The organism is Humitalea sp. 24SJ18S-53 (assembly GCF_050632385.1).
GTDB lineage: Bacteria > Pseudomonadota > Alphaproteobacteria > Acetobacterales > Acetobacteraceae > Humitalea.
The window spans coordinates 3,371,276-3,424,655 of record NZ_CP192599.1 but is presented as its reverse complement, the minus strand read 5'-3'; the positions used below and the strand labels follow the sequence as shown (position 1 = coordinate 3,424,655).

Annotated in this window: 61 protein-coding genes and 1 tRNA gene (2 of these 62 cut by a window edge); 21 read left to right on the top strand and 41 right to left on the bottom strand. The window is 68.9% G+C overall.

Going from position 1 to position 53,380, the window contains the following annotated elements:
* The 6 genes from ACQW02_RS16365 to ACQW02_RS16340 form a co-directional block, all read right to left on the bottom strand.
* Positions 1-734: the 5' portion of an ABC transporter substrate-binding protein gene (locus ACQW02_RS16365; RefSeq protein WP_431280983.1), read on the bottom strand. It extends 667 nt beyond the left edge of the window; the window shows 734 of its 1,401 coding nt (coding positions 1-734); it begins with the start codon at positions 732-734; the stop codon falls past the left edge of the window.
* Entirely contained in the window at positions 734-1,702 is a 969-nt protein-coding gene (locus ACQW02_RS16360; protein WP_431280982.1) for a Bug family tripartite tricarboxylate transporter substrate binding protein, read from the bottom strand. Before ACQW02_RS16360 ends, ACQW02_RS16365 begins: the two co-directional genes overlap by 1 nt.
* Before the next feature lie 61 nt (positions 1,703-1,763).
* Positions 1,764-3,440: a DEAD/DEAH box helicase gene (locus ACQW02_RS16355; protein WP_431280981.1), complete on the bottom strand. Its 1,677-nt coding sequence runs from the start codon at positions 3,438-3,440 to the stop codon at positions 1,764-1,766.
* 143 nt (positions 3,441-3,583) lie between these two features.
* Positions 3,584-4,075 (bottom strand): cupin domain-containing protein, encoded by a 492-nt coding sequence (locus ACQW02_RS16350; protein ID WP_431280980.1) that lies wholly within the window; start codon positions 4,073-4,075, stop codon positions 3,584-3,586.
* Entirely contained in the window at positions 4,075-4,380 is a 306-nt protein-coding gene (locus tag ACQW02_RS16345; protein ID WP_431280979.1) for a DUF3126 family protein, read from the bottom strand. The genes ACQW02_RS16350 and ACQW02_RS16345 overlap by 1 nt, the downstream gene beginning before the upstream one ends.
* Before the next feature lie 146 nt (positions 4,381-4,526).
* Complete coding sequence (locus tag ACQW02_RS16340) at positions 4,527-5,465, bottom strand: DMT family transporter (protein WP_431280978.1); 939 nt, start codon at positions 5,463-5,465, stop codon at positions 4,527-4,529.
* 79 nt (positions 5,466-5,544) lie between these two features.
* On the opposite strand from ACQW02_RS16340, the gene ACQW02_RS16335 reads away from it, so the two are divergent.
* Positions 5,545-5,892 (top strand): MmcQ/YjbR family DNA-binding protein, encoded by a 348-nt coding sequence (locus ACQW02_RS16335; protein ID WP_431280977.1) that lies wholly within the window; start codon positions 5,545-5,547, stop codon positions 5,890-5,892.
* On the opposite strand, the gene ACQW02_RS16330 is transcribed toward ACQW02_RS16335, so the two are convergent.
* From ACQW02_RS16330 to ACQW02_RS16300, 7 genes are all read right to left on the bottom strand, one after another.
* The gene (locus tag ACQW02_RS16330) at positions 5,889-7,103 is read right to left on the bottom strand and encodes a CaiB/BaiF CoA transferase family protein (protein ID WP_431280976.1); all 1,215 of its coding nucleotides are present in this window, start codon (positions 7,101-7,103) and stop codon (positions 5,889-5,891) included. The genes ACQW02_RS16335 and ACQW02_RS16330 overlap by 4 nt on opposite strands.
* Entirely contained in the window at positions 7,100-7,840 is a 741-nt protein-coding gene (locus tag ACQW02_RS16325) for a CoA synthetase (protein ID WP_431280975.1), read from the bottom strand. The genes ACQW02_RS16330 and ACQW02_RS16325 overlap by 4 nt, the downstream gene beginning before the upstream one ends.
* On the bottom strand, positions 7,837-8,649 hold the full coding sequence (locus tag ACQW02_RS16320) for a CoA transferase subunit A (RefSeq protein WP_431280974.1): 813 nt from the start codon (positions 8,647-8,649) through the stop codon (positions 7,837-7,839). Before ACQW02_RS16320 ends, ACQW02_RS16325 begins: the two co-directional genes overlap by 4 nt.
* A gap of 73 nt (positions 8,650-8,722) precedes the next feature.
* A complete protein-coding gene (locus tag ACQW02_RS16315) occupies positions 8,723-9,805 on the bottom strand; it encodes a TAXI family TRAP transporter solute-binding subunit (RefSeq protein WP_431280973.1) in 1,083 nt (360 codons plus the stop codon).
* Positions 9,802-11,931: a hypothetical protein gene (locus tag ACQW02_RS16310; protein ID WP_431280972.1), complete on the bottom strand. Its 2,130-nt coding sequence runs from the start codon at positions 11,929-11,931 to the stop codon at positions 9,802-9,804. Before ACQW02_RS16310 ends, ACQW02_RS16315 begins: the two co-directional genes overlap by 4 nt.
* Before the next feature lie 265 nt (positions 11,932-12,196).
* Positions 12,197-12,907, bottom strand: coding sequence for a ribonuclease activity regulator RraA (locus tag ACQW02_RS16305; RefSeq protein WP_431280971.1), 711 nt, complete (start codon positions 12,905-12,907; stop codon positions 12,197-12,199).
* 58 nt (positions 12,908-12,965) lie between these two features.
* Positions 12,966-13,946, bottom strand: coding sequence for a Bug family tripartite tricarboxylate transporter substrate binding protein (locus tag ACQW02_RS16300; protein ID WP_431280970.1), 981 nt, complete (start codon positions 13,944-13,946; stop codon positions 12,966-12,968).
* A 177-nt stretch (positions 13,947-14,123) separates the two neighbouring features.
* Between ACQW02_RS16300 and ACQW02_RS16295 the strand changes: the two genes are divergently transcribed.
* Together ACQW02_RS16295 and ACQW02_RS16290 are read left to right on the top strand one after the other, a co-directional pair.
* Entirely contained in the window at positions 14,124-15,335 is a 1,212-nt protein-coding gene (locus tag ACQW02_RS16295; RefSeq protein WP_431280969.1) for a PQQ-dependent sugar dehydrogenase, read from the top strand.
* Complete coding sequence (locus ACQW02_RS16290) at positions 15,332-15,919, top strand: c-type cytochrome (RefSeq protein WP_431280968.1); 588 nt, start codon at positions 15,332-15,334, stop codon at positions 15,917-15,919. Before ACQW02_RS16295 ends, ACQW02_RS16290 begins: the two co-directional genes overlap by 4 nt.
* 263 nt (positions 15,920-16,182) lie before the next feature.
* On the opposite strand, the gene ACQW02_RS16285 is transcribed toward ACQW02_RS16290, so the two are convergent.
* Positions 16,183-16,965 carry a polysaccharide deacetylase family protein gene (locus ACQW02_RS16285; RefSeq protein ID WP_431280967.1) on the bottom strand — a complete coding sequence of 261 codons (783 nt, stop codon included), beginning with the start codon at positions 16,963-16,965 and terminating at the stop codon, positions 16,183-16,185.
* Between the two features lie 67 nt (positions 16,966-17,032).
* On the bottom strand, positions 17,033-18,361 hold the full coding sequence (gene chrA / locus ACQW02_RS16280; RefSeq protein WP_431280966.1) for a chromate efflux transporter: 1,329 nt from the start codon (positions 18,359-18,361) through the stop codon (positions 17,033-17,035).
* A gap of 234 nt (positions 18,362-18,595) precedes the next feature.
* Between chrA and ACQW02_RS16275 the strand changes: the two genes are divergently transcribed.
* A complete protein-coding gene (locus ACQW02_RS16275) occupies positions 18,596-19,354 on the top strand; it encodes a hypothetical protein (protein WP_431280965.1) in 759 nt (252 codons plus the stop codon).
* A 167-nt stretch (positions 19,355-19,521) separates the two neighbouring features.
* Here ACQW02_RS16275 and ACQW02_RS16270 read toward each other — a convergent pair whose 3' ends face one another.
* The 7 genes from ACQW02_RS16270 to ACQW02_RS16240 form a co-directional block, all read right to left on the bottom strand.
* The gene (locus tag ACQW02_RS16270) at positions 19,522-20,103 is read right to left on the bottom strand and encodes a nitrile hydratase subunit alpha (RefSeq protein ID WP_431280964.1); all 582 of its coding nucleotides are present in this window, start codon (positions 20,101-20,103) and stop codon (positions 19,522-19,524) included.
* A 13-nt stretch (positions 20,104-20,116) separates the two neighbouring features.
* The gene (locus ACQW02_RS16265) at positions 20,117-20,401 is read right to left on the bottom strand and encodes an SH3-like domain-containing protein (RefSeq protein ID WP_431280963.1); all 285 of its coding nucleotides are present in this window, start codon (positions 20,399-20,401) and stop codon (positions 20,117-20,119) included.
* Positions 20,401-20,691, bottom strand: a complete 291-nt coding sequence (locus tag ACQW02_RS16260; RefSeq protein ID WP_431280962.1) for a nitrile hydratase — start codon at positions 20,689-20,691, stop codon at positions 20,401-20,403. The genes ACQW02_RS16265 and ACQW02_RS16260 overlap by 1 nt, the downstream gene beginning before the upstream one ends.
* Positions 20,688-21,464 (bottom strand): SH3 domain-containing protein, encoded by a 777-nt coding sequence (locus tag ACQW02_RS16255; RefSeq protein WP_431280961.1) that lies wholly within the window; start codon positions 21,462-21,464, stop codon positions 20,688-20,690. The genes ACQW02_RS16260 and ACQW02_RS16255 overlap by 4 nt, the downstream gene beginning before the upstream one ends.
* Before the next feature lie 77 nt (positions 21,465-21,541).
* Positions 21,542-21,919 carry a DsrE family protein gene (locus ACQW02_RS16250; RefSeq protein WP_431280960.1) on the bottom strand — a complete coding sequence of 126 codons (378 nt, stop codon included), beginning with the start codon at positions 21,917-21,919 and terminating at the stop codon, positions 21,542-21,544.
* On the bottom strand, positions 21,916-22,713 hold the full coding sequence (locus tag ACQW02_RS16245; protein ID WP_431280959.1) for a HesA/MoeB/ThiF family protein: 798 nt from the start codon (positions 22,711-22,713) through the stop codon (positions 21,916-21,918). Before ACQW02_RS16245 ends, ACQW02_RS16250 begins: the two co-directional genes overlap by 4 nt.
* 57 nt (positions 22,714-22,770) lie before the next feature.
* Positions 22,771-24,012 (bottom strand): MFS transporter, encoded by a 1,242-nt coding sequence (locus ACQW02_RS16240; protein WP_431280958.1) that lies wholly within the window; start codon positions 24,010-24,012, stop codon positions 22,771-22,773.
* 41 nt (positions 24,013-24,053) lie between these two features.
* On the opposite strand from ACQW02_RS16240, the gene ACQW02_RS16235 reads away from it, so the two are divergent.
* Entirely contained in the window at positions 24,054-24,857 is an 804-nt protein-coding gene (locus ACQW02_RS16235; protein ID WP_431280957.1) for an AraC family transcriptional regulator, read from the top strand.
* Between the two features lie 58 nt (positions 24,858-24,915).
* Complete coding sequence (locus ACQW02_RS16230; RefSeq protein ID WP_431280956.1) at positions 24,916-25,752, top strand: amidohydrolase family protein; 837 nt, start codon at positions 24,916-24,918, stop codon at positions 25,750-25,752.
* Between the two features lie 32 nt (positions 25,753-25,784).
* Here the strand turns inward: ACQW02_RS16230 and ACQW02_RS16225 are convergent, their stop codons facing one another.
* The 4 genes from ACQW02_RS16225 to ACQW02_RS16210 form a co-directional block, all read right to left on the bottom strand.
* Positions 25,785-26,783 carry a Bug family tripartite tricarboxylate transporter substrate binding protein gene (locus tag ACQW02_RS16225; RefSeq protein ID WP_431280955.1) on the bottom strand — a complete coding sequence of 333 codons (999 nt, stop codon included), beginning with the start codon at positions 26,781-26,783 and terminating at the stop codon, positions 25,785-25,787.
* Between the two features lie 125 nt (positions 26,784-26,908).
* A complete protein-coding gene (locus ACQW02_RS16220; protein WP_431280954.1) occupies positions 26,909-27,223 on the bottom strand; it encodes a DUF4387 domain-containing protein in 315 nt (104 codons plus the stop codon).
* Between the two features lies 1 nt (position 27,224).
* On the bottom strand, positions 27,225-28,604 hold the full coding sequence (locus ACQW02_RS16215; protein WP_431280953.1) for an acyclic terpene utilization AtuA family protein: 1,380 nt from the start codon (positions 28,602-28,604) through the stop codon (positions 27,225-27,227).
* An 11-nt stretch (positions 28,605-28,615) separates the two neighbouring features.
* On the bottom strand, positions 28,616-29,413 hold the full coding sequence (locus ACQW02_RS16210; RefSeq protein ID WP_431280952.1) for an IclR family transcriptional regulator: 798 nt from the start codon (positions 29,411-29,413) through the stop codon (positions 28,616-28,618).
* Between the two features lie 202 nt (positions 29,414-29,615).
* Here ACQW02_RS16210 and ACQW02_RS16205 point away from each other — a divergent pair, with 202 nt between their 5' ends.
* Both ACQW02_RS16205 and ACQW02_RS16200 read left to right on the top strand, forming a co-directional pair.
* On the top strand, positions 29,616-30,611 hold the full coding sequence (locus ACQW02_RS16205) for a Bug family tripartite tricarboxylate transporter substrate binding protein (protein WP_431280951.1): 996 nt from the start codon (positions 29,616-29,618) through the stop codon (positions 30,609-30,611).
* Complete coding sequence (locus tag ACQW02_RS16200) at positions 30,608-31,576, top strand: alpha/beta hydrolase (RefSeq protein WP_431280950.1); 969 nt, start codon at positions 30,608-30,610, stop codon at positions 31,574-31,576. Before ACQW02_RS16205 ends, ACQW02_RS16200 begins: the two co-directional genes overlap by 4 nt.
* A 2-nt stretch (positions 31,577-31,578) precedes the next feature.
* On the opposite strand, the gene ACQW02_RS16195 is transcribed toward ACQW02_RS16200, so the two are convergent.
* Both ACQW02_RS16195 and ACQW02_RS16190 read right to left on the bottom strand, forming a co-directional pair.
* The gene (locus ACQW02_RS16195) at positions 31,579-31,902 is read right to left on the bottom strand and encodes a hypothetical protein (RefSeq protein WP_431280949.1); all 324 of its coding nucleotides are present in this window, start codon (positions 31,900-31,902) and stop codon (positions 31,579-31,581) included.
* Positions 31,899-32,561, bottom strand: coding sequence for an AzlC family ABC transporter permease (locus ACQW02_RS16190; protein ID WP_431280948.1), 663 nt, complete (start codon positions 32,559-32,561; stop codon positions 31,899-31,901). The genes ACQW02_RS16195 and ACQW02_RS16190 overlap by 4 nt, the downstream gene beginning before the upstream one ends.
* A 249-nt stretch (positions 32,562-32,810) precedes the next feature.
* On the opposite strand from ACQW02_RS16190, the gene ACQW02_RS16185 reads away from it, so the two are divergent.
* Positions 32,811-33,185, top strand: a complete 375-nt coding sequence (locus ACQW02_RS16185) for a hypothetical protein (RefSeq protein WP_431280947.1) — start codon at positions 32,811-32,813, stop codon at positions 33,183-33,185.
* Positions 33,186-33,192: 7 nt separating this feature from the next.
* Here the strand turns inward: ACQW02_RS16185 and folD are convergent, their stop codons facing one another.
* The 3 genes from folD to ACQW02_RS16170 are packed head-to-tail and all read right to left on the bottom strand — an operon-like array spanning position 33,193 to position 34,657.
* Entirely contained in the window at positions 33,193-34,035 is an 843-nt protein-coding gene (gene folD / locus ACQW02_RS16180) for a bifunctional methylenetetrahydrofolate dehydrogenase/methenyltetrahydrofolate cyclohydrolase FolD (RefSeq protein ID WP_431280946.1), read from the bottom strand.
* Positions 34,032-34,370, bottom strand: a complete 339-nt coding sequence (locus ACQW02_RS16175) for a DUF167 domain-containing protein (protein WP_431280945.1) — start codon at positions 34,368-34,370, stop codon at positions 34,032-34,034. Before ACQW02_RS16175 ends, folD begins: the two co-directional genes overlap by 4 nt.
* Positions 34,367-34,657, bottom strand: coding sequence for a YggT family protein (locus ACQW02_RS16170; protein ID WP_431280944.1), 291 nt, complete (start codon positions 34,655-34,657; stop codon positions 34,367-34,369). The genes ACQW02_RS16175 and ACQW02_RS16170 overlap by 4 nt, the downstream gene beginning before the upstream one ends.
* Before the next feature lie 154 nt (positions 34,658-34,811).
* Between ACQW02_RS16170 and ACQW02_RS16165 the strand changes: the two genes are divergently transcribed.
* A tRNA-Ala gene (locus tag ACQW02_RS16165) sits at positions 34,812-34,887 on the top strand.
* 81 nt (positions 34,888-34,968) lie between these two features.
* On the opposite strand, the gene ACQW02_RS16160 is transcribed toward ACQW02_RS16165, so the two are convergent.
* From ACQW02_RS16160 to ACQW02_RS16130, 7 genes are all read right to left on the bottom strand, one after another.
* Complete coding sequence (locus ACQW02_RS16160; RefSeq protein ID WP_431280943.1) at positions 34,969-35,997, bottom strand: tyrosine-type recombinase/integrase; 1,029 nt, start codon at positions 35,995-35,997, stop codon at positions 34,969-34,971.
* Positions 35,994-36,248, bottom strand: a complete 255-nt coding sequence (locus ACQW02_RS16155; protein WP_431280942.1) for a helix-turn-helix transcriptional regulator — start codon at positions 36,246-36,248, stop codon at positions 35,994-35,996. Before ACQW02_RS16155 ends, ACQW02_RS16160 begins: the two co-directional genes overlap by 4 nt.
* A gap of 167 nt (positions 36,249-36,415) precedes the next feature.
* On the bottom strand, positions 36,416-38,278 hold the full coding sequence (locus tag ACQW02_RS16150) for an HK97 family phage prohead protease (RefSeq protein WP_431280941.1): 1,863 nt from the start codon (positions 38,276-38,278) through the stop codon (positions 36,416-36,418).
* Positions 38,271-38,573, bottom strand: a complete 303-nt coding sequence (locus ACQW02_RS16145; protein WP_431280940.1) for a hypothetical protein — start codon at positions 38,571-38,573, stop codon at positions 38,271-38,273. The genes ACQW02_RS16150 and ACQW02_RS16145 overlap by 8 nt, the downstream gene beginning before the upstream one ends.
* Positions 38,570-39,121: a hypothetical protein gene (locus ACQW02_RS16140; protein WP_431280939.1), complete on the bottom strand. Its 552-nt coding sequence runs from the start codon at positions 39,119-39,121 to the stop codon at positions 38,570-38,572. The genes ACQW02_RS16145 and ACQW02_RS16140 overlap by 4 nt, the downstream gene beginning before the upstream one ends.
* Positions 39,122-39,230: 109 nt before the next feature.
* On the bottom strand, positions 39,231-39,650 hold the full coding sequence (locus ACQW02_RS16135) for a hypothetical protein (protein ID WP_431280938.1): 420 nt from the start codon (positions 39,648-39,650) through the stop codon (positions 39,231-39,233).
* Positions 39,650-40,108: a hypothetical protein gene (locus ACQW02_RS16130; protein ID WP_431280937.1), complete on the bottom strand. Its 459-nt coding sequence runs from the start codon at positions 40,106-40,108 to the stop codon at positions 39,650-39,652. The genes ACQW02_RS16135 and ACQW02_RS16130 overlap by 1 nt, the downstream gene beginning before the upstream one ends.
* A 167-nt stretch (positions 40,109-40,275) precedes the next feature.
* Here ACQW02_RS16130 and ACQW02_RS16125 point away from each other — a divergent pair, with 167 nt between their 5' ends.
* Positions 40,276-40,509: a helix-turn-helix domain-containing protein gene (locus ACQW02_RS16125; RefSeq protein WP_431285912.1), complete on the top strand. Its 234-nt coding sequence runs from the start codon at positions 40,276-40,278 to the stop codon at positions 40,507-40,509.
* Positions 40,506-41,033 carry a hypothetical protein gene (locus tag ACQW02_RS16120; protein WP_431280936.1) on the top strand — a complete coding sequence of 176 codons (528 nt, stop codon included), beginning with the start codon at positions 40,506-40,508 and terminating at the stop codon, positions 41,031-41,033. The genes ACQW02_RS16125 and ACQW02_RS16120 overlap by 4 nt, the downstream gene beginning before the upstream one ends.
* Positions 41,034-41,631: 598 nt before the next feature.
* Here ACQW02_RS16120 and ACQW02_RS16115 read toward each other — a convergent pair.
* Positions 41,632-43,827, bottom strand: a complete 2,196-nt coding sequence (locus tag ACQW02_RS16115; RefSeq protein ID WP_431280935.1) for a VapE domain-containing protein — start codon at positions 43,825-43,827, stop codon at positions 41,632-41,634.
* Between the two features lie 291 nt (positions 43,828-44,118).
* Between ACQW02_RS16115 and ACQW02_RS16110 the strand changes: the two genes are divergently transcribed.
* The gene (locus ACQW02_RS16110) at positions 44,119-44,961 is read left to right on the top strand and encodes a polysaccharide deacetylase family protein (RefSeq protein WP_431280934.1); all 843 of its coding nucleotides are present in this window, start codon (positions 44,119-44,121) and stop codon (positions 44,959-44,961) included.
* On the opposite strand, the gene ACQW02_RS16105 is transcribed toward ACQW02_RS16110, so the two are convergent.
* Both ACQW02_RS16105 and ACQW02_RS16100 read right to left on the bottom strand, forming a co-directional pair.
* Positions 44,912-45,688 (bottom strand): glycosyltransferase family 2 protein, encoded by a 777-nt coding sequence (locus ACQW02_RS16105; protein WP_431280933.1) that lies wholly within the window; start codon positions 45,686-45,688, stop codon positions 44,912-44,914. The two genes, ACQW02_RS16110 and ACQW02_RS16105, sit on opposite strands and share 50 nt — an antisense overlap.
* Entirely contained in the window at positions 45,688-46,479 is a 792-nt protein-coding gene (locus ACQW02_RS16100; RefSeq protein WP_431280932.1) for a lysophospholipid acyltransferase family protein, read from the bottom strand. Before ACQW02_RS16100 ends, ACQW02_RS16105 begins: the two co-directional genes overlap by 1 nt.
* A 213-nt stretch (positions 46,480-46,692) precedes the next feature.
* Here ACQW02_RS16100 and ACQW02_RS16095 point away from each other — a divergent pair, with 213 nt between their 5' ends.
* The 8 genes from ACQW02_RS16095 to ACQW02_RS16060 all read left to right on the top strand — a co-directional run.
* On the top strand, positions 46,693-47,379 hold the full coding sequence (locus ACQW02_RS16095; protein WP_431280931.1) for a class I SAM-dependent methyltransferase: 687 nt from the start codon (positions 46,693-46,695) through the stop codon (positions 47,377-47,379).
* A 358-nt stretch (positions 47,380-47,737) separates the two neighbouring features.
* Positions 47,738-48,034 (top strand): phosphopantetheine-binding protein, encoded by a 297-nt coding sequence (locus ACQW02_RS16090; protein WP_431280930.1) that lies wholly within the window; start codon positions 47,738-47,740, stop codon positions 48,032-48,034.
* A gap of 4 nt (positions 48,035-48,038) precedes the next feature.
* Positions 48,039-48,518, top strand: coding sequence for a hypothetical protein (locus ACQW02_RS16085; protein ID WP_431280929.1), 480 nt, complete (start codon positions 48,039-48,041; stop codon positions 48,516-48,518).
* Between the two features lie 4 nt (positions 48,519-48,522).
* A complete protein-coding gene (locus ACQW02_RS16080) occupies positions 48,523-49,881 on the top strand; it encodes an AMP-binding protein (protein ID WP_431280928.1) in 1,359 nt (452 codons plus the stop codon).
* On the top strand, positions 49,878-50,177 hold the full coding sequence (locus tag ACQW02_RS16075) for a hypothetical protein (RefSeq protein WP_431280927.1): 300 nt from the start codon (positions 49,878-49,880) through the stop codon (positions 50,175-50,177). The genes ACQW02_RS16080 and ACQW02_RS16075 overlap by 4 nt, the downstream gene beginning before the upstream one ends.
* Positions 50,177-51,097 carry a hypothetical protein gene (locus ACQW02_RS16070; RefSeq protein WP_431280926.1) on the top strand — a complete coding sequence of 307 codons (921 nt, stop codon included), beginning with the start codon at positions 50,177-50,179 and terminating at the stop codon, positions 51,095-51,097. Before ACQW02_RS16075 ends, ACQW02_RS16070 begins: the two co-directional genes overlap by 1 nt.
* Positions 51,094-51,666 (top strand): LolA family protein, encoded by a 573-nt coding sequence (locus ACQW02_RS16065; protein ID WP_431280925.1) that lies wholly within the window; start codon positions 51,094-51,096, stop codon positions 51,664-51,666. The genes ACQW02_RS16070 and ACQW02_RS16065 overlap by 4 nt, the downstream gene beginning before the upstream one ends.
* On the top strand, positions 51,663-53,380 hold the 5' portion of the coding sequence (locus tag ACQW02_RS16060; RefSeq protein WP_431280924.1) for an MMPL family transporter. The gene runs 622 nt beyond the window's last position; the window shows 1,718 of its 2,340 coding nt (coding positions 1-1,718); it begins with the start codon at positions 51,663-51,665; its stop codon lies beyond the right edge, outside the window. The genes ACQW02_RS16065 and ACQW02_RS16060 overlap by 4 nt, the downstream gene beginning before the upstream one ends.

Genomic DNA, 53,380 nt, shown 5'->3' with positions numbered 1-53,380 from the left:
GGGGCCACGCTGTGGCGAAAGGCGATGACGGTCTTGCGCGGCGAATTGACGCCGAGTGTCTCGATCAACCCACGCGCGGCAAGTGCCGCCGCCATCGTCTGCGGCACGGTTTCCACGATATCGACGGCCCCGGCCTCGATCGCGGCGATGCGTTGTGCGGCCTGGGGCGCCCAGCGGATGATGATGTCATCGGCGGCGTAGCGATCCACCTCATGATACCCGACGAATTTCTTCAGCGCGACGTGATCGCCGGCGATCCAGGCCGTCACTTCATATGGCCCCGCGCCGACCGGCTGCACCGCAGTGTCGTCGCAGACGTAGGTGCGCCAGGCGAGGTTCGCGAGGAAGGGGATGCATGGCCGTGCAAAGGTGAACGTCACGCGCGTCGGGCCCGTCGCCGTGATGCTCTCCAGCCCAGCGTAATCCGCCTGCTGCGGGGTGATCACGCGCGGGTCCATCATGCGGCGGAAACACGCGGCGACCGCTTCCGCATCCAGCACGCGGCCATTGTGGAACTTCAAGCCGGGCCGCAGTTCAAACGTATAGACGCGATGGTCGGCCGAAACCTCCCACGACAGCGCCAGGTCGGGGCGCAGCACCATCTCATGGTCGAACCGCACCAGGCTGGGGCAGGCGAGTTTCAGGATGACCGTGGCCGCCGAGGAATCGGCCTCATAGGTATTTGGCGCGAGGGAAGTGTGCTCGTGATTGAACAGCAGTCGTAGGGTCGTCATCAGTCCACCTTTGCTCCGCTGATGCGGATGATTTCTGCGTAGCGCGCGCGTTCGCTGCGCATGAAGGCACCAAACTGCTCCGGCGTCATCGCCATCGGAAAGGCGCCGAGGTCCGCCAGCCGCGCCGCCAGCGCCGGATCGGCGGCGGCGGTGGTCAGGCGGGCGTTGACCGCCGCGATGATCGCGGGCGGCGTGCGCGCGGGCGCCATCACGCCGAACCAGGCGGTGATGTCGAAATCCGGCACGCCGGATTCCTGCACCGTCGGGTATTCGGGCGACAGCGGCCAGCGCTGCGCGGAGGTCACGGCCAGCGCGCGCACCGTGCCGCTGCGCACCTGGGGAATGATCTGCGGGAAGTTGTCGAAGGCCAGTTGCACCTGGCCCGCCACCAGGTCGGCGATCATCGCCGCACCGCCGCGATAGGGCACATGCACGATATCGACGCCGGTCCGCATCTTGAACAGCTCACCCGCCAGATGCAGCGTGCCGCCCGCGCCGGCCGAGCCGAAGTTCAACCGCCCCGGATTGGCCCGCGCATAGGTGATCAGGTCCTGGATAGTGTTGATCGGCAACGAGGGATGCACGACCACGATATTCGTGACGCTGGCGAAAGGGGCGACCGGTGCGAAATCGGTGATGCCCTCATACCCGGCAGTGGGGAACAGCAGCGGCGCGTTGATATGCGTCGCGGTGTTGCCCAGCATCAGGGTGTAGCCATCCGGCGCCGATGTCGCGACGAAGGCGGTGCCGACCGTGCCGCCCGCACCCGGCCGGTTATCGACGAAGACCTGTTGGCCAAAGCTGTCGGTCATGATCTGCGCGATCATCCGCGCCATCAGGTCGGATGCGCCGCCCGGCGGCAGGGGCACGACAAAACGAACGGGGCGCGTCGGCCAGGCCGGCGCCTGCGCCAGGGCGGGCACCGCAAGGCCACAGAGCAAGAACAGAGCAGTCAGCAGGCGCGTCATGGGCAAGACCTCCGGGCGGGGGAACGCCCGGGGTCATGCAATCACGGGGCCAGCCGGGTGGCTACTTCGGCCGGCGGGTCGGCGGGCTGCGCCGCGGCGGGGCGCCACGGGTTTCGGCCGCCTGGGGCTCCGCCGGCTCGATGCGGATATGCGCGTCATCGGGATCGGGCTTGCGCGACGCCGCGTCGAAACGCTGCGCGGCATAGGCCGCGACCTCGAACCGCGTCTCGCGCTCCATGATGCGGATGCGGCCGATTTCCTGGCGCGTGACGTGCCCGCGCTTGCACAGGAAGGGCAGGATCCAGCGCGGATCGGCATTGCCGTTGCGGCCGATGTTCATGCGGAACCAGATGCCCTCCGTCTCGCCTTCGGGGGCGTTCGGGTAACGCGGCTCAACCGGGGCGCGCGGCGCGGGGCGGTCGCTGATGCCCGACAATTCTTCCGGCGCCGGCAGGGGACCGCGCAGCGTGCGGATCAGCAGCGCCGCCAGGACTTCCGGGGACAGGTCGGCCAACAGCGTCTGGCCCAGCGCCACATCGGCCTCGGCCTGTTCCTCGGCCGCCATGGCGCGGGCCTGTTCGGCGATCCGCTCGCCGTCCCGTGCAGAAATTTCCTCGGCCGTCGGCGCCGGCGACCAGGCGGCGGTCACGCGGGCACCCAGCAGCAGCCGTTCGGCCATGCGGCGCTTGTTGTGCGGCACCAGCAGGGCGCTGACGCCCTTGCGCCCGGCGCGGCCCGTGCGGCCCGAACGGTGCAGCAGGGTTTCCGGATCGCCCGGCAGTTCCGCGTGGATGACGAGGCCCAGGTCCGGCAGGTCGATGCCGCGCGCCGCGACATCGGTCGCGACGCAGACCCGCGCCCGGCCATCGCGCAGCGCATGCATCGCGCGATTGCGTTCGGCCTGGGACAATTCGCCCGACAGGGCCACGGCCGTGAAACCGCGTTCCACGAGGTTGCCATGCAAGCGGGCCACGGCGGCGCGGGTGGTGCAGAACACCAGCGCGCTGCGCGCCTCATAGAAACGCAGGACGTTGACGGTCGCGCGTTCCAACTCGCCCGGCGCGATGATCAGGCCCCGGTATTCGATGTCGGTGTGCTGCTTGCCCTCGCCGGTGGCGGCGATCCGCAGCGCGTCGCGCTGGAAATTCTTGGCCAGGTTGGCGATCGCGCGCGGCACGGTCGCCGAGAACAGCAAGGTGCGGCGTTCGGAGGGCGTGGTCTCCAGGATGGCTTCCAGATCCTCGCGGAAGCCCAGGTCCAGCATTTCGTCGGCTTCGTCCAGCACGACGCATTTCAGCGACTGCGGGCGCAGATTGCCGCGTTCCAGATGGTCGCGCAGGCGGCCCGGGGTGCCGACGACGATATGGGCGCCCTGCGCCAGCATCCGGCGTTCCGCCGCGGGGTCCATGCCGCCGACGCAGGCGACGACGCGCCCGCCGGCCTTGGCGTAGAGCCAGGTCAGTTCGGTCTGCACCTGCAACGCCAGTTCACGCGTCGGCGCGACGACCAGGGCCAGCGGCAGGGTCGCGGCCGGCAGGCGCGCGGCGTCGCCCAGCACCTCCGGCGACATCGCCAGGCCATAGGCGACGGTCTTGCCCGACCCGGTCTGCGCCGAAACCAGAAGGTCCCGCCCAGCGGTGTCGGGGTCGATGACCGCGGCCTGGACGGGCGTCGGCTCGGCATAGCCGCGCTCCGTCAAGGCGGTCAGCAACGGGGCGGCGAGCACAGGGAAGGGCATAAGGCGGGATCCGATATCTTTGGGCGGCACAGGGATGGCGCGCGGAAGGGTGCGCAGGCTCAGCCCGGCGGAGCACGCCTTGTGCACCCGATCACGCCGGGTTGCACCCCTGTATCAACGCCCAGCACCCATGCGGGATGGGATCAGCCCTGCGCCCGATGGATCGGGTCGATCCACAGCACGGTTTCCGGCTTCTCGATCGGTTCGATGTCGAGATTGACGACCACCGCTTCATTGTCGCTGCGCACCAGCACGCATTCCAGCGTCTCGTCCGTGCTGGCGTTGATCTCCTGGTGCGGGACATAGGGGGGCACGAAGATGAAGTCGCCCGGCCCGGCCTCGGCCACGAATTCCAGCTTCTCACCCCAGCGCATGCGGGCGCGGCCCTTCAGCACGTAGATCACCGATTCCAGCGCGCCATGGTGATGCACGCCGGTCTTGGCATCGGCATGGATATGGACGGTCCCGGCCCAGATCTTCTGGGCGCCGACCCGGGCGAAGTTGATTGCCGCGGCCCGGTTCATGCCCGGGGTCTGGGCCGTGTTGGTGTCCAGGCTGTCGCCCGGGATCACCTGGACGCCGGTGTGCTTCCAGCCATCGGGCGGGACGTCATGCGAATGGTCGCCGTGCGGCATCAGCGTGGCTTCTTCGCCGGAAGGGACCGCGTCTCGACCAGCACCGGCTTCTGCTGGCGGGCGGGGGCGGCCGGCGCGGCCAGGGATTTGGGCGCCGGGGGCAGGTCTTCTTCCAGGATCGACAGCATGGCGGAGTAGGACACCTCGCCCTCCTCATCATCACGATGAAGGGTGCCGATGACCTCGTCATTCACCATGATCTCGACCGTCTGGCCGGCGCGCCTGGGGGCCACGATCTGGATCCGGTCGGAACCGAGGAGGCGGCGCAGGTAGGTCTGCACCCGGTCGATGTCGGAAGGGGTCATGCGCGTGGTCGTCCTGGTTTTTGCTGGATGGTGTTGTTCTGGCGGGCACTCCCTACGCCGATGCGATGCGGCGGTCGAGGCTGCCGTGGTGCAACCGGCGCCATGATCGCCATCAGGCGATTCGCCTGCAAGGCAAAGATGCGGGGTCAGCCCAGGGCATCGGGGGGCAGGACACCGGACGCCACGGGCACTCGACGCCAGCGCCCGTCCAACAACACCAGCCCCAGCCCGATCAGCGCCATCCCCGCCAGGTGCCGGGGCAGCAGCGATTCGCCCAAGCCCAGCCACCCCAGCAGGATCGCCGATGGCGGGATGAGAAAGGTCACCAACAAGGCATTGCCCGGCCCCGCCAGGGCCATGATGCGGAACAGCACCAGGTAAGCCAGCGCCGTCGACAATAGCGCCAGCGCCAGCACCGCCGCGATGGCCGTGGCCGAGGGAATCGCCAACCCCCAGGGCCGGTCCATCGCCAGGGCCAGCGGCGCCAGCAGGATCGCGGCGATGCCGACCTGCATCGACGCGGCAGCCAGGGGCGTCAGCCCGTGCCGCCTGACCCGCCGGCCGAACACTCCGCCGATCCCGTAGGACAATGAAGCCGCGAGGCAGGCCAGCACCGCCCAGCCCTGCACCCCGGCATGGCCCGCGGCCGGCCCGCCCATCAGCACGACCACCCCGGAAAACCCCGCGCCGAGGGCGGCACAGCGCAGCGGGGTCAGGCGTTCGTCCTGGGTCGCGACATGCGCGACCAGCGCCCCGAACAAAGGGGTGGTCGCGTTCAGGATGGCCGCCAGCCCCGCCGGGATATGCGCCTGCCCCCAGACGATCAGGCAAAAGGGCAGGGCCGACATCAGCACCGCCATGCCCGCCATGTCCCGCCAGGCCGCGCCACCCCGGGGCAACGCTTCGCCACGCAGGCGCAACAGGGCCAGCAACGCAGCACCACCGATCCCGACACGCGCCAGCACCAGGGTCATCGGCGGCACCTCGCGCACCGCGATCCCTACGAAAAGAAAGGAACCGCCCCACAACAGCGAGAGCAACAGCAACAGGCCCCAGGCGCGGGCGGAGAGTGTGGGGGCGGACATCGGGTCACCTTGCCAGGGCGGCGGCGCCGCGACCTCCCGCATCTTGCTCCCCCGTGCCGCGCCCCGCCATGCTGCGGCCATGGCAACGACGTCCATCACCGCACTGCGCCGCATCTGCCTCGCCTTGCCCGAGGCCGCCGAGATCGAAACCTGGGAAGCCCCGACATTCCGAGTTCGCAACAAAATCTTCGCGATGCTGCAGCCCTGGGATGGCAAGCCGGCCGTCTGGCTCAAGGCCCCACCCGGCAGCCAGGCGGTGCTGGTCGGGGCCGACCCGGCGCGCTTCTTCGCACCACCCTACCTCGGCCCCAAGGGCTGGATCGGGGTGGTGCTGCCGGGCGCCGACCGGGCCGAGGTCGCGGCCCTGGTCCGGCGCAGCTACCGATTGGTGGCGCCGCGCAAACTGGCGGCGCTGGTGGGGGATTAGCGCCGCCGCGTTTCCGCCAGCACGCCGCTCGCCCGCAGCGCTTCCACCTCGGCCTCCGAAAAGCCGAATTCCGCCAGCACTTCCGCCCCATCCTGGCCAAACACCGGCGGCGGCCGCCGTGCGCCTCCGGGCGTGCGGCTCATCTTGATCGGCGTGCCCAGGGCGCGGAACCAGCCGTCCTCCACCACCATTTCCCGATGGATCGCATGCGGCGATGCCAGGGCCTCGTCCACATGCTTCACCGGCCCGGCCGGCAGCCCGGCGCGCAGCATGGCATCGGTCAGCGCGTGGCCATCCTCGGCCGCGAAGCGCGCGTTCAGGATCTCGTCCAGCGCCACGCGATTGGTCACCCGATCGCCATTGGTCAGGAAGCGCGGATCGCCCGGCAATTCGCCCAAGCCCAAAAAGGCGCAGAACTTCTTGAACGCCGGGTCGTTGCCAATGGCGATGAAGATTTCGCAGGTCGCCGTGGCGTATTTGGAATAGGGGCTGATGTTCGGATGCGGATTGCCCGTGGCGATGGGCCGCTTGCCGTTCAGCAGATGGTTCGCCGCCTGCGGATGCAGCAAGGCCATGCCGCAGTCGTGCAGGGTCATGTCCAGGTACTGGCCCTGGCCGCTGCGCGTCCTCTCCTGCAACGCCATCAGGATCGCGATGGCCGAATAGAGCCCCGTCGCCAGGTCCACCACCGGCGTGCCCATCCGCAACGGCGGATCGCCATTGATCGACATCAGCCCGACGATGCCCTGGATGACAGCATCATAGCCCGGCAACCCGCCCAGCGGCCCATCGGCACCGAAGCCGGACACCCGGCAATGCACCAGCTTGGGGAATTTGTGCGACAGCGAATCCTCGTAGCCCAGGCCCCATTTCTCCATGGCGCCCGGCTTGTAGTTCTCGATCAGCACATCCGCGCCTTCGAGCAACCGCAGCAGCACCGCGCGCCCCTCAGGCTTGCCCAGGTCCAGCGCCAGCGACTTCTTGTTCCGGTTCACGCCCAGGAAGTAGGACGCATCGCGCGACCCATCGGCGTGATCGACGAAGGGAGGGCCCCAGTCGCGCACTTCATCGCCCTGCGGCGGTTCGATCTTGATCACCTCGGCGCCGTGGTCCGACAGGATCATGGTGCAATAGGGCCCGCCCAAGACGCGGGTCAGGTCGATCACCTTCAACCCGGCGAGTGCGCCGGGCGACAACGCCAAACCATTCATGCAGCCATTTTCCGTCCAAACACCCGGGCGCAGAAATCCGGGTAGGTTTCCAGCATCTCGTCACACACCGTGCCGCGCAGCAGCGCCAGTTCCTCATCCGTGGGGTCGGGCGTCAACGGCACCTCGCCCGCGTCGTCGTAGTCAAAGCCCGTGGCCGCACGGATGCTGGCCTTGGTCTCACCCGGGTGCAGCGACGCCAGCCGAAACCGCGCGCCATCGAAGGCAAAAACGCATTTGCCCGTGACCAGCGCCTGCGCCGTGCCGCGACGGAACACATCCGGCGCGGAAACCCCGGGCGCCGAGATATGCGCCACCTGGTCGACCAGCACGCGCGGCGAATGTTCCTCGCGGAACAGGATCGTGCGCGGGCACATGAAATACATGAAGGCGGACCCGAAACTGCCGGGAAACCGCACCTCATTGCCCGGCCAGTCGCCCGTGCCAAGCAGGTTCAAATTCGCCTGCCCGTCGATCTGCCCGCCACCTAGGAAGAACAGGTCGATCCGCCCCTGTCCCGTCAGGTCGAACAATTCGCGCGTGCCCTCGGTAAACGGATTGCCGCTGCGCTTATGCAGCAGCGACAGCCGCACCGGATGGCCGCGCTTGGCGACCAGCCAGCAGGCCGCGGCCGGGATCGGCGACGCAGCCCCCACCGCGATATGCCGCGCCGGCGGTGCCGCGGGGTCCAGGATCAGGGCCGCCAGTGCGACCGCCAGCCTCTCCTCAAGCGCGATCATGCCGCTTTCGCCTGACCAAAGATCTCGCGCGCGCTCCAGTCGTCAAAACCCTGCTGGGTCTTCGCGGCCTTGGCATAGGCCGCGACGTAATCCGCATCGAACCCGTATTCGTCGAGCAGCGCCACCGGATGCGCCCCACGCTCCGCGATCGCCACGGCCTCGATATAGGTCGCGCTGATGGTGCCCGGGGCCAGCCGCTCATCCTCCAGGAAATTGCCGTCGAACATTCGTTCGACGGTGACCAGCACGCGGCGCGAGGCATGCGCCAGCGTCGCGCATTCGCGCCGCCGCCCGACCCAGACATTGCCTGCGGTATCGGCCATCACCGCATGAAAGGCCGCCACATCCGGCGACAGCGCCGGCAGCATCACGATCCGGTCCGGTTTTTCCGAGAACGGGTTCTGCACAACCCGCCAATCCGGGCGATGCTCCAGGATATCGCTGCCGATCAACCCGCGCAGCGGCATGAAGGGCACGCCCTTTTCCGCCGCCTGCAACATGGTGTGGATGGCGGGGCAGGTCGCATCGCGCATCACGATCGAGCCCTCCTTCAGCGCCGCCGAAAACCGCGGCGCGAAGCCCGCTTCGCCCAGGGACACTGCGCTGCTCTGCACCTCGGCCACGCAGCCCGCGCCGATCAGGATATCGGTCGCGAAGCCCGACACCGGCACGCCCAGCAGCCGCAACCCCCGCGACCCGCGCCGGACCAGCGCCTTGGCCAGCGCGACCGATGGCAGCGAATTGTCGGGCGGCAGCGCCAGCATGGCACCATCCGGCACCGATGCCGCCATGGCGTCGATCGTCGTCATCGCGCTTTGCTCCCCCAAGGACGGCAACCTCTACCGCCAAATGCCCGCGATGTGCGAGGGGGGGCAGCGTCGTTCAGGCGCCCTCCGGGCGGCGGCCCAGGCGCGGCACCGCCGCCGTGTGGTCGAAGCGCACCCAGCCGGGCACCTGCGCCGCCAAATTCACCTCCCGCCACTTCGGATGCCGTGGCGGGCGCAGGAACTGGTCGAAATTCGCCTGGAACGCCTCGACGAAGCGGGACACCTTGCGATGGCGGTCGCTGCCCGGCTGCCAGGCATAGACGGCCATCACCGCGCCGACCGCGATGGTTTCGACCGATGTCCCGGCCGGGATCAGGTTCGGGTAATCGGCGGCGGCGAAGCCGGATGGCAAATAGGTCTCGATCAACGCTGGCGTGGCCGCGATCGGCAGCAAATGCAGCCCGCTGCCCGCCGGGATGCCGGTGAACAGCCGCGCCGGCTTGCCGGCGACGAAGACGATGGCGGCGATCTCACCCCGTTGCAGCTTGGTCAGCGCCAGGTCCTGCGTGTCATGCGCCGTGGTGACGGGCACGCCCAGCGCCTCGAACACCAGCGACGCGGTCATCGCCGTGCCGCTGCCGCGCACATCGACGTTGACGACCTGGCCGCGCAGATCCTCCAGCGACCGGATCCCCTCCCGCGCGAGGATATGGATCTCCTCATCATACAATTTGGCGATGTACTGGATCAGCGTATCGACCCCGGGCAGCAACCGGCGCCGGCGGGCGAAGGCCAGCGCGTCGGACTGCACGATGCCGATGTCGATGCCGCGCAGCAGCAGGATGTCGGAGATGTTCTGCAGCGACCCCTTGCCGATGATCGCCAGCACCCGCAGGTTTTCGCCATCATCCAGCACCGAGGCCAGGTCGGCCGCGATGCGGATATAGGTGCCGTCCACGCCGCCCGAGATGATGCCGACCGTGCCGGCATTGGCCCGCGCCGTCAGGGCGTTCACCCCCGGCTGCGCCACGGCCGGCGGCATGGCGGCCGGTGCCAGGCCCGGCTGGCCCTGACCCGTCTGGCCCTGGGCCGATCCCGCGATCGCAACGGCGGTCGTGGCCAGCAGCAGCGTGCGGCGCCCGACCTCTGGCCGCATCGGGCCGGTTTGTGGTGGGGCGGGCGGTTCACGACGGGTCATTGTTCGGCCTCCAACGTGGCGATACGGGCTGCGACATCCGCAAGCCCCAGTGCTGCGGCACGACGATACCAATCCAGCGCCGCGGCCCGGTCGGGCAGCAATCCGCGGACGCCGAGCCCGGCCAGCACCCTGGGGTCAAAGGTCTCGCCCATGGCGCGGGCCGCGTCGGCGCTGCCGGCGGCGGCGGCCCGTTCGAAAAACCGCCGCGCGCCGGAGATGTCGCCGGCCGCCATCAGGGCCTCTCCCCGCCGCAGCATCGCGATGGTCATCGCGTCGGGCACGGCCGGGCGACGCACCGGCGGCGGCACATCGGCGGCCGGCGCGGGCCTGGCCTGTGCGGGGGGCGGCGCCGGCGGTCGGTCGGGCAGGGTCGGCGCCCGGGGCGCGGCAACCGGGGCGGAGGGAGCGGCCGGGCCGATGACCGGGGGCGGCATTATCGGCGCCGCGCCGACGGGGGGCACGATCACCGGGGCCTCGGTGATGGGGGCCTGGAGGACCAGCGCCTGAACAGCTGGGGCCTGCGGAGCGGGAACCTCAACGACCGGAACCTCCACGACCGGCACCTGCACGACCGGAGGCCGAACCATCGGCGCCTGCAAAACCGGCGCCTCGACGACAGGCGGCTCAACGACCGGCGCATCCATCACCGGGTCCGCGAAGGCCCGGCCCTGGTCGAACGGGGTCGCGATGGGCGGGGCCTGGACGGGCGGCGCGGTTATCTCCGGGGGCGGGCTGACGTCGGGCGGGATGGCCGGCGCGGCGATGTCGGGCAGGATGTCGACCGGGGGCGCGATGGCCACCACCTCCGTCATCATCGGCGTTTCGGCGGGCTGTGGTGCGGGCGTCGCCAGGATCGGCGGCGTCTCGGCCTCCGGCGCGGCGGGCGGGATGGCCACCGGCGTTTCGTCGATGGGCGGCGTGGCCGCGGCTGGCTCCGGTTGCGGTTCCGCCGGTCTTTCGCTGGCGCTGGCTTCAACCTCGACCGGAGCGATCGACGGCGGGGACACGGCCGTGACGACCGGCTCCGGCGGCACCGTGGCCGCTTCCGGCGCATCGACGATAAGCAACGCCGGCACCGCCTCCGGCAGGTTGCGCGGTGGCGGGGTTTCGGCGCTGGGCGCGTCACGCGGCGGCGGCTCGGCCAAAGCCATGGCACTCCCGGCCATCGGCTGCGGCCCTGGGTCTGGCAGGGTGGCGGCGGCGACGAGCCAGGTCTCGGCGGCTGGCGGCATCCCGGCCTGGGCGTCATGGCCGGGCGCCGCGGGCGGGTCGACCGGCGCGGCCACCACATCGGGGGGGCTTCCCGTGACGACCGGGTCGGCCAGCGGCGGCCGCACGGTCGCGACTGGCTGGTCGGATGCTGCCTGCGCGACGGCCGCGCCACCAGGCGCCGCTTCCATCGACAGCGCGACCACCGATGGCGAGGGGTCCGCGCGCTCGCGCGGCGGGTTGGGCTGCCGAGCGACGAAGGCCAGCCCGCCGGCGAGACCCGCCAGCGCCAGGACCCCCAGCGCGACCTGGCTTCGTCGCCGCTTTGGCCGACCCCGCACCGCCGGTACCGCGAAGACGGCGGGAACGGCGACCGGGGTTTTGGGGACGGGGGTTTGTGGCGGCGGCACCACGACAAGGGGGGGCGCCTCTGGCGTCAGCGCCTCCGGCACCAGCGCCTCTGGCACCAGCGCCTCCGGGGCCAGCGCCTCTGGCACCAGCGCCTCCGGTACCAGCGCCTCCGGGTCCGGCATCTCCGGACCCTCGATATCCGGAACCGGCGTTTCCGCCTCCGGCACCTCATCGGCCAAACCTTCGGCGCCCGGCCCTTCGGCCACCGGCTCGGCCTCCACCTCCGGTGCCGGCTGCAGCAGCCGCAGCACCGCCTCCTCCCAGCCGCTCCGCCTTATCGAGATCGGATCCTTCCAGGCGAAGACATCCAGCAACAGGAAATCGAGGTGCGGCCTGACCTCCGGCAGCAGGCGCCGGTGGATGACCGGCAGATGGCCCGGGTACTCCTCGGAGAAGCCCGCGTCTTGCAAACGCAGCCGAAATGTCTCGACGAGGTCAGCAGTCCAATACGGCTCAGTCTCAAGCAATACCACGCCAGCGCCCGGCTGGATGATGACCACATGCACAATCGAATTACCGAGAATGCAATTACTCAGTAAAAACCAGCCGTTTTCCAACCGCTCTGCGAGAAATCCCACCGGATGCGCAGCGTGATCGGCATCGGCATCTTGGAGCCGTAGTGGCGGAGTAGAATCCAACAGCGACCTCCGCTGCTTCTGTGGCAACGAACTCGGCCGTAATCTATCGCTGTGGGTGCGCCGGCGCCAGAATTATTGCGCCGGCACTCTTTTTCAGACTGATATCGAAACGTGAGGCGTGGTCAGGCGGGAATCAGCCGCCCTTCGTCTCCGCCTCGTAGCGCGCCTTGGTCTCGGCGTTGGGCGGATACAGCCCCGGCAGCGCCAGGCCCTTGCCGACCTGGATCATGATCCAGGCTTCCAGGCGTTCCTGCTCGACCGCGGCCGCCGTCACCGCCTCAAGCAGCGCCGCCGGGATCACCACCGCGCCATCGCCATCCGCCACGATGGTGTCGCCCGGCACGACGCAGACGCCGCCGCAGCCGATGGTTTCCTGCCAGCCGACGAAGTTCAGGCTGGCGACCGAAGCCGGCGCCACCATCCCCTTGCACCACACCGCCATGCCGGTGGTGGCGACACCGGCCGCATCGCGCAGCATCCCGTCCGTCACCAGGGCCGTGACGCCCTTCTTGACCATCCGCGCGCAGAGGATGTCACCGAAAATCCCGGCATCGGTCACGCCCATGGCATCGGCCACGACGATGCAATCGGCCGGCATGTCCTCGATCGCGGCCCGCGTGCTGCGGGGGCTGGACCAGGATTCCGGCGTCGACAGATCCTCGCGCGCCGGCACGAAGCGCAGGGTGAAGGCCGGGCCGACCACCCGCTGGCCCTTGGCCGCTTCGGTCGCGGCGAAGGGGCCGCGGATATAGGCGGTGCGGACGCCCTTCTTCAGCAGCACGGTCGTCAATGTCGCCGTGGTGACGCCCATCAGGGCAGCGTGGATTTCGGGGGTCAGGGTCATGGTTGGCTCCGTTTGCCGCTTCGGTGAAGCGCCAAACGCCCTCCCATGCAAGCCGTCCCTATTCCGGTTTCACCCCGGTCGCGCGGATCACCTCGGCGTATTTGGCGATGTCGCGCCGCACCATCGCGGCGAATTCCGCCGGGGTATTGGCCAGGATCTCCGCCCCCTCCTGGATGAAGCGGCCGCGGATGGCGGGGTCGGCGATGATCGTATTCACCTCGGCATTCACGCGGCCGACCACGGCGGGCGGCGTGCCGGCGGGCGCGAACAACCCGCTCCAGAGGCTGAAGTCGAAATCCGGCACCCCGCCTTCCTGCACCGTCGGCACATCGGGCACCCCGGGCCTGCGCCGCGCGGTGGACACGGCCAGCATCCGCAAGGTGCCCTCCCGCACATGCGGCACCGCCGCCGGCATGCCGGAGAAGAAAAAATCCACATGCCCGCCCAACAGATCGGTCAGCGCCGGCCCGGCACCGCGATAGGGCACATGCGTCATCCCGCCCCCCGCCCGCAGCGCCAGCACCTCGGCCGCGAAATGCCCCGGCGTGCCGGTACCGGCCGAGGCGAAGGTGATCCCCCGCGACCGCGCCCGGGCCGCGGCCATCAACTCCGCCACGCTGCGGAACGGCGAATTGCCCGGCACCACCAGCGCCAGCGCCGCGTCGCCGATCATCACGATCGGCACCAGGTCGCGTTCGGCATCATAGGCGATGTTGGGCACGAAGGATTTCGCGATGGCGATCTCCGGCGTCTGTCCCAGCAACAGCGAATACCCATCGGGCGCCGCCCGCACCACCGCCTGCGTGCCGATCGCGCCCGAGGCGCCGGAGCGGTTTTCCACCACCACGCTCTGCCCCAGCGCCGGGCGCAGCCTGTCCGCGACCGCGCGTGCAAAAGTGTCGCCGGTGCCGCCGGGCGCATAGGCGACGGTGATCGTGATGGTCCGCGTCGGCCAGGCGCCCTGCGCCAAGGCCGGGGATGCCAAGGCTGGATAACCCAGGGCAAGCCCCGCAAGCACACCGCGACGTGTCGGCATCATTCGCCCATTCCTCCCCTGTTACCGCCAGCATGGGGCTGCTTGCCGGCGCACGGCAACCAGCGCCGCCCGGCCTTTAGCGAAAACGGTTGCAGCCGGGCCTTGCGATGCGCCGCCAGTCGTCTCATCGTGAATCGAATGCGTGCCAGCCAGAGCACGCTGCACCCGGAGGAACACCGCATGATCCGCACAACACTGGTTGCCGGGCTAATGGCGGCCCTGACGGCCTGGCCAGCCTTCGCCCAGCCCGCCCCCACGCCCGGCTGGGCGGTCGGCCGGCCAGAGGGTTCCACCCTTGCCCCCCACGCCCCGCGCCTGACCGTGACGCCGGCCGACCAACTGCCCGTCGCGGCCCTGCGCCTGCCGGCCGGCTTCTCAGCCGAGGTCTTCGCCAGCGGCATCCCCGGCGCCCGCATGATGACCGAAGGGCCGAACGGCACGATCTTCGCCGGATCCCGCGTCATCGGCCGCGTCTACGCCATCACCCGCAACCAAGATGGCACCACCCGCACCCGCACCATCGCCCAGGGGCTGACCCAGCCGAATGGCGTCGTGATAGTGGGCAACGCGCTCTACGTCATCGCGATCGACCGCGTGCTGCGCTACGACAATATCGAGGCCAACCTCGACAACGTGCCCGCGCCGGTGGACATGACCGCCGCCTTCAACCTGCCGACCGAGGCCGAACACGCCGGCAACCACGGCTGGAAGTTCACGATCCTCGGGCCCGACGGCCGCATCTACACCAATGTCGGCGCCAACTGTAATATCTGCACCCTCGACCGCGAGCGTTTCGCGCTGCTCGTCTCCTTCAAGCCCGATGGCAGCGACCGCCGGATCGAGGCACGGGGCGTGCGCAACAGCGTCGGCATGGCGCATCACCCGGTGACCCGCGAATTGTGGGCGACCAGCAACCAACGCGACTGGGCCGGGAATGACTCGCCGCAGGACACGCTGCATCGCGTGCGCCGCGCCGGTGAGGATTTCGGCTTCCCCTTCTGCGTCGGCACCTGGGCCGACCCGCAGGAGAATGCCGGGCGCAACTGTTCCGAATTCAGCCAGCCCGCGGCACTGCTGGGGCCACATGTCGCGGCCCTCGGCATGCGCTTCTACGACGGCACCATGTTCCCCGAAGCCTATCGCAACCAGATCTTCATCGCCCGCCGCGGCTCCTGGAACCGCGAACGCCTCAGCGGGTATGACGTGGTCGTGGCCAAGCTCGACGCGCAAGGCAACGTCACCGCGGTCGAACCCTTCATGGAAGGGCTGCGCGACGATGCGAACCAGCGCTTCCTCGGCCGGCCGGTCGACGTGCACGTGATGCGCGACGGCGCGCTGCTGGTGGCGGATGAACAGATGGGCGCCATCTACCGCATCTCCTATCGCCAGTGAGGTTGCGGACCCTCGGGGCGGCGCTGTTCGGCGCCGCCCTCGCCACCACCGCACTCGCCCAGGACGCGACGCGCGGTGCCACCTTGGCCGCCGAATCCTGCGTCGCCTGCCATGGCGCGAACGGGCGCAGCCAGATGCCGGACATCCCCTCGCTCGCCGGCCAACCCGCCGATTTCATCACGATCCAGATGATCCTGTTCCGCGAAACCCTGCGCCACGTGCCGGTGATGAACGCCATCGCCGCGAACCTGCCCGACAAGGACATCGAGGATATGGCGGCCTTCTTCGCCAGCCTTCCGCCCGGCCCCCCCGACGACCGCCGCCCGCGCGACCCGGCCCTTTTCGCCGCCGGCCAGGCCCTGTCCGGCCCGCGCAACTGCGGCGTCTGCCATCTGCCCGACTACCGCGGCCGCAACCAGATCCCGCGCCTGACCGGCCAGCGCGAGGACTTCCTGGTCCGCACGATGACCGAATACCGCGACGGCCGCCGCACCGGCAGCGACAACAGCATGAACGCCGTGATGCAAGGCACGACGGCAGAGCAGATCGCCGCACTGGCGCACTACCTGTCGCAGTTGGATTGACGGGGGCAATATTGGGGAAGATGCGCCGTGGAGCGGGGCTTCGCCCCCTCCACACCTCCCCCACCAAGGGGCCGTGGCCCCTTGGAACCCACGACCTTTGGTAAAATAAAGAGAGGGGCAGGGATCGCCCTGCATCAATGGCGCGGCCTTGGCGCCCCTCTCTTTATTTTACCAATACATCGCGCCGGTCCAGGGGCGGCGGCCCCTGGTGGGGAGAGTTTGAGAGGGGCAAAGCCCCTTTCAAAGCGCAACCTCCCCAATATTCACCCAACCCCGTGCGGCTGCTCCAGCACCCAGCGCGCAACCTCGTCGTGCCGTGCGAACCACACGCCATCGGCTGCGCGCATATGCCGCAGGATGCGGTCCACGACTGCCGCCATGGGCGGCCGCCCGCCGAAATGCGCATGCACGGTCAGGTTCAGGATTTCCGGACGGTCGCTCGCGATCAGGAAGTCGAAGGTATCCCGATACACGTCCCAGAAATCGCGCGGCGCGCCGCGCATCACCCGGTTGTCGGTGAAATCGCTGTGCTGCAGCGCCACGATCGGCCCGGCCGAGGTATTCACCACATAGGGCAGGTCGGTGTCGTTGTAATCGCCGTGCCAGACCATACCGGCTTCCGCCAGGAAGCCCGCGGTGTGTTCCGTCGGCGTCATGCGCGGGCTGGCCCAGCCGGACGGACGCTCGCCGGTGGCGGCGGCGATGATGTCGGAACAATCCTTGATCAGCGCCTGCTCCGCATCCGGCGCCAGGTAGGGCATGAACATGTTCTGCGTATAGGAATGCCCGGCGATCTCATGCCCCGCGTCGTGCAACGCGCGGATGCTGTCCGGGTAGCGTTCGACCGCCTGGGCATTGGCCGCGACGGTGCCCTTCACGCCATGCGCGTCGAACAGCCGCTTCAGCCGCCAGATGCCGGTCTTGCCGCCATACTCGGCCCAGGAAATGCCCTGGCGGTCGATCACGCCATCGCGCAGCGCACTCGCCATCGGCGAATAGGGCGGCGCCATGCCATCGGGCCAGGTTTCGTACATGACCGTGATCATGACGCAGAGTTTCCGGCCACCCGGCCAGGCAGAAATCAGTGGTGCAGGCTCGGTCACATAATCGTCCTTACATTCCAATCCAACGCAGCACCAAACCCGCCAGTGCCGCAAGTCCCAAGGTCTTGCCTACGCCGAGTCTGAAACGAAAAACACACAAAGCCGCAAGGATCGCGATCGCCCAGGCGCCCAGGTCGGCCGATGCCAGCACCGGCACGTCGATCCGCATCGGCCCGATCGGCACCGTCGCCACATTGGCGAAAAGCACGCGCAGCCCGAACCAGACCGACAGGTTGGCGATCACGCCGACCACCGCCGCCGTCACCGCCGCCAGCGCGCCCGACATGGCCGTCTGGCCGTGCAGCCGTTCGACAAAGGGCGCGCCCAGGAAAATCCAGGCAAAGCACGGCACGAAGGTCACCCATAGGGTCAGGATACTGGCCGCGACCCCACCCAGCATCCCATGCGCCTGGTGCCCGGCCAGAAAACCCACGAATTGCAGAACCAGGATCAGCGGCCCCGGCGTGGTTTCGGCCAGGCCCAGCCCGGCCAGCATATCCTGCGCGGACAGCCAGCCGTAGGTCTCGACAGCACTTTGCGCGACCCAGGCCAGGACCGCATAGGCGCCACCGAAGGTCAGCATCGCCATCTGCGAAAAATACACCGCAACATCGGCGAAAACTCCGGCGCCCGCGGCCCAGAGCAGCGCCACCGGCAGCAGCCAGACCCCAACCGCGATCCAACCCGCGCGCCAGGCTGCACCCGCCATGCGAACCATGCGCCCGGGGTCGGCGTCGAGTATCGCATCCAGCGCCGACGGCGGCCCATCCGCAGCCTTGCCATGACTGGCTGGCGCGAATTGATGCCGCGCGAAAAAACCGACAACGCCGGCCGCCAGCACCACCACCGGAAAAGGCACGTCGAAGGCGAACAGCGCGACGAAGGCCACCACGGCCAGCACGCGCGGAAAAACCCCTTTGAGCGCGCGCTTCGCCAGGCGCAGCAGCGCCTCCACCACCAACACCAGCACCGCGGCCTTCAGCCCGAAGAACAGCGCCGAGACCACAGGCACCTGGCCGAACCCGGCATAGATCGCCGACAGCGCCAGCATCACCACCGCACCCGGCAGGATGAACAGCAGCCCCGCCGTCAGCCCGCCGCGCACGCCATGCATCAGCCAGCCCAGGTAGGTCGCCAGTTGCTGCGCCTCCGGCCCCGGCAGCAGCGTGCAGAAATTCAGCGCATGCAGGAACCGCCGGTCGGACACCCAGGCGCGTTCATCGACGATTTCCTTGTGCATCACGGCGATCTGCGCCGCCGGTCCGCCGAAGGACAGCAGGCCGACGCGCAGCCAGACGCGAAGCGCCTCGGCATAGGAGGGGAGCGGGGGAGGGGTCATGTGGGCGCCTGCCGAAAGAGGGTCGGTTGGCGCAGGTCTTGGGGGAGGCTCCCCTGGCGGCGCGCCTGCGGGGGCACCGTGGCCGCAGTTTGAGCGGTGGGGATGGGGTGGCGTCAAGATGGCGCGCCACCGCTTGCCGCGGCCCGGCCCGCTGCCTAACGTGACGCATCGAAAAGGCCCCTACGGCGCGATGATCCAGACCATGCGACCCGGCCGCGACCCAAAGCCCCTGCCGTGAGCCCCATCCTCATCGCCGGCGCGATCTGCATCGTGACCTTCGGCGCCGCCCTGATGGGGCTGGTGCTGAACGCGCGGGTGCCGGAGGACCACCTGGACCCGCTGTCCCGCGACGTCATCAAGGGCATGATGGGGCTGGTCGCGACCATGACGGCGCTGCTGCTCGGCCTGCTGATCCATGCGGCGCAGGTGACCAATGACGGTGTGCGCTCCCAGGTCGATGAAGCCTCGGCCAGCCTGCTGGAACTGGACCGCGCGCTCGGCGCCTATGGCCCGGACGCCGCGCCGGCGCGCGCCCTGTTCCGCCAGGTGGTGCGCCACGAAGTGGGACGCTTCCTGCTGCCCGACGGCGTGGACCTGGTGCGTCTGGCCGACGGCTATGAGCCGGCGGAGCGCGCCGCCTTCGCCGCCGAGGTCGATGGGCTGGAGCCGCGAACGGCGGCGCAGCGCGCGATCCTGCAGCGTGTGTCCACCCTGCTGAATGGGGTGGGGCATTTGCGGATCCTGCTCGCGGACCGGGCGCATGACCGTATGCCCCGGCCCTTCCTGGTCGTCATGGTATTCTGGCTGACGATGCTGTTCCTGGGTTTCGGCTTGCTCGCGCCACGCAACCGGACGGTCGTCGGGGCCTTGCTGATCGGCGCGGTGTCCGTGGCCGCGGCGATGTTCCTGATCCTGGCCTTGAACCGGCCCTTCGATGGGCTGCTGCGGGTGCCGGTCACGTCGCTGCGACTGCTGATGGAGCAGTTGCGCTGATTTTTCGCCCTGGAACCAGGATGGCGTGCTAGGATAAAAACCCTACATCGAGGGGGCCCTGCATGCCGCCGAACACCACCCCACGACGGCCCGGGATCGCGCGCACAGGCCGCGCCGGCAATTTGTCCGAAACCGCAAAAATCCATGCCACGCAAGGGATACAGCGCTCAGGCCAGCGGCAGGGCCACACCCACCAGCACGTCCCGCGTCACGATCCCGGCCAGCCGCGCGGCATCCCAGCCCTCGGTCCCGGCGGGGCGTTCGGGCAGCACCATCCAGCGATAATCCGCGGTGCTGTCCACGACCCGCACGGCCGTGCCCTCGGGCAGCACGGTGCCCCATTCGGTCAGCACCCCGCGCGGATCGCGCACCGCCCGCGCCCGATAGGCCGAGGATTTGTACCAATGCGGCGGATAGCCCAGCACGGCGCGCGGGTAGCAGGAACACAGGGTGCAGACGACCAGGTGATGCAGCCCCGGCGCATCGGCCAGCACGCCCAGCGGCGGGGCGCCGGCCATGACCGCGCCCATCGCCTCGGCGGCCTTGGTGCCGTCGCTGACCAGCAGCGCACGGTAATCGGCATCGGTCCAGGCGCGTGCGACCATCGCTGCCCCGATCGCGGGGCTGGCGCGGTCGGTGACGGCGATCCGGGCCTCGATCTCGGCGGCGCTGACGATTCCGCGCGCCGCCAGGGCGGCTTCGAAGCGCTGCAGACGCGCGACCATCTCGGGGCTGGGCGGGGGGCTCATGAACCGGCGGGCGTCATGCCTCGTCCTCCGTCAGCCAGTGTTCGAATATCTCGACCAGCAGGTCGTCGCCCGGGGCACCCTCGCCCCAGATCGCCGGCTGGTCGAAGGCGACATGGTACAGCGCCCGGCGCGGCGCCGGGCGGCCGAAGGCCAGGTCCTCGGGGTTCGGGAAATCGCCCAGGTGCCGCACGATCCGACCCCGCCGGCCACGGCAGAAGTGCGGCGTGCGGATGTGGCAACGGCCCCGCGTTTCCGGCCAGTCGTCGCGCACGCGGATGGCGGTGCCGGCGGCGAGCATCAGCCGATGTCCTCGGCCGGGATGACGCCCTTCTCGACCATCAGCCCGGCCATGCTGGCCAGCCAGCGTTCGTAGTAGCTGAAGGCGAAGTAGTCGTCGGCCGGCAGGGATTCGATCCCCCGCCGGAGTTCATCCACCGACAGCAGCCCCTTGGCCGCCAGAAGCTGGCGCAGCGCATCGACGCGCTTGCCGAAGGCATCGGGCGGCGCCTCGTCGCGCTCGACCGCGACGCAGCGGAACCGGGCGTCACCCCCGATGGAATGCATGGCGGGCGTGTGCTCGTCGGTCACTGCACGATCTCCTCGGGGCCGATGCCCCAGATTTCGTCGCGTTTCAGGAACCCACGATACTCACCGACACGCGCTTCGCACCAGGGGCCAATCGGGCAGGCGATCAGCCGGCCGATCACCCCGGGGCGCAGCCGGGCGACGACGGCGGAATTTTCCTCCGGCCTGCGGCGCAGGTCGCGGTCCACGCCGCGCACCAGGAAGCTGCGGCGCCCGGCCAGGGTGGAGGAATGCACCCAGCCCTCGATCCCCTCCTGGTCGCGGATACGGCGCCAGAGGTCGAATTCGCGCACGATCTCCACCGGCATGTCGCGCCGCTGGTACGTCCATTCGATCGGGAAGCGGGTGCCCGGCCCGGCCCGCATGTTCACCTCGTCCGACCGCAGGGCGGCGAAGCGCGGCAATTGCAGCCCGGTGACGGTGCCCATCTGCGGCGGGGTGGGTTCGGGCGGCGGTGTCGGCGCGGGAGGTGCCGCGCTGGCGGCGGCGGCGGCAGCGGCCGTCGCGGCTGCCGCCGCGGCGGGGGTGCGTGGGCGGCGTGCCGGCGTTGCCGCCGGGTTGCGGGTGGGCGTGCCGGGCTGGGCGCGCTGGCCTGGCCGGGTCGTGGCGGCGGCGGGCGGGCGCGTGGTCTGCGCGCTCGGCGCCGCCGGGCGGGTCGGCGGGCGCGGCGGGGTGGGGCTCGCTGCCTGCGGCACCGGGGGGGGCATGGTCTGGGCCATCAGGCGCGGGCTCGCGGCCGTCGCCACCGCGGCCAACAGGGCCAGCAGCGGCAGCATCGACAAGGGGCGAGGGCAAGGGAATCGCATGCCCGAACATGGACCGGGTCCGGCGCCGCGGGTCAAGCGCCGTGTCGTCACAGCGACAGCACCTGGCCCCCGACCGTCGCGGAGAGGAAGGTGACGACGCCCGCCACCTCCACATCCGCCGCAAGAGCGCCGGCGGCGATGCCGGTCGCGCGCAGCCCGGCATCGCAGGCGATCAGCCGCACGCCCAGGTCCCGCGCCGCCGCCAGCAAGGTGCCGATGCCGGCGACGCCACGCGCGGCCAATAGCGATTCGCGCGGGTCCTCCAGCAGCGCGGTGGGGGTGGCCAGCAACAACGCGCAGCCGTCGTTGGTGGCGAAGATCACCACGTCGCGCCCCACCGCCGCGGCCCCGGTCGCCAGCACCAATGCGTAATGCGCGGCCTCATGCCCCCCCGACCGCAGCAGCAGCCCCAGGCTGGCCGTCACGCGTGGCCGCCCAGGTCATGGATGGTCGCCCGCGGCCCACACAGCGCGCAGTCCGGATCGCGTTTCAGCCGCACCGTGCGCATCCGCGCATCCAGCGCATCCCACAGCAGCAGCCGCCCATCCAGCGGATCGCCGATGCCCAGGATCAGCTTCAGCGCCTCGGTCGCCTGCAAGGTGCCCATGACGCCGGTGACGGCGCCCAGCACCCCGGCTTCGGAGCAGCTCGGCACCAGGCCGGGCGGCGGCGGCGCGGGATGCAGGCAGCGCTGGCAGGGGTGGGGGTCGCCCAGATGACTGCGGAAGACGGACAATTGCCCCTCGAACCGCAGCACCGCCGCGCTGACCAGCGGGCGGCCGAGCAGGTGGCAGGCATCGCCCAGCAGGAAGCGCGTCGGGAAATTATCGGTGCCGTCGCAGACGAGGTCGTAGCGCGGGATCAGCTCCTCGGCGGCGGCGCGATCCAGGCGGCGGATATGGGCCTCGACGCGGACATCGGGGTTGATCGCGGTGATGGCCTCGGCGGCGCTATCCACCTTGTTGGCGCCGATGCGGGCGGTGGTATGGGCGATCTGGCGTTGCAGGTTGGACAGTTCCAACCGGTCATGATCGATCAGCCCGATGGTGCCGACGCCGGCGGCGGCCAGATACAGGGCCAGGGGCGAGCCGAGCCCGCCGGCCCCCACCACCAGCACCCGCGCCGCGCGCAGCCGGGCCTGGCCGGTGGCCCCCACCTCGGCCAGCAGGATGTGGCGGGAATAGCGGTGCAGTTCCGCATCGGAGAAGTCGAGGTCCATGCCCGCCATCTGGGCGCCCGCACCCCATCCCGGCAAGGGGCCCGGCAAGGGGGGGCGCTATTCGGCGGCGACCGGCACGCCGCGTGGCGGCGCTTCGGCGGCACCCCAGAGTTCGGGGCGCAACTCCTCCGGCCGGTCGGGGAAGAACAGGCAGGCCAGGGTGGTGATCGCACCGAAGCCGGCCAGGACCAGCAGCGGCAGCGACAGGTTGCCCGACAGGTCGTGCAGGTAGCCGACCAGGGGGCTTGCCGTCGCGGCGCCGAGGAAGCCGACGAAGAAGCGGATGGAATACAGCTTCGCCCGCAGCGGCGGCGCGACGTAGCGCGCGATCATCGTCTCGTTCACCGTGACCTGGCCGAAGATCGCCGCGGCCAGCAGTGCTGCCAGCGGCAGCACCACCCAGCCTTGGCCATAGGCCAGCGCCAGCATCGCCGGCACCTGCACCAGCGCCATCGGCAGGAAGACGCGCTTCAGCGTCATCCGGTCGATCAGCCGCCCCACGGTGAACTGCGTCAGCCCGCCGCAGAGCGTCGCCAGGAAGGCCAGCAGCCCCACGACCGGCAGCAAATTGGGCTCCGACGCCAGGCGTTCCTGCATCAGCTTTGGCAGCAGCAGGGTGAAGGCGTTGAACACGAAGCCGGAGGCGAAGGCGATCGACAGCAGCACCGTCACCGCGCGCCGCACCACGGCGGGCGGGATGGCCGGGAAGGGCTTGCCGCCGCCGACCCGGGCCGACAGGTCCAGCGCCGGTTCCCGCAGCCAGACGAAGCCGACCGCCATGCAGGCGACCCCCGGCAGGATGAACCCCCAGCGCCAGCCGAGGGTGGTGGCGAAGAGCGCCGTCAGCACCGGGGCCAGCGCCACGCCGATATTGCCGAAGACGCCGTTCACGCCGATCGCGCGGCCGACCTTCTCGCCCGCGGCCTCGACCAGCATGGCCGTCCCGATCGGGTGGTAGATGGCGTTGAAGGCGCCCATCGCGGCCAGCGCCATGCCCAGCGTCCAGGGGCCGCTGGCCAGGCCCGCCAGCGCCATGCAAGCCCCGGTGCCGAGGAAATGCGCCGCCATCAGCGCCCGCCGGCCGACCCGTTCGGCCAGCCAGCCCATCGGCAGGGACAGCGCGCCATAGAGCACGAACATCCCCGTCCCCAAGGCCAGGATCGGGCCGAATTCCAGGCCGAAGGCGCCAGGGTCCTGCGCCACCATGCCGAGCACGGCTGTCGCCAGGATCAGCAAGGCATAGTGGGTGAAGATATGGCTGACGTTGATCAGCGCCATTTGGCGCGAGGCGGGTGACATGGGGCTTTCCCTGTTCGTTGCCGCCAGCATAGCCTGTCCGCATGGCGACGTCCGGACAGACACTATCGAAATCCGGCCAAAGCGCGGTGCGGCCGCCGATGCCGCAGGATGCGGTGGACCGGCCGCTGGCGGCCTATGCCCACGACTATGCCGACGGCCACGACACCGGCCGACATGCCCATGCGCGGGCGCAGTTCCTCTACGCCACCGCCGGGGTGATGCGGGTCAGGACCGATACGACGGCCTGGGTGGTGCCGCCGGGGCGGGCGCTGTGGATGCCGGCGGGGACCGCCCATGCGGTGCGGACCGAAGGCCCGGTGGCGATGCGGGCGCTGTTCTTCCGCGCCGATGCGGCGGCGGTGGGGCCGGCCGGGGTGTCGGTGCTGGCGATCACCCCGCTGCTGCGGGAATTGGTGCTGGCCGCCTGCGCCCTGCCGCTGGAATGGGAATCGGCCGGCCGGGGCGGGCACCTGGCGGCGCTGATCCTGGAGGAGGTGGCCGGCGCGCCGCACCTGCCGCTGGGCGTGCCGGAGGGGCGCGACCCGCGGCTGTGCCGCGTCACCGCGGGGCTGCGCGCGGCCCCCGCCGACCCACGCCCGCTGGAGGATTGGGCGATGCCGGCCGGGGCCTCCGCCCGCACGCTGAGCCGGCTGTTCCGGCAGGAGACGGGGCTGCCCTTCGCGGCCTGGCGGCAACAACTGCGCCTGGCGGAGGCCGCGGCCATGCTGGCGGGCGGCACGCCGCCCGCGCGGGTGGCGGCGGCCGTGGGCTATGCCAGCGCCTCGGCTTTTGGCGCGGCGTTCCGGGCAAGCTTTGGGCATACGCCGGGGGAGCGGGGGCGGTAGCCTAGGCGCTTGCCCCCCCTTGCTTGCCCCGGGCGGCGCGTCGTCACACTTTGCGGCCATGAGCATTCCCTTCACGACCGGCCTCAACCCGCCCCGCACCAAGCTGCCGCCCGGCACGGTGGACACGCACCACCACGTCTATGACGCGCGGTATCCGCTGGCGCCGGGGGTCACGCGCGTCGTCGCGGATGCCACCCTGGCCGATCATGCGCGGCTGCGGGCGCGGCTGGGTGTCGCGCGCAACGTGATCGTGCAGCCATCGGCCTATGGCACCGACAACCGCCTGACCCTGGCCGCGACGGCCGAGGGCGGGGCGGATAGCCGCGCGGTGGTCGTCGTCGCCCCCGACACGCCCGAGCCAGACTTGCGGCGGATGGCTCTGCTGGGCGCCCGGGGCGCCCGGATGAACCTGCTGTCGCCCGGGGCGGCCCTGGGGGTCGAGGCGATGGCGCCCCTCGGCACGGTCCTGGCCGGGCTTGGCTGGCACCTGCAGATCTTCTCCTCGGCGGATGTGATCGCCGAGCAGGCGGAGGTGCTGTGGGCGCTGCCTTGCCCGGTGGTCTTCGACCACCTGGCGCAACTGCCGCCGGATGGTTTTGCCGGGCATCCAGCCTGGGAGGTGGTGTCGGGGATGCTCGCCGCCGGGCGTGCCTTCGTGAAACTGTCATCGCCCTATGCGCTGGCCCCGGGTCGCCAGGGCCCGTTGATCAAGGCACTGGTCGAGGCCAATCCACGCCAGGTCGTCTGGGGCACGAACTGGCCGCACCCGAATGCGGTCGGCCATGTGCCGGATGATGCGGCCCTGGTGGATCTCTTCGCGACGCATGTCCCGCCCGAACACCACACAGCGGTCTTCGCGGAGAATGCGACGCGGCTCTACGGCTTCGCCGCGTAGGGGCGGGCGCTGGTCGCGCCCGCCGAATCCGCTCAGTTCGCCGTCACGCCCGTGCGTTCGACGACGCCGCTCCATTTCGCGATCTCGGCTGCGATGAAGGCGTCGAAGGCGGCGGGGGTGGTGCGGCCGCCCGGCAGGGGCAGCGGCCCGCCGCCCAGACTGGCGAAACGCGCCTGGACACCGGGCTCCTCCAGGACCGCGGCGAGGTCCCGCCCCAGTCTCTCGATGATGGGGCGCGGCGTCTGCGCGGGGGCCAGCAGGCCGAACCAGGCCGTGGACTGGACGTCGGGGAAGCCTTCCTCGGTCGTCGTCGGTGCGTCCGGCAACACGGAGGCGCGCACAAGGTCGGTCACCGCCAGGACACGCAGTTGCCCATCCTGGATCAGCGTGATCGCGGAGGGGATGCTGTCCACGATGAAATCCACTCGTCCGGCCAGCAATTCCTGCAGCACCTGCGCGCCGCCGCGATAGGGAATCGCCGTCACCTCGATCCCGGCCGCAAGCTGCAGCAGGGCGCCAGCCATCTGGACCGAGGATCCGGGGCCGGTCGTGCCGAAGTTGAGCACGCCCGGATTGGCCTTCGCGAAGGTGACGAGGTCCCGCAGCGTGCGGAAGCGCGAATCATGGCGCACCAGAATGAGATTCGGCGCGGACAGCACCAGCCCGATGCCGGCGAGCTCATCGGCCCGATATGGCATGCGGCTGCCGAAGAGGGGGTGGTTGATGGCCGTGCTGCTGACCGTGCCGAAGACCAACGTATGCCCGTCGGGCGGGCTCTTCACCACGGCATCCGTCCCGACGACGCCGCCGGCACCACCACGATTCTCGACGACGATGCTTTGCCCGAGCCGTTGCCCGAGATACTCGGCGATCAGGCGCGCCGCGGTATCCGTGCTGCCGCCCGGCGGAAACGGCACCACCAGCCGGATGGGGCGGTTGGGGTAGCCGGGCGCCTGGGCATGGGCAGGCTGCAGCAGGCTTGGCAGGCCCAGCACCGAAGCCAGTGCAAGGCGGCGGGTGATGGCAGGCATGTTGGTTTTCTCCCTTAAGCGTGGTGACCGACGGCGTGCCGACGGCCTGACTCATGCGAAAAAAACAGATCGATCCTGGCGCGTGTGCGAAGGCGCACGCAGCAGAATCTCGTCGTCGAAGAAGGCTAGTCGCTGTCGAGGTCGAGCAGCATCAGCGGCACATGCTGTTGTGCGCCGTAGACATCGGAATCGCCGATGTCGCCCGATGCAATGGCACGCGGCAGCGTCACCTTGATGGCATGCACCTGCGGATAGGGGATGATCTGCACATCCTTGGCCGCGACGCCGTAGAGGCCGGCAATACGCGCGGCGGTGAGCGCCGGGCTCTGCATCACGCGTTGATAGGCGGCCTCCGACGTCATGATGACGTCGATGGTCAGCATCAGCGCGCCGGCATTCTTCGAGCGCAGGGTCTGCGCATAGCTTCCGAGCGTCGCCATCTCAGCGGCCCTTCACGTCGACATAGGTGATAGGAAAGATCTCGAGCGGATCGTCGAGTTCCATGATGTGCCAGACCGAGAAGCGGAAGGCCTCGCCGACCTGCGCGTCGGAGGGGGCGAAAGGCACGGCGAGATTGCCGGCGGTGCAGAGCCGCCCCGCGAATTCGGTGTGCATCGCGGCGTAGCGCGCCTTGGCGAGGATTGTCGCCGCATCATCCGGCGTCGCGGCCACGACATCGAGCATCAGGCCGATCTCATGCGGCTCCGCCGTCGAGGGTTCGCAGGCGCCCAGCACGGCGTCGAGACCGTAGCGGCGGATGGTCAGCGTGTAGCTGGCCGGATCGATGCCGAGGCTGATCGCCTCGCCGCGCACGCGTTCCATGATCTGGTCGCTGAAGGGCTTGATCTGGCGGATCAGCACGGGGTCGCGGACACCGGCCATGAAGACGGCGCGATGGCCGCAATGCGTCACGCCCTCCAGCTTCACCGTGTACTTCTGGCCGGGCTTGAAGATGCTGCCCTCGACGCGCACGCGACGGTCATCGAGCGCGGTGTAGCTGCTGGCGCGCGTGTCGACGAGGCCGGAGGGTTCCAGCACCTCATAGGGCGAGGGGTTTTCGTACATGGTGTGGGAGGCGACGCTTTCCGGCGTGCAACGCTTGTCGGGATGCGCCGGCTCGATCACGAAGTGATCGGCGCGCAGGGTGCCGATGACGCAATCCTGCCCGGTCTTGGGGCGGACGATGGCGCCGCCGCATTCGATGGTCTTGCCCAGGTGCCAGGCCAGCCCCGCATCGAAGCCGCGGCTCAGCGGCACCGTGGCGTAGAGCGCGCTGTCGCTGCATCGCCCCGCCAGGACGACGTCGGCGCCGCCATCCAGGGCGGCCTGCAAGGGGGCCGTGCCCATCATGGCGACGATGCGCGTGGCGCCGGCGACCGTCGCCTCGTCGAGTTCCGCGATCGGTCCGAGCGGCGCGGTGCGGCCCGCGCGGATCTTGTCCATGATGAATTCGCGGGACGGTTCGGAATCGATCACGGCCAGGCGGAAGGACAGCCCTTCCTCCCGCGCCACGCGCTCGATGATGTCGCGGGTCAGGGCGACATGCGGCGTGCCGCCGCCGCCGCCGGCGGAGCCGATGATGAGCGGCACATTCAGCCGGCGCGCGGCCTTCAGCAGCAGCCTGAGGTCACGCTCGGTGGCGCGGAGGGAGACGAAGGGTTTTCCGGCGCCGAGATAATAGGGGCCGGGATCGGAGGAGCCGGCATCGGCGGCGATCACATCCACGCCGCGCGCGATGGCTGCCTCGAGCGCCACTTCGGTGAAGCCGTATCCGATGCAGCCTGTCGCGGCGAGAAGCCGGATTTCATCCTGTGCTGGCATATACCGGTTCCTCATTGTGATGGCGCGGCGTCGCGCCCTGCGAATTTTGCTTCGATATCGGCGACGCCTTCGCGCAGCAGCGCCACGACCTCCGGCCAGCGTGCCGGTTCCAGGCGGGGGGTGATGGCCGCACAGCTCAGCGAGCCGAGGGGGCGGCCCCAGGCGTCGCGGATCGCGATGCCGACGGCGGTCATGCCGGAAACGATATCCTGGTCGGATAGTGCGAAACCTTGCGCGCGGGTCTCGGCGACCTTGTCCCGCAGATAGGCCGCGTCGAAGGTCGGGAAGGCGACGCGATCCTCGCCACGCGCGATGATGCTTTCGACATCGGCATCGGGCAGGGCCGCAAGAACGGCAAGCGCATGCGCGCCGCAGCCGAGTGGACGGACGGTGCCGACGCGCAGCGTCATGGGCAGGATGGGGTGGCTGCCCTCCACGCGGGCCACGCATCGCGCCGTATGGCCGGTGCGCATCGACAGCAGCGCGACATCGCCGGTGGCATCCGCGACCAGGCGCAGCGCGGGGGTGGCGATTCGTTCGAGGTCGTAGCGGCGCGCTGCCGCTTCGCCCAGCAGCCAGAGCTGGTGACCAAGCGCGTATCCCTGGGGTGTCTGCTCGACCAGGCCTTCGACGACGAGGGCGCCGAGCAACCGATGCACCGTCGCGCGATGCAGGCCCGAGCGCGGGGCAATCGTCGCGAGCGGCATCGGTGCTTGTGCCTCCGCCAGCAGGCGCAGCAGCAGCGACACCCGGGACAAGGTCCGCAGGCCGTCCCCGTCGGTAGCGGCCGCTGTTGAAGGCTCTGGCATCAGGCAAACGATCTCCCGCGCGGAACATCTTCAAACCGATGGGGTGCGTCAAGAGTTTGAGACAAAGTTCATTTGATGTCTTGTTAGATGAGACGACGCGCGACATCCTGGCTGCGCCGCAAAAAAAGCCCGGTGGGGGTTGGCAGGCGGGCAGTGACGGGTCGGTAATGCAGCTTTCCTCGTTCGTATCGGAGCCTCCCGCTTGTCTATCCTGTCCCGCCGCGATGCCGCGCGGCTGAGCCTTTCCGCAGCCGCGACCGCGCTGCTGCCCGCTGCCGCCGGTGCCCAGGGCACCTTCCCCGACCGCCCGATTACCTTCGTCGTCCCCTATGGCGCGGGTGGTCCCTTCGACCTCATTGCCCGTGTGGTGGCGGAGCGCATGCGCCAGGATCTCGGCCGGCCGGTGGTGGTCGAGAACCGGGCCGGCGCCGGCGGCATCATCGGTTGTGCTTCCGTCGCCCGGGCGCCGGCGGATGGCTACACGATCCTGCTCGGCGGGCTGACCACGCATATCCTGATGCAGGGCGCGGTGGAGACCTTGCCCTTCGACCCGATCGGCGATTTCGCGGTCGCCAGCCTGCTGTCCAAGACGCCGTTGATCCTGGCGGCGAACAAGGACCTGCCGGTGACCGACCTCGCGTCGCTGGTGGCGCTGCTGAAGGCATCGCCGGGGCGCTACACCTTTGCCTCGGCTGGCAATGGCACCTCGGGCCATGTCGTGACGCAGTACCTGGTGGATGCCGTGGGGGCGGAGGCGCTGCACGTGCCCTACCGCACCTCAGCCCAGGCCACGACCGACCTGCTGACCGGGCGCATCGACTTCATGGTGAAGACGACGGCCGAAGCCGAGCCGATGCGGAACGGGTCGATCCGGCCGCTGGTCATCTTCTCCGACACCCGCGCCCCCGCGCTGCCGGATGTGCCGACCCTGGCGGAGACGGGGTTCAACAACGTCGTGCGCTACAACCTGGAACCCTGGCAGGCGATCATGGTCCGCCGTGGCACGCCCGATGCCATCGTGGCGCGGCTGAACCAGGCCGTGGCTGCGACCGCCGCCGACCCTGCGACCCGTCGCCGCTTCGAGGAGTCGAACCTCGTGCCCTTCGCCGGATCGGTGGCTGATGGCGAGGCCTATTTCGTCGCCGAGAACACCCGCTGGGTGCCGATCGTGCGGGGCATGGGGCTGATCGGGCGATGATCTGCGATCCGGAGATCGAAACCTTCTTCGCCCATGTCCAGCGCGAGATGTCGGCGCGTTTCGCCGCGACCGGCGGGCTGTCGGTGGAGGAACGCCGCCAGCGCGCCGAGGATTACGCGACGCTGACGGCCGAGCCGGATCCGGCGGAATTGCGCAGCCGACAGCTGTATATCGGGCTGCCGGGGCGGGAGATTCCGGTGCTGGTGCATCGCCCCGAATCCACCGCGCCGCTGCCGACGATCCTGTTCTTCCACGGCGGCAGTTTCGTCGCCGGCAGCCCGCAGTCGCATCACTTCATCAGCGCCAGCATTGCGCATAACACGGGCGCGCAGGTGATCAGCGTGCATTACCGTCGCGCGCCGGAAAATCCCTATCCGGCGCCGCTGGAGGATTGCTACGCGGCGCTGTTGTGGGCGGTGGCGCAGGCTGGGCCGCTCGGTATCGACACCACCCGCATGGCGGTGGCGGGGGATAGCGCCGGAGGCAATCTGGCGGCTGCCTGCACGCTGCTGGTGCGGGACCGCGGTGGACCCGCGCTGCGGCACCAGGCGCTGATCTATCCGGGGCTGGGTGGCGGATCGGGCACGCCGAGTTTCCAGACCCATCACGACGACCTGTTCCTGAAGCCGGCGGGGATATTGTTTTCCCAGAAGGCCTACCTGGGCGAGGCGATGACGGCGCCCGACGATTACGCCGCGCCGTTGGCGGCCAGCAGCCTGGCCGGCGTGCCGCCCGCCTATATCCTGGCCGCCGAACTGGACCCGCTGCACGACGACGGGCGGCTCTATGCCGAAAAACTGCAGGCGCATGGGGTGGCCGCGACGATGCGGACGGCGCCGGGGATGGTGCATGGCTTTGTGCGGGCGCGGCGTTGGAGCCAGGTCGCCGAGCGTGAGTTCCAGGTGCTCTGCGCCGCGATCAGGGAGGCGCTGGAGCTGCCGGTACCGCGAACCCGCCGCTGGTAGGGCTAACGCGGGAAAACGGCCGCGACGAGGCTCAGGACACCTAGTCCGGCAACCAACCCGGCCAGCAGCCCGAAGCGCAACTGCGCTGCCAGCCCCGCCGCCACCCCAGCGGCGCGGGCGACCGGCGGCACGGCTGCGGCGACCGCCGCCGGCGGCGCGACCAGGGCCGCGACGACGAAGGCGGCGATGGTCGCCCCCGCGACCGCCGCCGCCCAGCGCACCACCGGGTGGTCCGCCCGCAGCCGTCGCGCCAGCAGCACGCCGCCGACCCGCAACGCCAGCCCGAGGGCGGCCGCCACCAGCAGCGGCGTCCAGTCGGGGTTCATGTCCGCCGCTGCCAGAGCCAGGCGGCGGTGCCGCCGACCAGCCCGGCCACCAGAAGCCCAACCGCAGGCGGCAGCAGGATGGCGAAGGGCGCGGCGATGATGCCCCCCAGGACCGCGGGCCTGGCCACCGGCCGCAGCAGATCGGCGCCGATCAGCAAGGCGAAGTAGATCGTGTTCGCGAAAAGCAGCGCCGGGCGCGCGGCCGTGGGCAAATCCGCCGCGGCCCAGAAACCCACCAGCGCGGTGGAGGAGCCCAGCACCCAGGACAGGCCTCCGCAACCCAGGAACCACGGCAGGCCGAGCCCTGGATGCAGCCCTGGCACCGTGCGGATCGCCACCGCCCAGGGCGTCACCGCGATGAAGGGCGCGACGAGCCAGCCACGCGGGCCGAGGTAGGGCGACAGGGCGATCGCCATGGGCAGGAAGCGCGCATTGGCGACGGTGGCGCCGAGGACCCCCGGCATGCCCGGCACACCCAGCAGGATCATCTGGCCCGGCATGCCATAGACCAGCATGCAGGCCGCCATCATCCAGGACAGCGGCATATCGGCCTCACGACACGCGGCCCCGAAAGCAAGGAAGGTCGCCATCATCGCCGGCGCCTGCGGGCCCAGGCCGCCGAGGAGCCCCGCGCGCCAGGCGGCGAACGCCGTGGTCACCTGGCGCCGGCGGCGCGGGTCGAGACCGTCATGAGTGTGCCTCCGAATGGGGAGGAGCGTAGCAGGTGAGCGGCCGGGGCCGCACCCCCCCCCCCGTGGGACGTGGCGCATGATCCGTGGAGACTTTGCCAATGACCTTGGCGCGCGGGGTCATTACGATCATCGCGCCATAGCTTGGCGGCGGCCCCGCCAAAGCCGGGGACCGAGGTCCTGCGACCCGGATCACAATAAGCAACGGAGGAAAGAAACATGTCCGTCCATGCCCACGCCTCTCGTGCCAGGCTGCTCGGCCTGACTGCCCTGACGCTCGTGGCCTTCACCGTCCAGGCGCAGGCGCAATCGATGGGTTCGCGTGAGTTTCAGAACGCGGAATTGACCGAACTCTCACCGGCGCTGCAGGCAGAGGTGACGGCCCGTGCCACAGGCGGGAACACGCCGCGTGGCGTGCTGGAGACGATGCTGCTGAACGGGATCCAGGCGCGCTATCCGGCCAGCCGCATCATCGCGCTCGACATGGGGCGCGGCATTGTCGTGATCGCCACGACCGACAACCAGATGCGTGCGATGACCTTTAACAAGCAGGAAGGGCTGAACGTGATCGGTGAGGTGTCGCTGACGCGCTGACGCGGGTCTAGCCGCGCCGGGCCAGGGCCGCCTGCAGGGTGTTTTCCAGCAGGCAGGCAATCGTCATCGGCCCGACCCCGCCGGGGACGGGGGTGATGGCGCTGGCCCGGGCGGAGACCTCATTGAAGGCGACGTCGCCGACCAGGCCGCCGGTCGCGGTGCGGTTGATGCCGACGTCGATGACCACGGCACCTTCTGCCACCCAATCCGCGCGGACGAGTTCCGCGCGGCCGACGGCGGCGACCAGCACGTCAGCCCGGCGGCATTCGGCCGCCAGATCCCTGGTGCGGGAATGGGCGATGGTCACGGTCGCATCCGCCGCCAGCAGCAGCGCCGCCATCGGGCGGCCGACGATGGTGCTGCGGCCGAGCACCACCGCGCGGGCACCGGATAGCGCGATGCCGGTTTCGGCCAGCAGATGCATCACGCCCTTGGGGGTGCAGGGGACCAGGCCGGGCTGCCCGGTTGCGAGACGCCCGGCGTTGATCGCGTGGAAGCCATCCACATCCTTGGCCGGATCGACCGCGTCCAGCACGGCGGCCGCGCGGATCTGCGGCGGCAGCGGCAGTTGGACGAGGATGCCATCGACATCGGGGTCGTCGTTCAGGCCGCGGATCGTGGCCAGGAGTTCGGCCTCGGTCGTTTCGACGGGCAGTTGGATCGTGGCGCTGGAGAATCCCGCGGCCAGGGCGGCGCGGTCCTTGTTGCGGACGTAGACGCCGCTGGCCGGGTCGTCGCCGACCCGCACCACCCGCAGGCCGGGTCGGAAGGGCAGGGTGGCGACCTGGGCGGCCAGGCGGGCGCGCAGGGTGGCGGCGATGGCCTTGCCGTCGAGGATACGGGCGGTCATGGCTTGCTGGGCTCCGGTAGGGCCTCAAGGCGGGCGAGGATGACGGATGCTTCGCCGGCGACATGCAGGGTCTTGGCGCGCGACGTGGCCCCGGCGCGGAGCGTGACGGCGCGGCCGGGCAGGTGCAGGGCGGTGGCGATGGCGGCGGCCACGGCTTCGGTTGCGCGGCCATCCACTGCGGCTTCGGTCACCGCGACCCGCAGGCGGGGGCCATCGATGCCGGGCGCCAGGCCGCCGACGCGCGGGCGGCGGGACTTGGGTTCGGCCTTGATGCGCAGTTCAACCCCGTCCGGCACGGCGCGCCAGGCAGACTTGGTCCCGGCCGGCAGGATCACGCCACCAGGGGCCATAGCGTGGTGGTGAGGAAAATGCGGAAAGCCTGCAGCAGCAGGATCAGCACCAGCGGGGACAGATCCACGCTGCCGAGGGTCGGCAGGATGTTGCGGATCGGCCGCAGCGCCGGTTCGGTGATCTTGAACAGGAAATCATCGACCGCCCAGACGAAGCGGTTGCGGCGGTCCAGCACGCCGAACTGCATGAGCATGCTGACGACGGCGGCGATGATCAGCGCCCAGATGTAGAGAGAGACCGCCTGATCGACCAGCCAGAACAGCGCGTACATGCATGACCCTCGCGTTGCGGGCCGGAGGTGCCGGGCCGACGGGTTCATCTATGGGGCGGCGGCGCCCGGGGCAAGGCGGCATGGATTGCGGGGAGGGCGCCTTGACTTGGCCGGAAGCTCCCCCGATAAGGCCGACCTCACGCGCCGTTGGTGCGGGGCTGTAGCTCAGTTGGTAGAGCGCGTCGTTCGCAATGACGAGGTCTGGGGTTCGATTCCCCACAGCTCCACCATCCTCGCGTGTAATCTCTTGATTTTCCATCGAAATGTGCTCCTTGGTGGCTACCGGATTGCCGTCCGGTAGCCACCGCCTTTCAGGTTTCGTTCTTCGCCGGACGCCCCAAACGGGTGATTGTCCGGGTCGCAATGCGGCGCTGGTTCACCTCTCTGGTGTAGTGTTCGACCATCTTCAGGCTTTGCCCGGTGATGGATGCGATTTCGTGCGGCGTGCATCCCGCTTCGGCCAAACGGCAGCAGGTGGCCTTCCTCAGGCCGTGCGGTGGCGCGGCGACGCCGGCGGCCGTCGAGGTGCGCGTGAACCAGTTGTAGAAGGCGGTCTGCGAGGCGAAGGGTGACCCGGTGTGGGTGACCAGGAATGCCAGATGCCCGGCCGGATGGGCGGCCAGGGCCTCGCGCAATTCGGCGTGCATCGGCACAGCCAGTTCTTTCCCGGTCTTCTGTTGCCGAACCATGATGGCGCCGTCGCGGATGTGTTGCGGCCCCATGCGGATCACGTCGCCCGATCGCTGCCCGGTGTAGAGCATGAGCGCGAGCGCCAGGCGGGCGCGGGTGCCAAGGGGGTGTTTGGCCTCAAAGGCTGCCACATCTTCCTCGGACCAGGTCGCGAGCGGCTTGGCTTTGTAACGGGGCGGGCGGATGTCGCGGGTCGGCACGTCGGCGCGCATCCCGATGTCAAAGGCATGGTGCAGGACCTGCCGCAGCACATTCAGCAGCGCGCGGGCGGCGGCCGGTGTCTTTGCCCGACTGGTGACGATAGCGCGGATGTGCCCGGCCTGAAGCTCCCCGACTAGGTCGTCGGTGTGGTCCTTCAGCAGCGCCTCGAAGATCCGGCGGTAGCGGAGTTGGCTGCCTTCGGTGAGGGCGACGAACCGTTCAGAGCTATACCAGGAAGCCGCCAATGCCCCCATGCTGCCCGGGCGGGTACGACGCTCCCCGATCGCCGGCGGAACGCCTTGCAGCGCCGCCTGATAGGCAGCCATGAACTCTTTGCTGCCAGGCTGCCCGCGCAGGCGAACCTTGATCCTATCCTTGCGGAAATAGCGGTAGGTCACGCGACCTTTGCGAAACTCGTGGATGAACGGCAGCTTGATCGTTGTCATCATGCCAGCACGCGATCCCATGAATTTCCGCCATCATGCGCTTTGCCGCTGCGCCGCGGCAGAAGGCGGCAAGCGGCTCGCAATTCGTCGGTGTCCCACAGAACCCGGGCATCAGCTTTGCGCGGCTCCGGCATCCTGCCATCCCCGACCATTTCATCGAACTTCGAGGTCGACACGCCGACCAGCGCCGCAGCGGCTTCACGGGACACCATGAACGGCAGAACGCCCGGCGGCAGGTGGTCGTATTGTGCCATGCGCCGCCTCCGGTCTGCCTTTCATGGAAGAAGTAGCCCCCGCCGGGATTGCTCCCAGCGGGAGCGAATGTCAGCCGCGCCAGGAAAGGTGCCCGTCCGCTGACTGTCGGTGTTGTTGCGGTCACCGCCGACTGGACCGTTTTCCCATGCCTAGTGGGAAAGCTTAATCAGGCGCCCGTGACGCGCACCGCACCGACATAACTCATCGGCGCAATCGTGAAATCGTGCGTGACCTTGTACGTGAGGCCATCCCGATTATCCGGCGTGTGATCGCTGATCTGCGGAATGCCGCCCGTCCCGTTGAGGGTGACCATGGCCAGCATCGGAGCAAGGGCCGGATCAGCGAACAGGAACCAAGGCGCGCCGGAGAGCCTGGGTTCAACGCCAAGGAGCAACCTCCCTGCGAAGACCGGACGGTTGGCTTCGGTCGTCGCGACGGTCGCGATTTCCGCAAGTACCTGCTCGCCCGCAGTCTCGCCGGCCGGACCAACCAACATGACCCGTGGTTCCGGCGCAATCAGATTGCCGCCCGCATCCTTCTGCGCCCGCATCACGATGCGGGCGGCGGAAATGCCAGCAGTGCTCACCGTACCTACGGCGACATTCCCATGCGAAGCGTGAAACAGCGGAAGACCATCAGCCATGGTCGGACCCCAGCCGGCGCCGTTCGCGACAAACATTTTCACGAATTCGTTGGCTTCCGTTGCGACCACTCCATTCGCGAAAAGGGTCACCTGGTCGAAGGCGCCGAGGTCGTCATTGACCAAGGCCTGGCGGCTGAAGAACAGTCCCCTGGCGAAAGTCTGCACCGCGTAGCTTTCACCTCGCTCCGCCGGGGCGGAGTGTTTGATTTCACCGCCTTCGCCAAGCAGGCTCAGGTCCGTCACGCCAGCGGCCTGAAGAAACGTGCCGGTGCGGAAGTCAGGAACGCTACGCGCCGCGCAAATCAGTCGGGCTGCACCGGGCGCGGCGACAAGACGCTTCTCAAGGACGCGGGAGCCCGCCTGCTGCAGCAACAGCGGGAAGTCGCTGGTTGTCAGGGCACGGGTGATGATCTCAGCCGCGCCAGCGTTGCGCCGGGCAATGGGGGACCCACCAGCCTGCGCAAGCTCGGACGCCAAACCGGCCATGGTCATGCCGCGATAGGGGCGGGCCGCTTCGCCCGGATCGGTGCCAGCGACGCGGGCCGCAAGCGCATCCGCCATCCGACTGCGGATGCGATCGGGAGAGTCGTGCGACATCCCGATAAATGCACGCGGCGTGGGTGCCCGCACGTTGGCGTCCGCTTGAACGCCGGCCTCAAACACCTGGGCCCGGTATGCGTCGAGAGTCATACCGCCCGCAATTGCTGCTCGCTCAAGGGGCTGAATGACGTCTGCGGGCAGGAAGCTGCGTGAGGCGAGCTCGCTGATCGAGCGAATGCCGGAGACCCGCTCACGGTCGGCACGAAGGGTCAGATCGTCGCCGGAAGGCGGCACATTGGTATCGGGCATGCTGGTCATTTCCTTCATCGTGATGGATCGCACGCGCCCCGCCGGATCGGCCGGAAAAGGCGTCAAAGAGATTTCGATTATTTCGAGGCCACTCACGACAAAGAGTGGAACCCCATCGACTGCGGGCGCAGGCGTCCACGCGGCCGCGCGATAGCCCATGGACACGCCGGTAAGGGTGCCATCGGCAACCTTCTCGAACACGTCACGTGGCCGCTGCCCGGTGCTGAAGCGCAAGGTCGCAGCCAGGCCGGTCGCATCGCGGCGTAGGCCCGAAACCGTGCCCACCAGGTTGTCTACGAGATAGGTGTGGTCGAGGAGCAACGGCACGCCATCGGCGGGGGACAAGCGGGCGCCCTTGAGGTCGAGGTCTTCGAGCCACGGCGACCACGCCCCATTGGGCGCTGGCGGCGGGCGACTGACCCTGGCGCCACTCGAAACGGTCGCGGTTACGGTCCCTGCTTCGCGGTCGAGCGTGGCCGGGGCGGCAGCCAAGCGCATGGCGCGGCGGGTCAGTACTGGCGAGGGCGCGTCAGGCATGTCGGGTCGCCGCTTTGACGATTCGGGCGAGGTTGGCAGACGCTTCGGAGGCGGCATTGCCGGCTGCTTCGGACCTTGCCTCTCCAATGGCGATCAGCACCAGCCCCAGGTTGACCAGGTGCTCGGGCGGGAGAATGACAGCCAGCCCGACACCGCCCGAACAGAAGGCGAGGCGGCCATCATGGCCAATGTTGATGCCACTGCCGTACGGGTCGTCATGTGAGGCGGAGAAGATGTCGCAGGGAAGCACCAAGGCACCGCCCGGCGGCGGTAGACCGGGAATGTCAGGGCTCATTCGTGGCGCCCCTTCTGCTGTTCCAAGAGCCCTTTCGCCAACTGGCGCAGGACGGGAAGCAAGGCGACAACCAGCATTACAGGCCGTACGTTTGGGCCAAGAGCCGTCACAGGATCGGCGGCAACTTCGCCGATCTTGTCCTGCCGCACGATCTTGAAGCGGCAGATCGATTCGTTCTCGCCGTCCCAGCTGCGATGCTGGACCCAACCGGCGACGAACGGCGGAGAATGCTTCTCCCAAAATGAATCAGAGAGAGGATCACTCCCGTTTTTGACGTGCTCGACAAGATAATCAGCGAAGCCGGCCAGCGCCGGCAGCACGTTGCGAACCGCGAGCCCCGCGACAAAGATCGAAAGCCCACCTTCCGCGAGGTCCCGGCCCACCGCTACGGCAACGGCCTGCGCAAAGGACAGCCGCGTGTGACTGCCGGTGCCTGAGGTGGGAAGCGACGCGCGAGATACGAAGTTGGTGACATTCTGGCGCGTCATCACAAGGGCGGCCGCGACCTCGCCCGTGGTGTAATCTGTCGCGGAAAAAATCTGATGCATGTCGAGCGCCTCTGCCGTTGCGATCCGCTATAAACAATCAAATTGAGTGTTTCAAGTTGATTGTTTTCGATGTGGCCAAATTTAGCCGCGCCGCCGGCAGGGTTCCGCGTCAGCTTTGCGACGAGGTGCGAGCGCAGTCGGGTGCGCGGCAGGACTGATTTCCGTAGAGGCGCAGCAGGTCGTTCATGATGCTCCCTGCCCAATCGGCGGCGGGGCCATTCTCAGGCGCCTCGCTCCCGTCCGGCGCCCGCGCGTCGAAGTTGGCAGCGCGGACCTTTGCGAGGATGACGGTCATGGTCTGCGGCTTGGCCGCATCGATGACGCGGATGACCTTGGAGCACTCTGCCCAAAGCCGCTCATCCTCCGGATTGTCCTGGCCGCTGTAGGCGCAGTAAGCGTCATGGGCGGTGCGGTATTGGAGGCAGGCGTGGATCAGCTCCGCGTCCGGGTTCGCGGCTGCGACGGCCGGGGCAATCCCGGCCGAGGCAGCAGCTAGCGCCGACAGGGCGCCGCGACGGGTGGCGGCCATCACGCGGCCCTCTCACCCGGCTGGCCATAGAGGCGCAGCAGGTCGTTCACGATGTTCCAGGCCCAGGCGGCGGCGGGGCCATTCTCAGGTAGATCACTGCCATCGGGTGCCCGCGCTTCGACCTTGGCCGCACGGGCGATAGCGAGGATGCCGGCCATGGTCTGCGGCTTGGCGTCATCGATAGCGTCGACCGACTGTCGGTAGGCCGCCCAGAGGCGCTGGACCTCCGGATGTTCGTCGCCATCGTCGGCGTGGGTGTTGTAGGCGTGCCGCGCGGGTCCAAAACCGGCGCAGACCCCGATGAGCTCGGCGTCGGGATTTGGGGACGAAGCGCCAGTGTGGGAATCTCCCACATTGCCGGCCTGGGCGGGGGGAGCTGCCACGGCCGCGGACAAGGCGAGCGCCACCAGGGCGCCGCGACGCGTCGTTTGTCTTCTGGTATTTTGCTTGTCAGCCATTGCCTGCTCTCCATAGCGGGGGGTGGTTAGGCCGGGCGGGGTGTTTCAGCACCCTGTTCGGCCGTTCTTACGTTGTTCAGTAATCAGAACACGGGTAAGATTGCCTATGCGTCTGAACAACGCAAGGGTTTCCGAACGGGGTGCAGATGCTGGGCGTGCAATCCAAGATGGCTCGAGCTGCTCTTGGCCTCGGTGTTCGAGAACTGGCGCTGGCCTCTGGCGTGTCGGCGGACACCATCGTGCGGCTCGAAAAAGGTGAGCTTCTTCAACCACGCACCCTGGCTGCGATCCGCGCGGCGCTGGAAGTCGCCGGGGTCGAATTCATCGAAGAGAACGGAGGTGGGCCTGGTGTGCGCCTTACGAAGTCGCGGCACACGCCTACGTCAGACATCGCATCGTGACTTGGCAGGCGGCAGCGGCGTGGGTTGGAGCAATCCTCGGCTTTATTAATCTGGCGGGCGGTATATGGGCGAGCCGGCCGCGCGTCACCCTGTGGCCGGACGCGCGCGGCATCGGCGATAGCGGCGCCTCATCGGTGGTCAATGTTGCTGTGACCGCCGGCGATCGGCCGGTGTTGCTGCAGTCGCTTCGCCTGTTTCCCAGTCAACGTGCAATGGATGCCGCATGGTGTGAGGAAGACAGCGACGGCTCAGTCTTCCGCGCCATTGTCGAATGGCACATTCACGGCAGTTTTCTCCACCATGTTCCGGCGGATACCACTCGTATTTTTCGCGTGAAGGCTTTGAACGAGTATCGATATCGCCTCGTCTACGTTCACTGGTGGGATCAACGCTTTCGCATTTTCCCGTGGACGGTACGGATCCTGTCCCGGAAGCGGATCATTGAATTGAACAACGCTTCAGTAGGTGTCCCACGACCAGCGGAAGAAGGGCCCAGCGCGTCCAAAGTCGGTCGGAAAAATTAAAGCCCCTAAGACGAAGACGCGCTGAAATTGAACTGCAAAGTCGAGGCATAATCGTGTTCGGAAGGATCAACGACGGCAACAGAAACAACAACAAGAAGAAGGTTTTTCAATATGATCGACCGCGAGGTCCCACGGCGTGAAATACCCGTGGAAGGCAGGGGCCCCAGGAAGGACCCGCGACCCCCCACCCCCTCCTATCTGCGACTGGCCGCGCTTCATCGCCCGTCCTTTAGGCGCAGCGCCAGTTCGTGCAGGGCACCAATGATCTCGCCCCTGTCTTCGTGGAAGGCGTCAGGGTTTCGAGCGGAAGGCGGGCGGAGGCGTTGCGCGCGGTCCAGGATCCCACCGACGATCTCGGTCAGAGTTGGTGACGCAGGTGACGCGGGTGACGCAGGTGACGCACAGTGTCGCAAATTCACATAGGCGCGGGCGGGGGTGTGTGCGTGCGCCTGCGCACGCCCTGATCCCACTTCCTTACCCCCAGGGTATCTATAGTAATATGCGTCACCTTTGATGATGTGCGTCACCGGTCTTTGTTTTCGTTGGATTGTTGGTGACGCACTGGTGACGCACATGGCGCAGGCTGCTGGCGCGGTCTTCATAGCGCGCTGCTCCTGACGAACCAGCGCCCCGCATTATCCCTTCGTCTCTGCCATCCAAGCCGCAACAGAATGGCCGCGACGCGACGCTGATCGGCCGTGCCCAGCTTCGGGGTTTCGACCATTAGGGCGCTGCGCGCGACGTCCAACACGGTCGTTTTTGACAGCCCCACAAGCCAAGCCTTGATTGCGTCTTCCCAGGCGTCCGCCTCGAACCGTTCCTCTTGCTGGGGTCGTATCTGTTCCGCCTCGAACTCGGCATCGGGCCACCACTTGGTGCCCTGGCTAAAGAGGTGTGCCGCTTCGGCAAAGAGTTGGTCCCGCTCCCGTCGTAAGGCGTCGGTGTCGATTAGGCCCACCTTCACAGGCCAGAAGCGCCGGCCGCCAGTTTCGTCCCTGAGATAGGCGTCCTGATTCGTGCTGCCGATGAACAGGCATTGGCGGGGCTCGAGGACTTCCTTCCGCCCGTAGCTCGGCCGGTATCGCTCGACGGGGCGCGTGATGAACGATTTGAGGCGCGAATTCTCGGCCTTGCCCAGCGCCGCCAGCTCGGCAATCTCGATCAGCCATTTGCCGTTGAGGTGCTGGGCAGCGTCCTTACCGGCGTTGATGTCCGGCATAGCGTCGGAGAACCAGGCCCCGCCAAGGATGGCACAGGCGGTCGATTTGCGGGCGCCCTGCGGCCCTTCCAGCACCATCATGTAATCGGCCTTGCAACCAGGCTTCAGGACACGTGCGACCATTGCCACAAGGAACATGCGGCCGATCTGCTTAGTGTATTCGTTGTAGTCGGCGCCAAGGAAGGTGTGCAGCCACGATGACACGCGGGATTCCCCGTCCCACTTCAGGCCCGCCAGGTATTCGCGCACGGGATGGAAAGCGAGCTCGACCGCACGGAGGTCCACCGCCTGGTGGGCAACGTCCTTGCTCAGCGTCTCAAGGCCCTCCCGCTGGAGGTATTCCTGAAGCTTGGATACGTCGGCGTCGGTGACGGCCCGCAGATCGCCGGTGACCTTGTCTTTGAGGACCGGCGCCCGAAGCATTTCGTCTTGCCGGAAGACTTTCGCGACGCGCGAATCCCGGCGCATCGCCAGCATGCAGTTGAAGAGATTACCGCGGGGGTCTCCTTCCTTGGTCCGCTGGCAGTGCTCGAGCCATGATGCGCTATTAGGGGCGGGAGGTTTCTCCATCCTGAGGGGCTGCGCCGCCTTACGCGGTTGCTTCCACCCGAAGTCGGCTGGCGCGCGGCCCATCCACTCGCACAGGACGAAGGCGGCGCCCTGTAGCGACGGCGCGCCGCCAAACTCTATCACCAGGTCGCACGCCGAGAGGCCGGTGCGGGAACCGAAGTCCTGGATCCCGTCGCGGTGAATGGACAGGTCCTCTTCATAGACCCTGCCCAAATCGGCACTGGAAACGCGCCAGGCGCCTGTCCCTGCCTGCCGCTGGGCACGAGGGAATACGCGGGGCACCCAGGCGTCGGCGCTGTCCAGAGCGGCCCGGTTCACCTTCTTGAAGAAGCTGTCGCCATCAGCGGCGGGCCGCGCGGGCCGGGCCGCCCGGGGCGGGTTAGCTTGGTTCTGGGATTTTCCCAGGTCCTGCTTCGCGAGTTGCACGCCGCCCGCACGTTCGATCAGACCCGACGCATCGGCGAGGAAGGCAGCCATGGCGGCGCGCGGGACGGTTGGCAGGGACACCAGCGGGACATCCAGCGGAGACTGTCCCGCCCAGGTGTAGGGCGCCTTGGTCTCGGGATGGATGCCGAAGCCGACGAACTGCTGCCCGAGGCCGAGGAGCTCCACCTGGGCCTTGCTGCCGTCTGGTAGCAGGAACTCCTTGGTCTCCATTTTCGGACCAGGTTCAGCCGCGCGATAGAGCAAGAGCAGCTTCGGCGCCTTGCCGGTTCGCCTGAGCGCGCCGGGGCCGCAAATGCGCTCGGCGGCCGCATTGATTTCCGCGACCAGCGCAGCGTCCAGCACGTCGATATCGAACGCGGCGAGCTGGTCGCACAGAATCCCGGTGTTTCCGGCCGGTGTCTTACCGAGGGAGGCGAGTGTGGCTGCCCGCGCTGCTTTCTCCCACCCATTGCCGATCGGTCGCTTACCGGCGCCCTTCAGCGTCGCGTCGTGGGGGTAGATCGGGACGGGGTAGAAGCCGTTGGTCAGAAGCCTCAGGCGCAGGTCGGTGATGGTCATTTACCGGTAGCCAAACTGCCCGGAAACCCAGGACTTCCGTAGGCGGTATTAGATGTGGTAGCCTCCGCACCGTGTTGATGGCGTTGGGTTGCGTTACACCCCACAGCTCCACCATCGGGGGCGTCACCACAATGAATTCATTGCATTTCCTGGCGTCCTATGCCGGCTGGTCCCGACTTTTGTCCCAGCAGGTTCAACCGGCATGCTCACCTCCTCAGGTCCCGACGTTCCGTTGTTCCAGATCAGGTCCTGGGCCTTGCGCCGGCCGTCGGTAGATCGGGGAGCATGTCAGTGACGGGCCCTCCACCGGGCGCCGTGGGCTGGCGCAGGCTGCGTGCCTGGTCGCCGGCACCATCCATCCGCGCCTCGTTCGCGCTCCACGGGTTGGGCGCGGTCGTCGTCGCGGCCCAGCCGCAGGCCTGGCCGCAGGTGCTGGGCGTGCTGGCCTTCAACCACGCGCTTCTGACCTGTTGCATGCATCCGCGCAGCGCGATCCTTGGGCCCAACATGACTCGGCTGCCAGCCGCCGATCGTGCCCAGGTCGCCCTGACGTTCGACGACGGCCCCGACCCTGACGTGACGCCGCGGGTCCTGGACATCCTGGAGAGCTACGGCGCCAAGGCGAGTTTCTTCGTCATTGGCAGCAAGGCGGCGCGTTGCCCCGCCTTGCTGCGCGACATCGTGGCGCGGGGGCATACCGTCGAGAACCATACCCAAAACCACCCCAACGGCTTCGCCTTTGGCGGCCCGAGGATTTTGTGGCGTGAGGTCGATCAGGCGCAGCGAACGATCGTCGACGCCTGCGGGCAAGCGCCGCGATTCTTCCGCGCGCCGATGGGCCTGCGGAACCCGTTCATGGATCCGGTGCTGAGCATGGCGGGGCTGTCGCTCGTCGCGTGGACGCGCCGCGGCTACGATACGGTGCGCCATCAGCCGACGTGGGTTCTTGACCGGCTTTCGCGTAGCCTCGCGGCGCGGGATATCCTGTTGCTGCATGACGGGAATTCCGCGCGCGACGCGAATGGCATCCCCATCGTCCTCACCGTCCTGCCCCGCCTGCTGGAGCGGATCGCGGCCCAGAATCTCAGCGCGGTGTCCTTGGCGGCGATACCGCCGTCAACCGCCGCCAGATGAGCCACGGCAGGCGTGCCAACATTCCAAAAACCAGCCGCACATGCATGCCGGTCAGCAGGACGTTGTCGCGCCCATAACGGAAATGCGAAACGCCACCCTCTTCGGCCCGCAGGTAGCGAACGGGTGCCGGCAGGTTGATCGGGCGCACCCCTGCCCAGGTCAGGCGCACCGCCGCCTCTGGATCGAAATCGAAGCGGCGCATCCAGCGGCTCCGCTCCATGATCCGTAGCAGGGGTTCGATCGGATAGATCCGGAACCCGAAAAGTGAGTCGCCGATCCCGGCACCCAGTGTTTCAAGATTGGCCCACCAGTTCGAAATACGTCGCCCGCGCACGCGCAGCATCGGCGCATCGGCGCCAAAGACGGGAACACCAAGGATCATCGCCTCCGGCGCCGCCATCGCCGCCGCCATGAAGGCGGGGATGTGGTCGGCCGGATGCTGGCCGTCCGCGTCCATCACCAGCGCGTGGGTGAAGCCCGCAGCCTGCGCTGCGCGCAGCCCCTGCAGCACGGCGCCGCCCTTGCCGCCGTTCTCGGCCACGACCAGCACGCGCAGCGCCGGATCCGTCGCCGCGGCGGCGCGGACGGGCGCGTCGCTGCCGTCGGTGCTGCCGTCGACCACGACCCAGACCGGCGCCCAGACCGCACGCGCCTCACGCACCGTGTCGAGCAGCTTGCGGCCGCTGTTGTAGCTCGGGATGAGGACCAGCATGGACGGCGTTGGCATCAGCCGGGGTTTTTCGCGCGCAACTGGGTGCGGAAATAGGTCTCCAGCCGCTCAACGAATGCCTGCGGATCATCGCCGACCGCAAAACGCTCCCCAAGGCGGACGCGGAAGACGAGCGGCAGGACCGGCGGACGCAGCAACGGCCAACTCTTGCTGAGGTAGGGGTTGTCGGCCTCGATCAGCAGCGTCTGCACCGGTGCCTTGGCGGCCTTGGCCATGACGGCAAAACTGCGATGCAGGGGATCGATCGGCGGGTGAACCGTCCGGGAGCCTTCGGGAAATATCAGCAACTGGCTGCCGTCGCGGATCGTTTGTGCCGCCCCGCGGATCATCGACAGCGGTGCGTCGTTGCGCACGTAGCCGGCAAGCCGGATGCCGCCGCCAAGGAACAGGCTGTCCCACAGCGATGCCTTGGTGATGCACACGACGCGCGGCAGGCGGGACAGCAGCAGCACCGCGTCCAACATCGTCGGGTGATTGGCCGCGATCACGATGCCCGGGTCGTGCCGCAAGGTATCGACGGCAGCAAGGTCGGCCCGCAAGACACCCGTGACGCGCATCACCCACAGCGACCAGCGGAAGCCGGCCATGATCCCGAATTGTCCCAGTCGGTGGCCCGTCCCACGCGGCAGCAATGGGTAGAGCAAAGACGCGGGCAGACTCCACACCAGGCAGGACAGCCCGAATACCCCCAGGCAGAGATAAAACGCGACGCGATAATAGGCAGCGAGAAGCCAACCCTGGGCAGGCAAGGCATCTCGGCTGTCGGCCCGCGCCCGGCCCTGCTCCATCGGTATTTTCTTTTCGCGGAAGTTTTTAGTGGCCTATGGTAACTGTCGCTGGACGGCATAGTAAAGGGACGAAGGGTGACGCAGGGCGGGTCGATTTCGAATGAGAATAAGCCGCGGACGGAACTAGACGCGGATTGGCAACCCAACGCCCCAGCGGCCCCGCACGCACCACTTCTGGCGTATTACACGGCGCCGCAGGGGCGCTTCGGCTTTGTGCGCGATCTGTTCGACCGGACAGCGGGTTCCTACGATCGCATCAACAGCGTGCTCTCCCTGGGGTCCGGGGCCTGGTACCGGAGCCGTGCGCTGCAACGTGCCGGCCTGCGGCCCGGTGCGCGCATGCTGGACGTCGCGATAGGGACCGGGCTTGTCGCGCGTGAGGCGGTGCGGATCCTGGGGCCCGCCGGGGCCGTCATCGGCCTGGACATCAGCGCCGGCATGCTGGCTGTGGCGCGACGTTCACTGCGCATTCCCCTGATCCAGGCGCGGGCGGAAGCGCTTCCCCTTGGCGATGCCAGCGTGGATTTCATCAGCATGGGATATGCGCTGCGCCATGTGAGCGACCTTGCCCTGCTGTTCGCGGAATTCAGGCGCGTGCTGCGTCCTGGCGGCACGATCCTGGTGCTGGAGATCGCGCGGCCGGAGGGCCGCTTCGGCCATGCGATGGCCCGCGCCTATGTCGGTGGCATCGTGCCCAGCCTGAGCCGCCTGGCCGGCGCCGATGCCAGGACGCTCATGCGCTACTACTGGGATACCATCGAGTCCTGCGTTCCGCCCGAGGATATCATGCGCCATCTGCGCGAGACGGGGCTGGAGCAGGTGATGTGCGAGACGGACCTTGGCGCCTTCCGGGCCTATACGGCGCGACGTGCCCCGCCCCAGGCCGCGACACCGCGCTGATCTTCGAAGTGCCGCCGCAGATACCCGTCGCACCGCGGCCATGGCCCGTCGAACGCATCGGTGCGGCCGGCGCGCGCGGGCCGGCACGGTAACGGGACGGGTCGGCCGGCGACGCACGGCGTATCGTCCGCGGCGCTTTTAACGTCGCAATGGTCGATGGGGTGTCGATTGGGCTATATGGGGCAGGGACAGACGTGGCCTGAGCCGCGGAGGCCGTGACCGGCCCTTCTCGCGGATCGCTGCGTCTGACCTGGCCACGTTGCCTCCGTCCATGCCGCGCTGCTATTTAAAAATTCCGCCATGATACAACCCAATCGCCGGCCTATCGTTGAAGAAACAGCACCGCCAGGGGGAGAGAATGCGTACCGAAGACTCCACAGCGCTGCCGGGGCAAGCCGCTGATTCGTTGGAGGTCGATCTCGCTCGACTGATCGTCACTACACTTTCGCTTGAAGTTTCGCCTGAACAGATCTTGCCCGAAGCACCACTGTTTGGTGAAGGACTTGGGCTGGATTCCATCGATGCGCTCGAATTGGCTCTCGCCATTTCCAAGGCCTATGGCGTGCAGTTGCGATCGGATGACGAGCGCAACCATCGCATTTTCGCGTCCCTGCGTAGCCTTGCCGGCCATATCGCGAAGCACCGGACCGGCTGAGGCGATGCGTCCCGAGTGGCGCCATGACGTCGCGCGCCTGGCGACCGTCTGGCTGCTGGCCGTGGCGGTGGAGGTCGCGGTTGGCGCGGTCTTCGTCCAATACGTGGGCAGGGCCGGGTCGGCGGTGATCGCCGTGCTGATGAACCTGCTGGTCTGTCTGCGCTTTGCCGTCACCTTGCTGCCGGGGCGCGTTCCTCTCATCACGCGGTATGCGCGCAGCGATGCGATGGGCCTGCCAGCGGATCGCGAAGGCTACACACATGCGCTGACCGCCGTTTGGGCGGCACTGCTCGGCGCATTCGCGCTTTTGCATGCCGGGGCGATCCCGGATCTTTGGAGCTCGCGCGCCGTGGCCCTGGCGCAAGCGGTCGTTTGTCCCGCGTTCTTCCTGGGCGAGCATTGGTGGCGGAGCCGGGCGCTGCCAGAACTCGGCCGGGCGACGCCCTGGCGAACGCTGCGCGCGATCCGCGCCGCCGGCGGCTGACGGCATGGCGACGGACCATTTGGCCGAGCTCGGCACGGCGTTGACCCCGCGCGCCGCGTCGGAGGTGATTTGCCACCACGGCGCGGACCGCGTCGTCACAGTCGGTGCCTTCCTGGCCGAGGTGGCCGCCGTCGCGGCACGCCTTCCGGCGCATGGCTACGCGGTCAATCTCTGCGCGGATCGTTACCTGGCCCTGGTCGGCTTCGCGGCGGCGTTGCTGCGCGGCCACCCGACGCTGCTTGGCGGCGGGCCTGGTGCGCCGCCGGCGTTTCTTCGCATGTTGGCGGCGCATTATCCGGCGGCCTACGCGATGACGGACGCATCGCTGCCCGAGGCTGTGCTGCCGGCCTGCCGCGTGGACGGGCCATTGCCCGCACCCGGCGCGGCGCTGCCCCCGCTGCCGGCCATCCCGCACGGTCGGATTGCCGCGATTGCCTTTACCTCCGGCTCGACCGGTGCCCCCACGGCGCATCCCAAGCCATGGGGCGCGCTGGTCGCCGGTGCCGAGGCGGCGGCGGCACGCTTCGGACTGCGGCACCAGGATGGGCCGCCCACCAGCATCGTCGCCACGGTTCCGCCGCAGCACATGTATGGCTTTGAGACGACAATGATGCTGCCGCTTCGCGCCGCGGTCGCGATCCATGCGGGGGCGACATTCTTCCCGTCGGATGTGCTGGACGCGCTGGGACTGGTGCCCGCGCCGCGGCTGCTGATCACCACGCCGGTCCATCTGCGCGCACTGCTTGGGCAAGCGCGCCCGATGTGTCCGCCCGACGCCGTGATCTCGGCGACCGCGCCGCTGTTGCGGGAGATGGCCGAGGCGGTGGAACGCGACTGGGGCGCTGCGATGCTGGAGATCTACGGCGCGACCGAGGCCGGCTCCATGGCCAGCCGGCGCTTGGTGGAAGACGATACCTGGCTGCCCTATGCCGGCGTCCAGGTACTGCCGGGCACGGCGCTCGTGCCCGGCATCGGCGCCGTGGCGCTGTCCGACGCGGTGGAGCCGGTGGGCGGTGGCCGGTTCCGGCTGCTCGGGCGGCTGTCGGACGTCGTGAAGCTCGGCGGCAAACGCGCCTCGCTGGCGGAGCTGAACCGCATACTCGGTGCGGTGCCGGGCGTGGTCGACAGCGTGTTGGTGCCGCCGGAGGATATCGAGAGCAATCCATCCGCCCGCCTGACCGCCTATGTCGTGGCGCCCGGATGCGCGCCGGACGACATTCTGGGCGCGCTGCGTGGTCGATTGGATCCGGTTTTCCTGCCGCGGCGGATGGTCATGGTCCAGCGCCTCCCGCGTGACGGGTTGGGCAAGTTGCCGCACCAGGCGCTGGCGGCGATTGGCCGCGCCAATTCGGGCAAAGCATGACCCCCCCGGCACCGACCCGCTTCATGCTCCCTGGCAGCCACCCAGCGATACCCGGCCATTTCCCGGGGCGGCCCATCGTCCCGGGCGTGCTTCTGCTGGACGCCGTGCTGCAGGCCATTGCCGCCACACAGGCCGAAGGCACCCCGGTTCGGCCACCGGGTCCGCTGCGCGCCAAATTCCTGGCACCGGTTGCCCCAGGGATGGCGGTGGAGATCCGGCTTGTTCCGCGGGAGGATGCGCGCATCGCCTTCACCTGCCACTGCGATGGTATCGTCGTGCTGCGCGGAGAGACGTGATGCCAGCCCGATCCGCATCCCACGACTGGACCGCCGCGCCGGAGCGGGGGAGCGTCGCGATGACCCGGCTGATGCTGTGGATCGTCGGTGCGCTCGGCTGGCATGCTGGCCATGTCCTGCTTTACCCGATCGCGGCCTATTTCCTGCTGTCCTCGCCCCGGCAGCGCGCGGCGGCGCGCATCTATCTGGGTCGTGCGCTCGGCCGCGCGGCCGGCCCTCGCGACCTGTTCCGGCTTTACTTCGCCTTCGCATCGACGATCCTCGATCGCGTGTGGCTGGCCTCCGGCCGCACCCGGGATTTCAACATCGAGGTGCACGGGCTGGAGACGCTGCGCGACACCATTCAGGCTGGACGGGGCTGTCTGCTGTTCGGCGCGCATTTCGGGAGTTTCGAAGCCCTGCGCGCCGTGGGGGACGCCGGCTGTCCCGTGGATGTCACCATCCTGATGCACGAAGCGAATGCAGCCCGGGTCAAGGCGTTGTTCGACGCGCTCGGTGGCCCCGAGCGTGCCGCGGCGATCATACCGCTGGGCCTGCCGGATTCGATGCTGCGCGTGCGGGAGTGCCTGGACCGTGGCGGCATTGTCGGCCTGCTGGCCGACCGGGCGGCGCGCGGCGAACGGGTGCAGCACGTCACGTTCCTGGGCGAGGCGGCACCAATCCCGACCGGGCCGCATGTGCTGGCCGCGGTGCTGAACGCGCCTGTCATGCTCGCCTTCGGCATCTGGCGCGGGCCGCGCCACTACGACGTGCGGTTCGAGCCTTTCGCCGACCGGGTCGCGCCCATGGGTCGCGCCGGGCGCGACGCGGCCGTGGCAGAGTCGGTCGCACGCTATGGCGCCCGGCTTGAGCAGCTTTGCCGGGCCTACCCATACAACTGGTTCAACTTCCATGACTTCTGGCAGAAGCAGGCGGCATGAGGCGACGCGCGGCCATGCTCGGCGTAGCGGCGCTGCTGCCATCGGCCCTGCGTGCCGAGGACGCGCCGCTGACGCGGTTGATGCAGGCGCTTGCCGGCGTGCGGGAACGGCACGCCCGCTTTACCGAGGAGAAGGTGATCCCCGAGCTTGACCTGCCTTTGCCCAACGAGGGCACGCTCTCGTGGATCGCGCCGGACAGGCTGGAGAAAGTCACCCTCTGGCCGATCCAGGAGCGGCTGGTGGTCGCGGGCGGACGGCTGACCTACGAACGAACGGATCGTGGCGTGCAACGCGCATTCGCGCTCAGCGAACAGCATGAGATGCAGGCGCTGGTGGAAGCGATCCGCGGCACCTTGGCAGGCGACCTCGTGATACTGCGACAGCACTATGAGGTCGCGTTCGAGGGACGGAGCGATGGCCCCTGGCGCCTTGTGCTGATGCCGATTTCCGTGCGCCTGCGCAGCGCCGTGCAGCGTATCGTCGTGACCGGCGAGGCGAGCGAACTGCTTGGCGTGGATACCGAGGGCAGCGGCGGCACCAGCCGGATGCGGATCACCCCGGCACCGTGAAGCGTCTTGTCGCGCTGTTGCTGTTCCTGGCGGGGGTGGGCGGGATGCTGGCCTGGTTGGCGCCACCACGCGCCGATCTGGTCGAGTTCCTGCCGCCAGGCCGTACGCCCGCCAGCGCGTTCCTGTTCCGCGAATTGCAAAGTGGCGCCGCCACCACCCTGCTGCTCGCGGCGATCGAGGGCGCACCGCGCGACGAACTGGCCCGGCTGTCGCGTGAGACGGCGGCGGGGCTGCGGGCGTCCGGCCGCTTCGCCTTCGTCGGTGACGGCAGCCTGCGCCTGGTGGAGGCGGAGGAGGCGCTGCTGTTCCGCTACCGCTACCTGCTGTCGGCGGACACGCGGGCCGAGGGTTTTTCCGCGGCGGCACTTCGGCCGCGACTGGAGGCGCTGCTCGATGGCCTTCGCTCCGCCGCGTCGCCGCTATTGGCCAGGTTCGGTTTTGCTGACCCGACGGGGGCGTTCTTCGGCCTGATGGCAGCCTGGCTGGCGGAGTCCAGGATCGAGACGTCGGACGGTGCCTGGTTCGCGGCAACCGGGGCCGGGGCGCCGCGTGCGTTGCTGGTGGCGCGGGGCCTGGGCGCGGGCATGGATGCGGACGCGCAGCAGGCGGCGATGGATGCTTTCGCCGCGGCCTTCGCCGCCGCCCATCCGGCCCCATCGGCGCGCTTGCTGCTGAGCGGGCCTGGCGTTTTCGCGGCCGCGGCGGCGGGACAGATCAAGGCCGATGTGCAGTTCGTGACGCTGACCTCGGCGGCGTTGCTGGCGGCGTTCCTGTATTGGCGGTTTCGCTCACTGCTGCTGCTGGCGCTGGTCGCGGTGCCGCTCGGGGCCGCGACGGTCGTGGGCTATGCCGTCACGGCGTTGCTGTTCGGCACGGTCCATGCTGTGGCGCTGGGTTTCGGGGTGACGATGCTGGGCGTCGCGGTCGATTACCCGATCCTGCTGCTGACGCTGCGCCGGCCTGGCGAGACGCTGCGGGATGCGGCGGCGAGGATCTGGCCGACGCTACGCCTCGCGGCCGTGGCGGCGGCGGCGGGCTTGCTCGCCATGCTGGGATCGGGCCTGCCGGGGCTGGTGCAGATCGGCGTATTTGCCGGGGCCGGGTTGTTGGCGGCGGCGGCCACGACGCGCTGGGTGGTGCCGCATCTGGTGCCCGATGGGGCGCCGGTTGCCGCGCGGCCGCTGCCGCGATGGATGGTGGCGCCGCTGGATGCGCTGCGCGGACGGCGCATTGCGGCGCTCGCGCTGGTGTTGCTGGCGGCGGTATTCCTGGTCGTGACCGGCGGGCCCGGCCGGCAGCGTGATCTGGCGGCGTTGAGCCCCATTCCGGCGGCCCAGCAGGCGCTGGACGCGGAATTGCGGGGCCAGCTTGGCGCGCCGGACGTCCGCAGCCTGTTCGTGATCGGTCCGGCCGCGTCCGACGCGGAGGTCCTGCGCCGCGCCGAGGATCTGGCCGAAGCCTTGCGGCCGCTGGTGCAACGCGGCCTGCTGTCCGGCGTGGACCTGCCAAGCCGCTATCTGCCAAGCCCAGACCTGCAGCGTGCGCGGCAGGCCGCCCTGCCGGAGCCTGCGGCCCTTGATGCGGCCTTGCGCGCCGCCGCCGCCGGGCTGCCGTTTCGCGCCGGCGCCTTCGCGCCGTTCCAGGCGGCGGTGGAGGAGAGCCGGATCCTGCCACCGCTCGGCCTCGCGGCCCTGGCCGATAGCGCGCCGACCGT

What these genes read in the sequence shown, in the direction of transcription:
- ACQW02_RS16360 (WP_431280982.1), bottom strand. Translation starts at nt 1,702, where the DNA reads ATGACGCGCCTGCTGACTGCTCTGTTCTTGCTCTGTGGCCTTGCGGTG.
- ACQW02_RS16355 (WP_431280981.1), bottom strand. Translation starts at nt 3,440, where the DNA reads ATGCCCTTCCCTGTGCTCGCCGCCCCGTTGCTGACCGCCTTGACGGAG.
- ACQW02_RS16350 (WP_431280980.1), bottom strand. Translation starts at nt 4,075, where the DNA reads ATGCCGCACGGCGACCATTCGCATGACGTCCCGCCCGATGGCTGGAAG.
- ACQW02_RS16345 (WP_431280979.1), bottom strand. Translation starts at nt 4,380, where the DNA reads ATGACCCCTTCCGACATCGACCGGGTGCAGACCTACCTGCGCCGCCTC.
- ACQW02_RS16340 (WP_431280978.1), bottom strand. Translation starts at nt 5,465, where the DNA reads ATGTCCGCCCCCACACTCTCCGCCCGCGCCTGGGGCCTGTTGCTGTTG.
- ACQW02_RS16335 (WP_431280977.1), top strand. Translation starts at nt 5,545, where the DNA reads ATGGCAACGACGTCCATCACCGCACTGCGCCGCATCTGCCTCGCCTTG.
- ACQW02_RS16330 (WP_431280976.1), bottom strand. Translation starts at nt 7,103, where the DNA reads ATGAATGGTTTGGCGTTGTCGCCCGGCGCACTCGCCGGGTTGAAGGTG.
- ACQW02_RS16325 (WP_431280975.1), bottom strand. Translation starts at nt 7,840, where the DNA reads ATGATCGCGCTTGAGGAGAGGCTGGCGGTCGCACTGGCGGCCCTGATC.
- ACQW02_RS16320 (WP_431280974.1), bottom strand. Translation starts at nt 8,649, where the DNA reads ATGACGACGATCGACGCCATGGCGGCATCGGTGCCGGATGGTGCCATG.
- ACQW02_RS16315 (WP_431280973.1), bottom strand. Translation starts at nt 9,805, where the DNA reads ATGACCCGTCGTGAACCGCCCGCCCCACCACAAACCGGCCCGATGCGG.
- ACQW02_RS16305 (WP_431280971.1), bottom strand. Translation starts at nt 12,907, where the DNA reads ATGACCCTGACCCCCGAAATCCACGCTGCCCTGATGGGCGTCACCACG.
- ACQW02_RS16300 (WP_431280970.1), bottom strand. Translation starts at nt 13,946, where the DNA reads ATGATGCCGACACGTCGCGGTGTGCTTGCGGGGCTTGCCCTGGGTTAT.
- ACQW02_RS16295 (WP_431280969.1), top strand. Translation starts at nt 14,124, where the DNA reads ATGATCCGCACAACACTGGTTGCCGGGCTAATGGCGGCCCTGACGGCC.
- ACQW02_RS16285 (WP_431280967.1), bottom strand. Translation starts at nt 16,965, where the DNA reads ATGATCACGGTCATGTACGAAACCTGGCCCGATGGCATGGCGCCGCCC.
- chrA (WP_431280966.1), bottom strand. Translation starts at nt 18,361, where the DNA reads ATGACCCCTCCCCCGCTCCCCTCCTATGCCGAGGCGCTTCGCGTCTGG.
- ACQW02_RS16270 (WP_431280964.1), bottom strand. Translation starts at nt 20,103, where the DNA reads ATGAGCCCCCCGCCCAGCCCCGAGATGGTCGCGCGTCTGCAGCGCTTC.
- ACQW02_RS16265 (WP_431280963.1), bottom strand. Translation starts at nt 20,401, where the DNA reads ATGCTCGCCGCCGGCACCGCCATCCGCGTGCGCGACGACTGGCCGGAA.
- ACQW02_RS16255 (WP_431280961.1), bottom strand. Translation starts at nt 21,464, where the DNA reads ATGCTGCCGCTGCTGGCCCTGTTGGCCGCGGTGGCGACGGCCGCGAGC.
- ACQW02_RS16245 (WP_431280959.1), bottom strand. Translation starts at nt 22,713, where the DNA reads ATGGACCTCGACTTCTCCGATGCGGAACTGCACCGCTATTCCCGCCAC.
- ACQW02_RS16240 (WP_431280958.1), bottom strand. Translation starts at nt 24,012, where the DNA reads ATGTCACCCGCCTCGCGCCAAATGGCGCTGATCAACGTCAGCCATATC.
- ACQW02_RS16235 (WP_431280957.1), top strand. Translation starts at nt 24,054, where the DNA reads ATGGCGACGTCCGGACAGACACTATCGAAATCCGGCCAAAGCGCGGTG.
- ACQW02_RS16230 (WP_431280956.1), top strand. Translation starts at nt 24,916, where the DNA reads ATGAGCATTCCCTTCACGACCGGCCTCAACCCGCCCCGCACCAAGCTG.
- ACQW02_RS16225 (WP_431280955.1), bottom strand. Translation starts at nt 26,783, where the DNA reads ATGCCTGCCATCACCCGCCGCCTTGCACTGGCTTCGGTGCTGGGCCTG.
- ACQW02_RS16220 (WP_431280954.1), bottom strand. Translation starts at nt 27,223, where the DNA reads ATGGCGACGCTCGGAAGCTATGCGCAGACCCTGCGCTCGAAGAATGCC.
- ACQW02_RS16215 (WP_431280953.1), bottom strand. Translation starts at nt 28,604, where the DNA reads ATGCCAGCACAGGATGAAATCCGGCTTCTCGCCGCGACAGGCTGCATC.
- ACQW02_RS16210 (WP_431280952.1), bottom strand. Translation starts at nt 29,413, where the DNA reads ATGCCAGAGCCTTCAACAGCGGCCGCTACCGACGGGGACGGCCTGCGG.
- ACQW02_RS16200 (WP_431280950.1), top strand. Translation starts at nt 30,608, where the DNA reads ATGATCTGCGATCCGGAGATCGAAACCTTCTTCGCCCATGTCCAGCGC.
- ACQW02_RS16195 (WP_431280949.1), bottom strand. Translation starts at nt 31,902, where the DNA reads ATGAACCCCGACTGGACGCCGCTGCTGGTGGCGGCCGCCCTCGGGCTG.
- ACQW02_RS16185 (WP_431280947.1), top strand. Translation starts at nt 32,811, where the DNA reads ATGTCCGTCCATGCCCACGCCTCTCGTGCCAGGCTGCTCGGCCTGACT.
- folD (WP_431280946.1), bottom strand. Translation starts at nt 34,035, where the DNA reads ATGACCGCCCGTATCCTCGACGGCAAGGCCATCGCCGCCACCCTGCGC.
- ACQW02_RS16170 (WP_431280944.1), bottom strand. Translation starts at nt 34,657, where the DNA reads ATGTACGCGCTGTTCTGGCTGGTCGATCAGGCGGTCTCTCTCTACATC.
- ACQW02_RS16160 (WP_431280943.1), bottom strand. Translation starts at nt 35,997, where the DNA reads ATGATGACAACGATCAAGCTGCCGTTCATCCACGAGTTTCGCAAAGGT.
- ACQW02_RS16155 (WP_431280942.1), bottom strand. Translation starts at nt 36,248, where the DNA reads ATGGCACAATACGACCACCTGCCGCCGGGCGTTCTGCCGTTCATGGTG.
- ACQW02_RS16150 (WP_431280941.1), bottom strand. Translation starts at nt 38,278, where the DNA reads ATGCCTGACGCGCCCTCGCCAGTACTGACCCGCCGCGCCATGCGCTTG.
- ACQW02_RS16145 (WP_431280940.1), bottom strand. Translation starts at nt 38,573, where the DNA reads ATGAGCCCTGACATTCCCGGTCTACCGCCGCCGGGCGGTGCCTTGGTG.
- ACQW02_RS16140 (WP_431280939.1), bottom strand. Translation starts at nt 39,121, where the DNA reads ATGCATCAGATTTTTTCCGCGACAGATTACACCACGGGCGAGGTCGCG.
- ACQW02_RS16135 (WP_431280938.1), bottom strand. Translation starts at nt 39,650, where the DNA reads ATGGCCGCCACCCGTCGCGGCGCCCTGTCGGCGCTAGCTGCTGCCTCG.
- ACQW02_RS16130 (WP_431280937.1), bottom strand. Translation starts at nt 40,108, where the DNA reads ATGGCTGACAAGCAAAATACCAGAAGACAAACGACGCGTCGCGGCGCC.
- ACQW02_RS16125 (WP_431285912.1), top strand. Translation starts at nt 40,276, where the DNA reads ATGGCTCGAGCTGCTCTTGGCCTCGGTGTTCGAGAACTGGCGCTGGCC.
- ACQW02_RS16115 (WP_431280935.1), bottom strand. Translation starts at nt 43,827, where the DNA reads ATGACCATCACCGACCTGCGCCTGAGGCTTCTGACCAACGGCTTCTAC.
- ACQW02_RS16105 (WP_431280933.1), bottom strand. Translation starts at nt 45,688, where the DNA reads ATGCCAACGCCGTCCATGCTGGTCCTCATCCCGAGCTACAACAGCGGC.
- ACQW02_RS16100 (WP_431280932.1), bottom strand. Translation starts at nt 46,479, where the DNA reads ATGGAGCAGGGCCGGGCGCGGGCCGACAGCCGAGATGCCTTGCCTGCC.
- ACQW02_RS16090 (WP_431280930.1), top strand. Translation starts at nt 47,738, where the DNA reads ATGCGTACCGAAGACTCCACAGCGCTGCCGGGGCAAGCCGCTGATTCG.
- ACQW02_RS16085 (WP_431280929.1), top strand. Translation starts at nt 48,039, where the DNA reads ATGCGTCCCGAGTGGCGCCATGACGTCGCGCGCCTGGCGACCGTCTGG.
- ACQW02_RS16080 (WP_431280928.1), top strand. Translation starts at nt 48,523, where the DNA reads ATGGCGACGGACCATTTGGCCGAGCTCGGCACGGCGTTGACCCCGCGC.
- ACQW02_RS16075 (WP_431280927.1), top strand. Translation starts at nt 49,878, where the DNA reads ATGACCCCCCCGGCACCGACCCGCTTCATGCTCCCTGGCAGCCACCCA.
- ACQW02_RS16070 (WP_431280926.1), top strand. Translation starts at nt 50,177, where the DNA reads ATGCCAGCCCGATCCGCATCCCACGACTGGACCGCCGCGCCGGAGCGG.
- ACQW02_RS16065 (WP_431280925.1), top strand. Translation starts at nt 51,094, where the DNA reads ATGAGGCGACGCGCGGCCATGCTCGGCGTAGCGGCGCTGCTGCCATCG.